45 protein-coding genes and 1 tRNA gene (2 of these 46 only partly in view) are annotated in these 57,671 nt (G+C 55.0%); 16 read left to right on the top strand and 30 right to left on the bottom strand.

The annotated features are described in order from the left end of the window. Both C3938_RS18095 and C3938_RS12010 read left to right on the top strand, forming a co-directional pair. On the top strand, nucleotides 1-1,002 hold the 3' portion of the coding sequence (locus tag C3938_RS18095) for a hypothetical protein (protein ID WP_199775594.1). The gene continues 672 nt to the left of window position 1, outside the view; the window shows 1,002 of its 1,674 coding nt (coding positions 673-1,674); its start codon lies beyond the left edge, outside the window; the stop codon is at nucleotides 1,000-1,002. Then, nucleotides 999-1,331: a hypothetical protein gene (locus C3938_RS12010; RefSeq protein ID WP_105103538.1), complete on the top strand. Its 333-nt coding sequence runs from the start codon at nucleotides 999-1,001 to the stop codon at nucleotides 1,329-1,331. The genes C3938_RS18095 and C3938_RS12010 overlap by 4 nt, the downstream gene beginning before the upstream one ends. Before the next feature lie 415 nt (nucleotides 1,332-1,746). Here C3938_RS12010 and C3938_RS12005 read toward each other — a convergent pair whose 3' ends face one another. Together C3938_RS12005 and C3938_RS12000 are read right to left on the bottom strand one after the other, a co-directional pair. Further along, on the bottom strand, nucleotides 1,747-2,424 hold the full coding sequence (locus tag C3938_RS12005; protein WP_105103537.1) for a Fe2+-dependent dioxygenase: 678 nt from the start codon (nucleotides 2,422-2,424) through the stop codon (nucleotides 1,747-1,749). 17 nt (nucleotides 2,425-2,441) lie between these two features. Then, nucleotides 2,442-4,670 (bottom strand): TonB-dependent receptor, encoded by a 2,229-nt coding sequence (locus C3938_RS12000; RefSeq protein ID WP_105103536.1) that lies wholly within the window; start codon nucleotides 4,668-4,670, stop codon nucleotides 2,442-2,444. Nucleotides 4,671-4,875: 205 nt separating this feature from the next. On the opposite strand from C3938_RS12000, the gene C3938_RS11995 reads away from it, so the two are divergent. After that, on the top strand, nucleotides 4,876-5,436 hold the full coding sequence (locus C3938_RS11995; protein WP_105103535.1) for a cytochrome b: 561 nt from the start codon (nucleotides 4,876-4,878) through the stop codon (nucleotides 5,434-5,436). A 68-nt stretch (nucleotides 5,437-5,504) separates the two neighbouring features. Here the strand turns inward: C3938_RS11995 and C3938_RS11990 are convergent, their stop codons facing one another. Continuing rightward, nucleotides 5,505-7,277: a DEAD/DEAH box helicase gene (locus C3938_RS11990; RefSeq protein WP_105103534.1), complete on the bottom strand. Its 1,773-nt coding sequence runs from the start codon at nucleotides 7,275-7,277 to the stop codon at nucleotides 5,505-5,507. 460 nt (nucleotides 7,278-7,737) lie between these two features. On the opposite strand from C3938_RS11990, the gene C3938_RS11985 reads away from it, so the two are divergent. Further along, complete coding sequence (locus C3938_RS11985) at nucleotides 7,738-8,163, top strand: nucleotidyltransferase substrate binding protein (RefSeq protein WP_105103533.1); 426 nt, start codon at nucleotides 7,738-7,740, stop codon at nucleotides 8,161-8,163. Then, complete coding sequence (locus C3938_RS11980) at nucleotides 8,153-8,482, top strand: nucleotidyltransferase domain-containing protein (protein ID WP_105103532.1); 330 nt, start codon at nucleotides 8,153-8,155, stop codon at nucleotides 8,480-8,482. The genes C3938_RS11985 and C3938_RS11980 overlap by 11 nt, the downstream gene beginning before the upstream one ends. Before the next feature lie 16 nt (nucleotides 8,483-8,498). Here the strand turns inward: C3938_RS11980 and C3938_RS11975 are convergent, their stop codons facing one another. From C3938_RS11975 to galU, 20 genes are all read right to left on the bottom strand, one after another. Further along, nucleotides 8,499-9,275, bottom strand: coding sequence for a VpsP family polysaccharide biosynthesis protein (locus C3938_RS11975; protein WP_158681672.1), 777 nt, complete (start codon nucleotides 9,273-9,275; stop codon nucleotides 8,499-8,501). 11 nt (nucleotides 9,276-9,286) lie between these two features. Continuing rightward, nucleotides 9,287-10,012 (bottom strand): tyrosine-protein phosphatase, encoded by a 726-nt coding sequence (locus C3938_RS11970; RefSeq protein ID WP_105103530.1) that lies wholly within the window; start codon nucleotides 10,010-10,012, stop codon nucleotides 9,287-9,289. After that, complete coding sequence (locus C3938_RS11965; RefSeq protein ID WP_105103529.1) at nucleotides 10,009-12,270, bottom strand: GumC family protein; 2,262 nt, start codon at nucleotides 12,268-12,270, stop codon at nucleotides 10,009-10,011. The genes C3938_RS11970 and C3938_RS11965 overlap by 4 nt, the downstream gene beginning before the upstream one ends. Before the next feature lie 14 nt (nucleotides 12,271-12,284). Beyond that, nucleotides 12,285-12,851, bottom strand: coding sequence for a polysaccharide biosynthesis/export family protein (locus C3938_RS11960; RefSeq protein ID WP_105103528.1), 567 nt, complete (start codon nucleotides 12,849-12,851; stop codon nucleotides 12,285-12,287). Nucleotides 12,852-12,894: 43 nt separating this feature from the next. Next, complete coding sequence (locus C3938_RS11955; protein ID WP_105103527.1) at nucleotides 12,895-14,094, bottom strand: outer membrane beta-barrel protein; 1,200 nt, start codon at nucleotides 14,092-14,094, stop codon at nucleotides 12,895-12,897. A gap of 199 nt (nucleotides 14,095-14,293) precedes the next feature. After that, nucleotides 14,294-15,718 carry an undecaprenyl-phosphate glucose phosphotransferase gene (locus tag C3938_RS11950; protein WP_105103526.1) on the bottom strand — a complete coding sequence of 475 codons (1,425 nt, stop codon included), beginning with the start codon at nucleotides 15,716-15,718 and terminating at the stop codon, nucleotides 14,294-14,296. 219 nt (nucleotides 15,719-15,937) lie between these two features. Continuing rightward, the gene (locus C3938_RS18090) at nucleotides 15,938-16,471 is read right to left on the bottom strand and encodes a hypothetical protein (RefSeq protein ID WP_199775592.1); all 534 of its coding nucleotides are present in this window, start codon (nucleotides 16,469-16,471) and stop codon (nucleotides 15,938-15,940) included. After that, entirely contained in the window at nucleotides 16,417-17,736 is a 1,320-nt protein-coding gene (locus tag C3938_RS11940) for an oligosaccharide flippase family protein (protein WP_105103525.1), read from the bottom strand. The genes C3938_RS18090 and C3938_RS11940 overlap by 55 nt, the downstream gene beginning before the upstream one ends. 71 nt (nucleotides 17,737-17,807) lie before the next feature. After that, entirely contained in the window at nucleotides 17,808-19,100 is a 1,293-nt protein-coding gene (locus tag C3938_RS11935; RefSeq protein ID WP_105103524.1) for an O-antigen ligase family protein, read from the bottom strand. Further along, entirely contained in the window at nucleotides 19,081-19,812 is a 732-nt protein-coding gene (locus C3938_RS11930) for a WecB/TagA/CpsF family glycosyltransferase (RefSeq protein WP_158681671.1), read from the bottom strand. The genes C3938_RS11935 and C3938_RS11930 overlap by 20 nt, the downstream gene beginning before the upstream one ends. Next, nucleotides 19,809-20,705 (bottom strand): sulfotransferase family protein, encoded by an 897-nt coding sequence (locus C3938_RS11925; protein WP_158681670.1) that lies wholly within the window; start codon nucleotides 20,703-20,705, stop codon nucleotides 19,809-19,811. The genes C3938_RS11930 and C3938_RS11925 overlap by 4 nt, the downstream gene beginning before the upstream one ends. 17 nt (nucleotides 20,706-20,722) lie before the next feature. Next, complete coding sequence (locus C3938_RS11920; RefSeq protein ID WP_105103521.1) at nucleotides 20,723-21,913, bottom strand: glycosyltransferase; 1,191 nt, start codon at nucleotides 21,911-21,913, stop codon at nucleotides 20,723-20,725. Nucleotides 21,914-21,988: 75 nt separating this feature from the next. Next, nucleotides 21,989-23,353 carry a UDP-glucose dehydrogenase family protein gene (locus C3938_RS11915; RefSeq protein ID WP_105103520.1) on the bottom strand — a complete coding sequence of 455 codons (1,365 nt, stop codon included), beginning with the start codon at nucleotides 23,351-23,353 and terminating at the stop codon, nucleotides 21,989-21,991. Between the two features lie 97 nt (nucleotides 23,354-23,450). Then, a complete protein-coding gene (locus tag C3938_RS11910; protein ID WP_105103519.1) occupies nucleotides 23,451-24,920 on the bottom strand; it encodes an MBL fold metallo-hydrolase RNA specificity domain-containing protein in 1,470 nt (489 codons plus the stop codon). A 589-nt stretch (nucleotides 24,921-25,509) separates the two neighbouring features. Further along, the gene (locus C3938_RS11905; protein WP_158681669.1) at nucleotides 25,510-26,211 is read right to left on the bottom strand and encodes a WecB/TagA/CpsF family glycosyltransferase; all 702 of its coding nucleotides are present in this window, start codon (nucleotides 26,209-26,211) and stop codon (nucleotides 25,510-25,512) included. A gap of 19 nt (nucleotides 26,212-26,230) precedes the next feature. Continuing rightward, complete coding sequence (locus tag C3938_RS11900; RefSeq protein WP_105103517.1) at nucleotides 26,231-27,619, bottom strand: hypothetical protein; 1,389 nt, start codon at nucleotides 27,617-27,619, stop codon at nucleotides 26,231-26,233. 2 nt (nucleotides 27,620-27,621) lie between these two features. Further along, the gene (locus tag C3938_RS11895; RefSeq protein WP_158681668.1) at nucleotides 27,622-28,287 is read right to left on the bottom strand and encodes a sulfotransferase family 2 domain-containing protein; all 666 of its coding nucleotides are present in this window, start codon (nucleotides 28,285-28,287) and stop codon (nucleotides 27,622-27,624) included. Nucleotides 28,288-28,433: 146 nt separating this feature from the next. Then, nucleotides 28,434-36,797, bottom strand: a complete 8,364-nt coding sequence (locus C3938_RS11890; protein ID WP_158681667.1) for an FG-GAP-like repeat-containing protein — start codon at nucleotides 36,795-36,797, stop codon at nucleotides 28,434-28,436. 120 nt (nucleotides 36,798-36,917) lie between these two features. Beyond that, nucleotides 36,918-37,325 (bottom strand): hypothetical protein, encoded by a 408-nt coding sequence (locus C3938_RS11885; protein ID WP_158681666.1) that lies wholly within the window; start codon nucleotides 37,323-37,325, stop codon nucleotides 36,918-36,920. A 379-nt stretch (nucleotides 37,326-37,704) separates the two neighbouring features. Next, nucleotides 37,705-38,616 carry a UTP--glucose-1-phosphate uridylyltransferase GalU gene (gene galU / locus C3938_RS11880; RefSeq protein ID WP_105103513.1) on the bottom strand — a complete coding sequence of 304 codons (912 nt, stop codon included), beginning with the start codon at nucleotides 38,614-38,616 and terminating at the stop codon, nucleotides 37,705-37,707. 500 nt (nucleotides 38,617-39,116) lie between these two features. Between galU and C3938_RS11875 the strand changes: the two genes are divergently transcribed. From C3938_RS11875 to C3938_RS11860, 4 genes are all read left to right on the top strand, one after another. After that, the gene (locus C3938_RS11875; protein ID WP_158681665.1) at nucleotides 39,117-39,710 is read left to right on the top strand and encodes a transglutaminase-like cysteine peptidase; all 594 of its coding nucleotides are present in this window, start codon (nucleotides 39,117-39,119) and stop codon (nucleotides 39,708-39,710) included. Further along, a complete protein-coding gene (locus tag C3938_RS11870) occupies nucleotides 39,707-40,408 on the top strand; it encodes a LapD/MoxY N-terminal periplasmic domain-containing protein (protein ID WP_105103511.1) in 702 nt (233 codons plus the stop codon). The genes C3938_RS11875 and C3938_RS11870 overlap by 4 nt, the downstream gene beginning before the upstream one ends. A 166-nt stretch (nucleotides 40,409-40,574) precedes the next feature. Further along, nucleotides 40,575-41,087, top strand: coding sequence for a hypothetical protein (locus tag C3938_RS11865; RefSeq protein ID WP_158681664.1), 513 nt, complete (start codon nucleotides 40,575-40,577; stop codon nucleotides 41,085-41,087). A gap of 147 nt (nucleotides 41,088-41,234) precedes the next feature. Next, nucleotides 41,235-42,638 (top strand): O-antigen ligase family protein, encoded by a 1,404-nt coding sequence (locus C3938_RS11860; RefSeq protein WP_158681663.1) that lies wholly within the window; start codon nucleotides 41,235-41,237, stop codon nucleotides 42,636-42,638. Here the strand turns inward: C3938_RS11860 and rfbB are convergent. The 6 genes from rfbB to gltX form a co-directional block, all read right to left on the bottom strand. Continuing rightward, the gene (gene rfbB / locus C3938_RS11855) at nucleotides 42,635-43,720 is read right to left on the bottom strand and encodes a dTDP-glucose 4,6-dehydratase (protein ID WP_105103508.1); all 1,086 of its coding nucleotides are present in this window, start codon (nucleotides 43,718-43,720) and stop codon (nucleotides 42,635-42,637) included. The two genes, C3938_RS11860 and rfbB, sit on opposite strands and share 4 nt — an antisense overlap. Before the next feature lie 54 nt (nucleotides 43,721-43,774). Continuing rightward, on the bottom strand, nucleotides 43,775-44,632 hold the full coding sequence (gene rfbD / locus C3938_RS11850) for a dTDP-4-dehydrorhamnose reductase (RefSeq protein WP_105103507.1): 858 nt from the start codon (nucleotides 44,630-44,632) through the stop codon (nucleotides 43,775-43,777). 48 nt (nucleotides 44,633-44,680) lie between these two features. Then, nucleotides 44,681-45,229 (bottom strand): dTDP-4-dehydrorhamnose 3,5-epimerase, encoded by a 549-nt coding sequence (gene rfbC, locus C3938_RS11845; RefSeq protein ID WP_105103506.1) that lies wholly within the window; start codon nucleotides 45,227-45,229, stop codon nucleotides 44,681-44,683. 9 nt (nucleotides 45,230-45,238) lie between these two features. Next, nucleotides 45,239-46,153, bottom strand: coding sequence for a glucose-1-phosphate thymidylyltransferase RfbA (gene rfbA / locus C3938_RS11840; protein WP_105103505.1), 915 nt, complete (start codon nucleotides 46,151-46,153; stop codon nucleotides 45,239-45,241). 81 nt (nucleotides 46,154-46,234) lie between these two features. Continuing rightward, nucleotides 46,235-46,310: transfer RNA gene (locus C3938_RS11835), tRNA-Ala, on the bottom strand. 139 nt (nucleotides 46,311-46,449) lie between these two features. Continuing rightward, nucleotides 46,450-47,925 (bottom strand): glutamate--tRNA ligase, encoded by a 1,476-nt coding sequence (gltX, locus tag C3938_RS11830; protein WP_105103504.1) that lies wholly within the window; start codon nucleotides 47,923-47,925, stop codon nucleotides 46,450-46,452. Between the two features lie 328 nt (nucleotides 47,926-48,253). Here gltX and C3938_RS11825 point away from each other — a divergent pair, with 328 nt between their 5' ends. The 3 genes from C3938_RS11825 to C3938_RS11815 all read left to right on the top strand — a co-directional run bounded on the left by C3938_RS11825 (nucleotide 48,254) and on the right by C3938_RS11815 (nucleotide 52,485). Then, a complete protein-coding gene (locus tag C3938_RS11825) occupies nucleotides 48,254-48,823 on the top strand; it encodes a hypothetical protein (protein WP_105103503.1) in 570 nt (189 codons plus the stop codon). Nucleotides 48,824-48,890: 67 nt separating this feature from the next. Beyond that, nucleotides 48,891-51,407: a TcfC E-set like domain-containing protein gene (locus C3938_RS11820; protein ID WP_233998856.1), complete on the top strand. Its 2,517-nt coding sequence runs from the start codon at nucleotides 48,891-48,893 to the stop codon at nucleotides 51,405-51,407. Then, a complete protein-coding gene (locus tag C3938_RS11815; protein ID WP_105103502.1) occupies nucleotides 51,394-52,485 on the top strand; it encodes a hypothetical protein in 1,092 nt (363 codons plus the stop codon). Before C3938_RS11820 ends, C3938_RS11815 begins: the two co-directional genes overlap by 14 nt. Before the next feature lie 17 nt (nucleotides 52,486-52,502). Here C3938_RS11815 and C3938_RS11810 read toward each other — a convergent pair whose 3' ends face one another. Next, entirely contained in the window at nucleotides 52,503-53,189 is a 687-nt protein-coding gene (locus C3938_RS11810) for a fimbria/pilus periplasmic chaperone (protein WP_105103501.1), read from the bottom strand. Nucleotides 53,190-53,931: 742 nt separating this feature from the next. Here C3938_RS11810 and C3938_RS11805 point away from each other — a divergent pair. The 4 genes from C3938_RS11805 to tal form a co-directional block, all read left to right on the top strand. Further along, a complete protein-coding gene (locus C3938_RS11805) occupies nucleotides 53,932-54,624 on the top strand; it encodes a glycerophosphodiester phosphodiesterase family protein (RefSeq protein ID WP_105103500.1) in 693 nt (230 codons plus the stop codon). After that, a complete protein-coding gene (locus C3938_RS11800) occupies nucleotides 54,608-55,816 on the top strand; it encodes a glycerol-3-phosphate dehydrogenase/oxidase (protein ID WP_105103499.1) in 1,209 nt (402 codons plus the stop codon). Before C3938_RS11805 ends, C3938_RS11800 begins: the two co-directional genes overlap by 17 nt. A gap of 88 nt (nucleotides 55,817-55,904) precedes the next feature. Then, entirely contained in the window at nucleotides 55,905-56,933 is a 1,029-nt protein-coding gene (dusA, locus tag C3938_RS11795; RefSeq protein WP_105103498.1) for a tRNA dihydrouridine(20/20a) synthase DusA, read from the top strand. 36 nt (nucleotides 56,934-56,969) lie between these two features. Continuing rightward, nucleotides 56,970-57,671, top strand: partial view of a transaldolase gene (gene tal / locus C3938_RS11790; protein ID WP_105103497.1) — the 5' portion only. The gene runs 243 nt beyond the window's last position; the window shows 702 of its 945 coding nt (coding positions 1-702); its start codon is at nucleotides 56,970-56,972; the stop codon falls past the right edge of the window.

Genomic DNA, 57,671 nt, shown 5'->3' with positions numbered 1-57,671 from the left:
CTCGCCGCCTATCGGGATGAAATGCTGATCGCGGAGAAGCGCGAGATCGTGCAGGCGCTCGGTTTTGACCCCACGGCAATTACCCGGCAGCAGTTCCAGCACGCCATAGAGCTCGCGGATCTGATCTGGGAAGATCCCTCCCTGCAGGCCGACTTGCGCCGTTTCGTCAAAGACTATGTCAGTGCGCAGCACACGATAGAAATCACCGAATTCTCCGGCGCCGCAGCCTTCGAAGTTCTCTTCACCATACTCCTCGCCGCGGTCACCGGTGGCACAGGCCTCGCCGCGAGTGCGGCAAACCTGACTCGATACTTTGCCCGCTTCCGCAAGGTGGGAGAGTTGCTGGTGGAATTTGGGGAGCAGGTCAAAAAGTCCAGATTGCTCAGGGACCGCAATGCCCCGGCCAAGCAATCACCCGGTTTCGAGGACTTTGAGAGCCTCGGTGAGGTGGAGATCCCCACCGGCGACGTGTCAGTAACTCACAATCGGAAGAACAAGCCCAATGTCTCTGAGGGAAAGTCGAAAATTGTAACTGAAGTGGACTATGTCCCTAGCGTAAATGGGTCAAGCCCAAAAGTATTGCAGGCTCGGCAAAGACAAGCACAGATGCTTGAAGACAACATTGGGTTCAATATCAGTCCAACTGCTTGGGATGCCTACCCGACTATAGGAAAAAGTGGAACATTTATCTCTGACAGAAAAGGGATTACCGACATAGTCGGTGATTTTTCAGGACAGTCGACGTTGACATTAAATAAAGCCAAAGTCCTTCAACTTGAGGAAGCATTTGGCCTTGAAAAAGGCACGTTAGAAGAGGGGTTTAAGATTAGGCAGGTCGATAATATTATCGATCGAATGACCAGGAGTCCGATGGAGGGCAATCAATTTTTCTTGGGGCCCGGAAATCATCTTCCAGGTGGCGCACCAGAAATGGTGATAGACTCCATTCCAACTATCGATACTGATGGCGTGAAAACCCTGCTGGAGGTGGTGGTCGAATGAGCGAAGAACTAGTCAAAGCCTTTGTAACTAAAGCGGATGGAAAAAGTGTCCGCGTTAAGCTTGTAGACGGATCGTTTCAAGACGCACTTGTCAATTTGGGTTTTGCATTTGACTCGGATTTATTGGAATACACTATCCCAGTCGCAGGAAATCAAGAGAAAGCCGAAATTTTTGATAAATTACGGATTCAAGATGTGAGTTTTTCCGGTGGTAAAGAGTGGTGTCCTGCGGAAGTATTTGAATATCTAAGGGAAACCGGGCTAATAAACGGGAGCTTTAAAAAAATTAGTTGGAGGGGACCAGGAGAGTACCAACTTACAGTTGAGTAATGCCGGAGATCAAAGAGCAACGTCTGAACATTATCGAAAATTGCGACATCCTGTTGCAGACCATTCTGAAGCCATTCACCCAAACGGACGATACACCAGAGGGCGAATAATCGCGCCAGTTGAAGTGGTGTGCGGAAAACCGCTGCCTGTCGATCCTGGCGTGCAGGGAACATTACGTCGCGCCTATGTCGACAGTGAGTTCGCCATATCATCTCGCCGGAGAGAGTTCAGGCAGAAGTGGTAATCCACATGAATCGCCTGATTGGGTTAACCTGGAAGCTCAGTTACTCCTGAAACCGACCTACGACTCATATGTCATTTACTGCATCAAGGCTCTAGTTGCCTTGCTTCGGTATCCCACGCACCCCTTAACCAATCACCAGCGAAAAACCAGAGAAGGTCCGGAAAGAAAGCGCTAAGGCTCGGACCAGCGCCGCAGCAGGTTGTGATAGACACCAGTCTGCGCCACGATGGCTTCGTGATCACCCAGCTCCTGCCGCAGGCGATTGATGGACATGTCCAGGTCGAACAGCAAAGTGCGCTGACCATCGTCGCGCACCAGGCTCTGGATCCAGAAGAACGACGACACGCGGCTGCCGCGGGTTACCGGTGTCACCCGGTGCAGGCTGGTGGAGGGATACAAAACCAGCGAGCCCGCTGGCAATTTCACCGAGTGAGCACCGTAGGTATCGTCGATCAGCAGTTCGCCACCGTCGTACTCGTCTGGCTCCGAAAGAAACAGCGTGCAGGACAGATCCGTGCGGATCTGCCCGCCCGTGGGCAGGCGCCGTATCGCGTTGTCCACGTGGTTGTTGAAATGTTCCCCACCCTCGTAGCAGTTGAACAGCGGTGGAAACACCCGCTGCGGCAACGCCGCGGACATGAACAGGGCGCTCGCGGGCAGCGCCCGCAGAATCATGTCACCCAGTTCCCGCGCCAGCGGAGCATTTTCCGGCAGCTGCCGGTTTTTCTTCGCCTGCGCGGACTGGTGCCCGGCGGTTACCCGCCCATCCACCCACTCCGCCTGCAACAGGGCCGCCTTCATATTGGCGGCCTGCTGCGAGCTGAGGATTTCGGGGATTTCCAACAGCACGTCTATTTACCCTGCAATCAGTAGTTGAAGTTCAGTGACAGCAGCGCCGTACGACCGAGCCCCGGGATGAAGTGACCACCGCCCACAAAGTCGATGTACTCTTCGTCCGTCAGGTTCTGCAGATTGAGCTGCGCGCTGATGTTGTTGCTGAAAGCGTAAACGCCTGAGGCCTCAAAAATCCAGTATTCCGGTGCGACACGGGTATTGGCAGTGCTGTTGTAGCGGTCGTCGACGTACTGCGCACCCAATCCAAATTGGAACTGCTCGCCAAACTGGTAGTTGGCCCACAGGTTGAAGGTATGCTCCGGGGAGTTCGAAAGCTCCTTGCCCACTTCATCCGCGTCCTTGCTGTCCAGCACTTCGGAATCCAGATACACGTAACCGGCGTTCACACTCAGATTGTCGGTGATCGCACCGGAAGCACCCAGCTCAAGCCCCTGCACACGCTGCTCGCCATCCAGCACTAGCACATCGTTGGGGTCATCCGGATCCTGGGTGCGGGCATTGACCTTGTCGGTGCGGAACAGCGCGGCACTCAACAGCGCACGCCCGCCGGCAAGCTCCCACTTGGTACCCAGCTCAAAACTGCGGTTCTCTTCGGGCTCCAGATCTGCGATACCCGGGGTTCGGCTGCTGGTGGAAATAGACATGCCTTCCGCAGTCGGGTTAAACGAGGTGCCGTAGCCAAAATAGATACTTCCCGCGGACACCGGCTTGAATACCAGGCCTGCACGGTAGCTCAACATGGTGTCGGTGCGCTCCAGCAACGGTTCACCATCGGGGGTGTACTCAAGCTCAAAGTGGTCGTAGCGCAGACCGCCGTTAATCTGCCAGTACTCGTTGATCTGTACGGAATCCGACAGGTAGGCCGCCAGAGTGGTGGACTCGCCCAGGCTGTAGGTGCCCGTATTCACATAATTTTCCAGGTAGGGATCGTTCGGATTCGGGTTGAACAGATCCGTTGCCGGTGAATCTTCCCCGGTCAGCTCGCGGGTGTAGCGTTTTTCACTTTCCAGGCTCACTTCCGCACCGGCAATGATGCGATGCTCCCAATTACTGCCGGGATTAATCGTCAGCGAGTAATCGGTCATATTGCTGAAAATGGTGTTTTCCTGATCGCGATACTTTTCGTCGCTACGGCGAATATCAGTACTGTCGTTGCTGACAAAGCGCGGGGCGGTCACCATGTTGTCGCGGCCAGTCACACCCCAGCGGGTGGTGTTGTTCAAGCTCGCGTTTTCACCGAGGCGCTGAGTAACCTGCGCAGTACCGATGGTGGTGTCGACCTTTTCATAGTCGCGGGACTTGAGACCGTACCAGTTCTCAAAATCCACTGGCGGCGCAGCATCAGCGTAGTCGGCGAGAGGTTCATTGTCGGCCGGTACCCACGGAATACCGTAGTCCGGGGTATTGTCCTGGGACAGGTGGAACAGGCTCAGGTTGACCTCGGTATCCGTGTCGATGCCGAAGGCCAGTGACGGCGCCACACCCCAGCGGGAATTGCTCACGCCATCGCGGCCGGCGAGGTCCTGCTCGTGGGTCATGATGTTGATACGCGCTGCCGCGTTTTCGATGCCATCCAGGGTACGGTTCACATCCAGGGTCGCGCGGCCATAGCTGTCGGTACCGGCAAGAATATTGCTGCGGGTGGTATCGCTCAGGTTCGCGGTTTTGCTCACCAGGTTGACAGAACCACCGGTGGAGCCACGACCGGAGTAATCAGAGGACGGCCCCTTCACCACTTCCACCTGCTCCAGATTGAAAGGATCGCGGGTGTAGCCACCGAAGTCGCGCACGTTGTCCACAAAAATATCCGTGCGGGCACTATAGCCGCGAATGGAGAACTGATCTCCGGGAGGTGCGCCGCCTTCACCGGCCTGCATGCTGATCCCGGAAACATTGCGCAGCACGTCCCGCAGCGTGGTGGCGGCGCGCTGCTGCATTACATCTTCGGAAATCACATTGATCGTCTGTGCGGTGTCCAGTAACGGGCGGGCAAACTTGACCGAACTGGGCTTCTGCTCTTCGAGGCGATCGGTCACCTCGACCACTTCCGGTGTACGGCTCTCTTCGGTGGGCGTCTGCTCGGCGTGGGCAGAGCTCATCAGGCCGACAACGGCCGCCGCCAGGGAGAGCTGGGAGAATCGGGAAAACTGGCCCGCGAGCGGCTTCTTCCGGAACGCATCGCTGGCATGTTGAACAGAAGGTTGAATGGCGAGTTTATCCATACTCGTCAGCTTGGTCATGTGATTACCCCAACAGTCAGTGGTTATGAAGATCTGGTAGCGGCCTTACAGGCTTCTAATGCGAAGCATTATCATTTAGATCAAAATAATCAGCAAGCTTAAATTTACCATGGAGGCGTATTTTTCTACCCCGACGCAACACAGGAGGCGATCGACGTAAAAAATCGTTAAGCTCTGGCGCACCAAAAATGAAGGGGAAGTCGCCATGAACAAGAATGCCAGCAGCTGGAGTCCTGCACTCAAAACCCTGCATTGGCTGATCGCCGTTTTTATCCTTTTTGCCTGGGGCTCCGTGGAGCTGCACGAGTTCTACGAGCGGGGCGACCCCATGCGCAGCTGGTGGATGGTGGTGCACTTTTCACTGGGGTTCAGCGTGCTGTTTCTGGCACTCGCACGTTTGTACTGGCGCGCCACCCACGGCCGCCCCACCCTTTATGGCAGCGGCCTGCAGAAGCCGGTATCGCTGCTGGTACAGAGCCTGATGTATGTGATCATGCTGGGAATGCCGCTGACCGGCCTGCTGATGCGCCAGTTTGCCGGGCGGGACACCACCCTCTTCTGGCTGTTTGACCTGCCGTCTTTCGTGGCCAAAAACGAAGCGCTCGCCAAACAACTGGCGTTTTTGCACAAGGAATTTCTGTGGAACGCACTGCTGGTATTACTGGTGCTGCATATCGGCGGTGCGCTGTGGCACCACCTGATCACCAAAGACAATACACTGCGGCAGATGCTGCCGTTTGGCAAAGTGAAGATAAGTGGGAAGTAAACGGAATGTAAAAAAATGGGCACCGCGAGGTGCCCATTTTCATTTGCGAGGAAAGCCCCCGGACCGGATCAGTCGAATGACTTCTTCGGCTTGCGCTTCTTGAACGCCGGCGCGGTTTTACCACCGGATTTCACGCGCGATTCGTCAAAGCGGGCAATGTTCATCGGCCGACCATTGACCCGCACCTTTTTCAGGTGCTGGAAAATTTCCTGCGGCATACCTTCCGGCAGATCCACGGTGGTGTATTCCGGGTAAATCTCGATACGACCGATATAGGAGCTGTCGAGATCCACCTCGTTGGCAATCGCACCGACGATGCTGCCCGGGCGCACGCCGTGTTCGCGCCCAACTTCAATGCGGTAGCGTTCCTTGCCCTCGTCGGGACCGGGAATACGCTTGCTGTCCTTGTCAAAACCCTTCTTGTCACGCGGCTTGCGCTTGCGGTCTTCGAAGTCGTCATCCCCAAAGTCACGACGCGGCTTGCGCTCGCGGAACTCCTGACGCGCAGGCTCGCGCTCATCCAGCAGCAGCGGCTGGTCGCCCTGGGCCATAGCGGCGAGCGCGGCGGCCACATCCAGCGGATCAACGTCGTTGTTTTCCAGATATTTTTCCACCAGATCGCGGAACGGTGCCAGGTCGCGGCGGCCGGCCAGGGTATAGGTGATTTTCTGCTGGAATTTCTCCATACGCGACGCGTTTACCGCGGCCGCCGTCGGCAGATCAAGACGCTCGATGGCCTTCTTGGTGGCGCGCTCGATGGTGCGCAGCATACGCTGCTCGCGCGGCGCCACGAACAGGATCGCATCGCCCTCGCGACCGGCACGACCGGTACGGCCGATACGGTGAATATAGGCTTCGGTATCGTAGGGAATGTCGTAGTTGATCACGTGGCTGATGCGCTTCACATCCAGCCCCCGCGCAGCCACGTCTGTGGCCACGACGATGTCGAGTTTGCCGGCTTTCAGCTTGTCGATCACCTGCTCACGCATGGCCTGCGCCATATCCCCGTTCAGAGCGGCACTGGCGAAACCGCGCGCAGCAAGTTTGTCCGCCACTTCCACCGTCGCGTTCTTGGTGCGCACGAAAATAATGGTCGCGTCCACCGGCTCGGCTTCAAGGATACGGGTCAGGGCATCCATCTTGTGCAGACCGCCCACCGGCCAGTAACGCTGGCGAATGGTCTCGGCGGTTTCCGTCTTGACCTTGATCTTCACTTCCACCGGATCGTGCAAATGCTCGCGGGCAATCGCCGCCACTTCGCGCGGCATGGTGGCGGAGAACAGCGCGATCTGGCGCTCTTCCGGAATCTGTTCCAGCACCCATTTCACGTCGTCGATAAAGCCCATGCGCAACATTTCGTCGGCTTCATCCAGCACCAGCATCTTCAGGGAAGACAGGTCCAGGGTGCCTTTGCGCATATGGTCCATCACGCGGCCCGGAGTGCCCACAATCAGCTGTACGCCGCGCTTCAGTTGCTGGATCTGGCCACGGTAGTCGGCGCCGCCATAAATCGGCGCAACGTGAAAACCCTTCAGGTTGGCCGCGTAAGACTGACAGGCCTCGGCCACCTGAATGGCCAGTTCACGGGTGGGCGCCAGTACCAGCGCCTGGGGGCGCTTGTCGCGCAGATCGAGGCTTGCCAGCAGTGGCAGGGCAAACGCCGCAGTCTTGCCGGTACCGGTCTGGGCCTGGCCCAGCACATCGCGGCCCTCCAGCAGTGAAGGGATAGTCTGCGCCTGAATCGGGCTGGGGGTTTCGTAACCCAGTTTGGTGACGGCTTCGAGAATTTCAGTCGGCAGGCCCAACTGGTCAAAACCAGTGGCTTCGGAATAATCGGTCATGTTGAATTCACTTGAATAATAAAGGCCGGGCCAGAGCGGCGGCGCCAGTAAAGACCCCCAATAGGGCCCCCACGGGGTAACCATAGCTCACGGCAAAGAATTGCTGGGCAAGGCGAAGAAGCCCATTAATAGCACCGGTGCACGGCTCAAAAATCGTCGCGAGCGGGCGCCGTCAAGCGCACGTGCAGTAGATTTTTAGCAGTGTCATGGCTATTTCAAGCTTATTCCACTCTATGACAGGGGCCTGTGGCGAGGAGGTCTGCTACCCATGATGACTGTCGCCCCTGTACAGCCACTGTCGGGGCCGGGGCGAGAGGCTGCGCAGTCTACCAGTTTGGCGCGAGAGTGCCAGTTTAATTTTTGAGCGAGTTCCCCATACGTTTCTGGCCCGGGTTTTGACAGGCCTTTATACTTCACAACATCATTTCAAATACCCACCCGCCAGAGGATTTCTATTCCCATGACCGCCCCGGATATCCGTTGGCTGCAGCGGTTCGAAAACTATCAGAAGGCGTTGGCGCAGTTACAGGAAGCCGTGGAGCTTCAGCATCAGCGCGCCCTCTCCAATATCGAAAAGCAGGGATTCATCAAGGCATTTGAGTTCACACATGAGTTGGCGTGGAATGTTCTGAAAGACTTCGCCAGGTACCAGGGAGACACTCAGATCATGGGATCTCGCGATGCCACCCGGTTCGCCTTCAAGAATGAACTGATAGAAGACGGCGACAGCTGGATGGCCATGATTGCAGACCGCAATCGCGCCGTGCATGCCTATGATGAAAAAACGGTGCTCGCCATCATCGAAAGAACCCGGGATGTTTACTATCCGTTATTCCGGTCCTTTCAACGGAAGATGCAGCAACTGAGTTCAAACCATGGCCATTGAATCCGGCGCCTGGGGGCTGTCGAGTGAAACCATCACCCGTCTCCAACAGGTTTTTGAGCGTCATCCCGAAGTGGAGTCCGCCCTGCTCTATGGCTCCCGGGCGAAAGGCAACTACCGCAAGGGGTCGGATATTGATCTCACCCTTATCGGGCCAGAGCTACAACCCCTCCACCTGATCCAGATTGAAACCGAAATCGACGAGCTGCTGACCCCCTACTCCTTCGATCTTTCCATTTATTCAGAGCTGGAAAGCCCGGAGTTGCTCGACCATATCGAACGTGTTGGTGTGGAGTTTTATCGAAGAGGAGCTTCGCTGTAGGAGCCTACAGGGGAGGTTACTTGCAGAGTTTCTGGAAGTGCTTTTCGCCTTCCAGCCACGGGCAGACCTGCGGCTGGCGATTGTATTGCTCTACCAAACCAATCACCTGATTTTTGGTGCGATGATCCTGCACACCGCGGATCAGGTGTGTTTTCAGCAGTTCCTGCTGGCCACCGGAAAGTGTTGGCAAACGCGGGAGGTTGGCCTGGGCGATGGCCAGGTGAACGGCGGGGGTGTAGGGGCCGAGTTGGTCGGCGCGGGTGAGGTAGTGATCCAGATCCCCGTCGAATTCGCCGAGACGGATCTTGAGTTGTGCCATATCCGCCCAGCTATCCGGCCACAGGGGGCGCAGTGCCGCCGCGCGCTGGTGCAATCGCAGGGCATCGCGGTAGTCCTGTGGAACAATGTTGCCGCCATTGTAGGCGCGCCATTCAAGCAAACGCGCCTGTAAGGTGAGCTGGTAGGGATTATCAGGGTGCAGGCGATTGGCCTGCTCGATGGCCTTCAGCGCAGAAACCATAGACGCGGAAGACGCGACTTCACCGCGCTTGTACCAATAGGCGAGCTGATTCTCCACCCGCAACACCTGCAGATGCGCGAGCCCCAACGCGGCGGCGTGTGCACTGAGCCAGACCAGCGCCGCAACGGAAACCCAGACGCCCAGCTTGCGAGCCGCACTCACGTCACTGGGCCATATATAGGAAAGGAACTTCGCCGCGGGTGATGCGCGCCTTCTCGAACGCCGACGGCGGCGACCGGAAGACGAGGGCTCGGCAAAGGTTTGGGTGTTCATGGTGATCGCACTCAGGAAAAATGCAAAGCCGCAATTTTACCCGGATTTTCGCGCACCAGCTGCCAGGCCCTGTCTTCTCCCACGATCTCCGCTGCCGCCAGGCGCCCGGCATTCAGCACCGGAGGGCGGCGCACTTCGTGATGGGCGTCAGTGGCGAGAATGGTCACCAGATCCTGTTGCAGCAACTGAATGGCGCGCTCCTGCGCCGGCTCACCAAAATGCCCGGCGACCGCACCGGCGGTTACCTGAAACAGGCACCCCTCGCGCACCAGCGGCAGCACCTTATTGAAATCCCGCATCACATCCTTGTTGCGCTCCGGGTGCGCGATCATCGGGCGAACCTTCTGTTTTCTCAGCCAACGGATCAGCTGTTCCGTACCCGGAGGAATATGGCTGTGAGGCAACTCCAGCAGCAACACTCGCTCGCCTTCCCACTCGCCGAGATAAGGCACCTGCTTCAGCAGCACCATATTCAGGATTTCTTCGGACAAACGGATCTCGGCAGACATACCGAGTTGCAGGGGAATCCCCTCTTCCTCCAGCGCCGTACGCAGCTGGTTGAAGGCCCTGGTAATCGTAGAAAGATTGTTGGGAAAGCGGCCGGTATGGATATGCGGGGTGGCCACACAATGGGTGATGCCGTCCTCGACAGAGGCCCTGGCGAGTACCAGCGCCTGGTCGAGATCGCGGGCACCATCATCGATGCCCGGTAACAAATGGCAGTGCAGGTCGATCATGCCAGCTCGGGCTGCTTCTCTTCCACTTTACCGGCTCTGGCCTTCGCGGCCTCCTCGGCGACCACCGCGTTTTCAGCGCCGTAGCCGTAGCGGCCACCGTAATACCCGTAGTACTCACCGTAGCCGCTGGATTTGGACGAGGTATCCACCTGGTTCAGCACTACGCCGTCAATCTTGGCACCGACCTGCAGCAGACGGCCAATACCATCGGTAATCACTTTCTGGCGGGTGCTGTCGGACTTCACTACGTACAGCATGGAATCCGCCACGCGGGATACCACCAGTGCATCACTCACCACCTGCGCGGGCGCAGTGTCGAGAATAATGCGGTCGTACTTTTCACCCAGCTCGCGCAGCAGCTGCTCAAAACGCGGGGATGCCAGCAGCTCCTGCGGATTTGGTGGCACCGCGCCCGCCGGAATCACATCCAGACCACTGTTCTCATCCCGGTGCACGCATTCATCGAAACTCGCGCTGCCGGCGATCAGGTTGGACAGACCCGGCTGGTAAATCGGCAAGCCGAAATCCTTGCCCACGGAGGGGCGGCGCATGTCCGCGTCGATCAACAGTACCTTTTCCATCTGCACCAGTGAGAAGGCCAGGTTTTCAGACACGGTGGTCTTGCCCTCACCGGGAATGGACGACGTTACGGAAATCACTTTCGCCGGCTTTTCCAGGTGCGAGAGCACCAGGCTGGTACGCAGCGTCCGCACCGCCTCCGAGAACTGGTGCTGGCCAGACTGGAAGAAAGTGCGCAGGCTCAGGCGCTCGTCTTTCTGGTGCTCGACCCAGGGCAGCAGGCCGATCATGCGCTGCGACAGCTTGCTTTCCACATCGTCCGGGTTGCGCACGCCATCGTTCAGCGCCTCGAACAGGAACGCCAGCATCACGCCCATCATCGCGCTCACCACCATCGCCAGGGCAACGATCAGCGCCTTCTTCGGCTTGGCCGGCTTGCGCGGCGCCACTGCCGGGTCGGTCAGACGGGCGTTGGCCGCTTCGAAATCGGAGGTCTCGCTGGTTTCGCGGAAACGCGTCAGGAAGGCGTTGTAAAGCTGGCGGTTGACGTCCGCATCTCGCTTCAGTTCCTGATAGCGGGTTTCCTTGCGGGAAGTTACCTGATACTCGGCCTTGGTGGCATTCAGCTCTTCCTGCAATGAACGCTCATTACTCAACGCCGCCTGGTATTCGCTCTCGATACCGGCCACCAGCCGGCGTACTTCGTCGTGCAGTTTCGCCTGCACCGATTCCAGCTGATCTTCCGCGGCGATCATTTTCGGATGTTTGGGGCCGTAGCGGCGTGCCAGCTCGGAGACCTTGCGCGAGGCTTCCACTTCCGCGCGCTTCACATCCTGAATCACGCTGTGGTTCAGCACCTCTGGCAGACTCGCCAGGGCATTGATATCACTACCACTCATCCGCACCAGCTCGCGAATACTCGCCGCCTGCTTCAGCTCTTTACGGGCCATCAGCAGTTGTTCGGTGATTTCATTCAGTTCCTGGCGGCCCAGACCGCGTACACCTTCCACGTCGACAAGACCTTCCGCTTCCTGGAACGCCTGCAAACGGGCCTCGGATTCTTCCAGCTTGGTGCGCAGATCATCCAGGCGGCTGTTCAGCCAGGTGGTGGCCTGCTGGGTCATTTCCAGCTTGGCTTCCAAGTGGCTGTTGATGTAGACCTCGGCCACCTTGTTGGCCACGTCCGCCGCCAGTTTCGGCGATTCGGATTCGAAGGTAATTTTCACCAGCTGCGTATTGCGCACCGGCGCAATGCTCAGGCGCTCGATAAACGCCTCGGTGACCTGCTGCAGTTTTACCTGGCGGGCCTCTTCCTCGCTCAAAGGTTCTTCCTGGGAAAGGAACGGCAGCATGGCACGGATACTAAAACCGCCCTCCTGCTGCTCCGGATCAAACTCCGGATGCGAATCCAGGCCCATCAGCGTCACCACGCGCTCGGCAATGCGCTTGGACTTGAGAATCTCGAACTGGGTGAGGAAGTATTCCTTACGACTGGAATCCAGACCGTACACTTCCTCGATGGAGAGCGCCTTGGCCTGTTCCGCCTCGATCATCAATGTGGCGGTGGCCTGGTAGCGCGGGGTCATGGAAAACACCACCATGGCCGTAATCATGGTTACGGCAATGGAAAGTGCGGCGATACGCCATTTAAAACGGTCGACAATACGCCAGTACTGGCGAAGATCGATGACTTCTTCCTGAAGCATACGCTCCTGGTGCAGGTTTGCTTGCGCGTTCATGGGCTGCTGGTACCTCAGAAGAAGCTCTGTTCAATAGTGACGATGTCGCCCGGGCGCAGCAGCGTATTCAGCTCCGCTTTCACTTTGGTCTGGCTCGCATCATCACCACGGATAATAAAAATCTTGTTTTCAGAGGCACGCTCGGTAAAGCCCTGGGCCAGTGCCGCCGCCTTGCTGATGGTCAGCCCCGGCTGAAAGGGATAGCCACCGGGCTTTTCCACTTCCCCATTAATAAAGAAGGGGCGATATTCCAGCATGGAAACGTGCACGTTGGGATTGATGAGGTAATCCCCCTTCAACCCCCGCACAATCAGACTTTCAAGACCGGAAAGGGTCAGCCCCACCACTTTCAGCTCGCCCAGGAAGGGGTAATTGATCACCCCGCTGTCGCTGAGAATAGTCTCCAGAGTGAGATCCTCTTCCCCGTAGACACTGATCAGGATTTTATCGCCGGAGCCCAGCTGATAATCGCCAGCGGCCCTGGTTGCGTCCTGTGCGTACGCACTGGTCACAATCATCCCCACCAGAAAGACAAAAGCAGCGCGGAGTGCGCGCTGCTGAAACGAGGTAAAAATACCCATAGGTTTACCGGTCAAGTTTTTGTATCAAACAAACAACACTGGCTTACAGGGAGGCCTGCAGGCCGATAAAGGTCAGGTTCTTCTCGTAGCTGAAGCCCGCCGCGGAAGAATCCTTGTCAGACACACTGATACCCGCGTTAAACGCCAGCCAGCGCTGGGCCTGGTAATTGAGGCGCAGGGTACCGGTGTTGATGTCTTCCTCGCGCTCTACGCGGGAACCCAGGTAGTCGTTGATGGAGTGATCAAAGGTCACCTGGCTGCTCAGGCGGTCCGCCCACGAGTGGTGCCAGCTCAGGGTGTAGCTCTCCACGTCGATGAAGTTGCCCACACCGCTGGTTTCATCACTGCGGCGCGCGGTGTTGAAATCAAACGCGCTGTAGGTTTTCGGCGTCCAGCGGATGCCGGCTTCCCAGCTCGGGCCGGTGTAGTCTTTACGCTCGCCGCTCACGAAATCCTTGGAGCGGCTACCCACCTTGATGGTACCGGTGGTTTTTGCGGTACCTTCCCAGGTCACGCCCACCTGGTAACGCATTTCAGCGCTGTCCAGGGTTTCCACGCCCACCGGGGTGTAGTCGTAACCGATCTCGCGGCGGCCCACTTCCGCCAGCAGCCTGGTGCGGCCGCCGGTGTTGTAATTGAAGGTAACAGAGCCGTAGTCGGTGCCGCGGTCGCGGCCAGCGGTGCGCATGCCGCCTTCGTAATCTTTATCGGCGGTACCCAGGTTCAGCACCAGCTGCCCTTTGGCGGTTTCCGCACCAAAGGTGTAGGTACCGTTGATGTCGCTGCTTTTGAAACGGTCCGGCTCGTTCTGCACATTGCCAGAACCCTGAGAGAACCCGGTACCGCGCGGCTCGTGGCCATCGGTAAAGTTGCCGAACAGCTCCAGACGGTTGCGCGCGTTCAGCTCCCAACCCGCAGTGCCGGTTACAAAATGGTCGGTGTAGTTGTCGTCTTCGCTGTCGAAGTACTCACCGCGCAGCAGAGAGTAATTCACGCTGTACGCAGAAACACCGTCATCGGCGGACAACAGGAAATTCGGATTGATGACCGCCACCACGCTCTCGATGGTGTTGGTTTCCGCGTTAGTAACGTTATCGTCGTTTTGCAGGTCAATATTCAGGGTCGGGGTAAAGTTGATACCGCTCCCCAATTTCACCGCCGCCGCTTCGGTCTGAGCCAGTGCCGCGCCCGCCCCAAAACTGGTGATCAAACAAACAGCCGCAGACAATTTAAGCTTGGTCATGTTTCCTATCCAATGGTCCTAAGTTTATTTCCCGGGCCCGCTTTTATTTCCGCAGCAGACCTGAACCAGACGAACGACGCCCGGTATCCCCCAATGTTTTGTGACACACATCACGACAAGCGCGGAACACTACCACATAAATGTGGTGTTCTCTACGGGCTGTAATGGCGTGTAATCTGAAACCGTCGCACCGGCGCCATCAATACGCGTTGCTGCCCACAAAACCCTTGAACAGCGTCATCCACACAATGCGGATATCCAGCCACAGAGACCAGTTGCGGATGTACTGCAGATCGTGCTCCACCCGCTTGCTCATCTTCTCAACCGTATCCGTCTCGCCGCGCCAGCCGTTCACCTGCGCCCAACCGGTAATACCCGGCTTTACCTTGTGCCGCAGCATGTAACCGTTAACCACCGCGCGGTACTGCTCGTTGTGCGCCACCGCATGGGGGCGTGGGCCGACGATGCTCATACGGCCCTGCAGCACATTGATGAATTGCGGCAGCTCATCCAGAGAAGTACGGCGCAGGAAGGCGCCCAGCGGCGTAATACGGGCATCACCCTTTTTGGCCTGCACCACGGTATTGCCATTGTCTTGCGTGGTCATGGAGCGAAACTTCCACACCTTGATCGGGCGCCCATCCAGCCCGTAACGGTGCTGTTTAAAAATCACCGGGCCCCGGGACGTCAACTTCACCGCCACGGCAATCGCCAGCATCAGCGGAGAGATCAGCGTCAGGATGATGGAAGACAACACCAGGTCTTCCATACGCTTCAGCCAGCTGTTGATACCCTCGATGGGCGTGTCGTACACGCTCAGCAGACTGGTGCTGCCCACCTGGTAAAAGCGCGCGTGCAGCAGGTTGTTCACAAACAGATCCGTGGCCACATGCACCGTTGCGGTGGTATCGGCAAACGCCTGCAGGATTTCCGCAATGCGCGGCTCCTCACGCATGGGCAGTGCAATGTAAACAAGATCCAGTTCACCGGCCTTGGCCGCAGCCACGGCCTGCTCCACATCGCCTACCACCGGCACACTGCCGGCCAGCCCAAATGCCTGGCCGCAACTCTCCGACCCCGGCACCCGGTAAAAACCCTTCACGCGGATACCCAGGTGCGGCTCGCCGCCCAGATCCCGCGCCAGGCGCAAACCGGCATCGGTCACACCGATGACTACCGCCGAGCGGGTGTTGTGATCGTGCGCGCGCAGATAAAACAGAATCTGGCGGAAGCCATAACGCCAGCCGCTCAACAGCGCCAAGGTGCCCACAAACCAGCAGCCCACCACCAGGCGGGAGTAGGTTTCACCGGTTTTGGAAAAATAGGAAATCAGAATCAGCAACAGACACACCGCCACCCAGGAGATGGCCGTAATCCCAAACATGTGCAGGTAGCTGTCCGCCCGCCAGGAGCGGTAGAGATTGAGAGACTCCGCCATAAACGCAAAACTGACCGAGGCCACCAGGCCGGCGATGATCCAGTCTTTGCTTACGGCAATGCCGAAATAGTTACAGCAGACAATCAGCGTACCGATGATCAAGAGTGCATCCAGCAATCGGTACAGTGCAGCCAAACCAGACTGGTGGCTGCGAATCCATCCCTGTTTCACGGATCCTTCCCCCATGAGTCCTCCCCAAAACCCTGCCCCAAAAATCGACCGTTCCCCAGCCGAAAAAGCAGCACCTGCATGTGCCGCCGCTCACAAAACGCGGGCCCAAACCGGGCCTCTAAATATGGGCGGAGATCATGCCACAGGTGTGACGAGGTTCAAATATTCAAAGTGACAAAGACCGAAAAATAATGCTGCATCGGTCAAATTAACAACAACCAGAGCAAACAACCTTCACAACTTGTGAGGCAAGAAGCGGGCCAAAATCATGGCCACACAACCCCCAACAAGCACACCGGAAGCATTGGCTGCCATATCCTCAAGCGAAGCCGTGCGCGCCGGCATCATCCAGCCCTGCCAACACTCCAGCGCCGCACCCAGCAACAGCAACCCGAGCAGCCCCCAACCCCACCACCGGCGCGACACCGCCAGCACCCAAAGCGAAGCCAGCAGCGCAAACACACCACCGTGCAACATCAGGTCGAAATGAGGTACAAGTTGAGGCACGGGCCGGGACTTCATGCCCGCAAACAGCGCAACGCCCAGCACCACAACAAACAGCAGGCGAGCAAACAACTTCACGTGGCGAATTTCTATCACAGACAAAAAACTTCCCAAATAGCCCGAAAGGGTCAAATAGATAACCACGCCCCCGTGCAACAGGGGCGCGAAAAAAATAACAGGAAAAAACAAGCGAAAAATGACAGCGAAAATCAGCGGCGCCAAACCACCAATGTATTGAATCCCAACCGCCGCTTCACCTGCCACACCGCCACAAGATTCTGCGTGGCAACCGCGACCGCAGTGGCAATGGCGCTGCCGGTTGCCCCCCAAATGGGGGTTAATGCAAAAGCCAGGCCGACGGCAATGGGACCGGAGATAAGCACCGTATTGCGGAAATCCTTTTCATGACCAGACATGGTGAGCAGGTAGCCCACAGAGCCGGTAACCACATTCACAAACTGGCCGATCACCAGAATCTGCAGCAGGTGCGCACCGCCGCTAAAGCCCTCGCCAAACAACCCCATTAAAAACTCCGGGAACGCGAGCATCACCACCACAATGGGCAACGCAAACAGTACCATCAGCTTTACAGAGGTAAGCGCGAGCTTTTCCAGCTCCTTCAGTTGGCCCTGCTTGTACATGGCGGCAAAACGCGGGGCGACCACAAGATTCACAGCCATCAGTACAAAACTTGTAAGCATCGCGGTACGCATCGCCACCGCCAACTGAGCCACCGCCGCCGGTTCTACATAAGCACCGGCAATGAACTGCCCCGACCACTGCACCAGCTGACTCATAATCAGCACTACCCACAACGGCATGCAGCTCTGGAACAGTTCACGCCAGGAAATTTCCTGGGGTTCAACGAGGCAGGGAGATTGCGCCCGCAACCGGCGCAGCACCGACCACAAAAAAAAACCGCCACACAACAGGGTGAACATGGCTGCTGCACTATAGGCCCAAGCGGCATGCTCGGCGCTGGAAAGGCCAAGCCCCAGCAGCAGCGCAACCAGAAACACATTGCTCAAAATATTCAGCGTCATCACCGACGCCACAATCCGGCGCAACCCCTGAAGCGCCATCGCCAGTAAAGTAAACACCGAGAGCCCGACCACGCCCGGCGCCATGGCCGCGAGCGCCGGCGCCAGCTCGGGTTTACCGAACACATGCACCGCCAGAGGAACACTGGCAAAAGACAAAAGAACCGCTGCTAACAACGCAACACCAGTTGCCAACAGCAGCCCCTTGCTTACCACCGAGCGGACACAGTGCCAGCTGTGCTCGGTAAATGCCGAGCCCACGTAGCGGAGAATGGTGTTATCCAACCCTATGCGGCTGACACCGGCAATAAAGGTGACGAGGCTGAAGGCAAGAAAGTAGTAGCCGGATTCCGTGGCCCCCATCTCGCGGCCAATCACCAGGCTTGTGACAAAGGCGGCAAGCGCGGACAGCACGCGAACAGAAAGACTCAGTCCGGTGCTGAATAACAGCTCATAGCGGCCACTTTCCATAACGGCTTTAAAATTCATAGAAATGAAATACCATTTACATCCAGAGTGACGACGTCGGCATTAAAAATAGAATAATCCCGAAAACAATATCAAGCACCTTGAAACTTTGAAAAGCCAGTCCGCGCGTTCTTCGGAACACCTCCCACAAAAACTCGAAACAAAGCAATATAATTTAACACTAAGAAAAACAACATTTGATCCCACCACCAAGTATCCATTGACTCTCTAATGAAAAAGCAAAGCATTCCCAACGAATACAATTTCGCCTTCAACGAATACGTGCCTGCAGGGGAAATCAATATGCGGGCGATCTGACCAAGAACTATCACCCAAAATAAAACATAAGCAACAAGAGAAAATATTCCATGCTGAAACCCCATAGCAACGTATGAACTATGAGTCCCTGCGGAAAAGCGTTGAGAGCTATCGTCTAGAGGGACGGAGTTACCCCAACCAAACCAAGGCCTTTCCAAAAAGCCAAAGTAACTTTCTTCATATATCTTAAAGCGAGTAAAAGCCGAGGCAGACCTAACATCAAATATCGAAGATTCGACATATGCAGCCAGATCCGGCCAGTACAACATGACAATAACAACGAAAACGAAAGCCACCGAAATAGAAAAAAGCCAAGCTGCCCGCCTAAATTGAGAAACTTCAAAGATGCATAAACACAAAAAAAATAGAAAATAGAAAGCCAAGGAAACAATAGCAAGCCTGGAATCCGTACTAATGACCGCTATAGCAATCAAAAACACAGTGAAAAATTTAAACTGAATCCGCCACTTAGCCATCTGCACAACTGGAACCAAAAGAAGCCCGGCCATTGCCATGCTGGAATAGCTAAAGAATGGCCCGCTAAACCTCTGAGGTGCAACTCCAGAAAAATCATCAAATGCAGATCCCAATGAGTGAATCGCCAAGCTTTTCAAAAAATAGCTGTCAGAATTAGCCAGTGGGAACAACAATGTTTTAAATTCGATGCCGCCAAAAGCCAAATACACAAAAAACGTAGCTACTACAAATGCGCTCAAATAGCATATAGATTTTTCGAGTCCTACTATCGTCAGATTTCGCTCCGCCCCCCTTTCACACACAACTCGCAATGCATACAGATAGCAAAATGCAGAGAAAAATGCCGAGAAAAACTTAAACCACAAACCATAGTTTGACGCTACTAACAAAGAAGGAATACATGAAATAGATATAGCTAGAAAGCATAATTCTAAAGGGTCTGACAACCTGATCCAGCCGTATCTACTGACAACCATCAGGAAAAATAGCATAAGAGCTGGGACGACCACCAATTGGTCTAAGCCAAAAAACCATGCAAATGGCAAGGCAAATCCTAAATTTCGCGGAAAATCAACTATGTTTATTCGCATGAGCCACTGCCTTAACCCACAAAAAAGCAAACACTCGATACTCGATTAAATAACGGCGCCATAACCGCCTAGGCTCTTTAACCAACCGATAAAGAAATCTTAAATTAAATTTGTCAATGATTTTTGGATAGTATGCTTTCGAAAGGATCCGCTGATCTAAAAAACCACCGCATGTAAAAAGCAATGTCTTTCCAGGGAGCGCTTTGATTTTACAGGCCAGCAACTCCTGCCTTGGGGCTCCTAAGCCAAGCAACAAAACGTCAACGTTAGCATCGACCACAAATTTTAGAATCTCGTCATCTGTAAAATATCCGTGACAAATCGAGATAATGTCCAAACCAGAAAATTCATTTCCAATAAGCTCAGCAAAACGATCGGAAACGCCCGCAACGCCGCCGACAACCCCGATCTTCAAGCCCATCTTCCTACAAGTTTCGAAGACCTTGGGGGCCAAAGATGTATTGTCAAAGCTAAATCGCGAAACAGAGTCAGCGCCGACCTTTTTCGCATATGATACAACCCCAATACCATCAGCCAATACGTAATCAAACTTTTTCAATGCCTCAACATATGCAGAGTTATTCTTGGCTAAATAAAATGAATGGGGATTAATAAACGTACATGTGAAGGAATTTTTCGATTGAGCAAAACAATCAAAAACCTCAGAAACCGAAAACTCAGTTGACAGAGGCAACCCACTTAAATCAATCATTCCGGCGTCCACCATTTGCTAACATTCACACCTCTTCGCTTAAGCCAAGGATACCCAACAGACAACACTTCATACAGGCTGGCAAATTCCGCAGAAGGTATCACTCGCTGAGGAGATTTAGAATTCATTGAAAAAAGTACGCTACTGACCCATGATTTCAGCTTTGACTTGGGGACAAATTTTCCCACGCCTTTCATAACACGGTGAAAAAATTGACTTTTGACGTGCTTAGTAACGTTATGCGCAACAAATTCTGATGTGGAACTCGGTTGATGAGGAACACCCAACCAATCTTCAATATCAGAGACCACAGTTCCCGGTGAACTAACAAGTTCCTCGAAGGTGCAAAGAAAGACATTTCCTTCACCGACCGCTTCATCCCATTTCTTTACCCATTTCTCATATAACGACCAATCGAGCGCATTATCGTATATTGTTTTCCCTGTATTGCTGCCATTCAGCAGAATATCATTTACATACCCCGAAAAATCAGAATGCGCACCTTCAATTGAATTATTGTTAGTGAAATATTCGTAAGTTGACTGAATTCTAAATACTGGGTCTCGAAGACAGATAATAATTTTTGGCACATCAGATCGGTCCGACAGAGCCTCAATCAAACGTTCGCAGTACAAGTTTTGCGCCGTAGCTTCAAATAGAAATTTATCGACTGAGGGCACACCACGAAAAAATTTTAATAACGATGGTTTGCTTTCATCTGAACTAAAATATGAAAGATCAAACTTTTTGTAATCTGAAAAACCCTCATCCAAATAAAAATAAGTTTCTTTGGGGTCAGAACCCACAAGCAAGGGGTTTCTAGACAACCACTGAAAAAGAGACGATGTCCCACTCTTAGGGGCCCCAACAATCATGAAATCCGGAAAATCCATAAAACACAAGACCTCGACTACGTCAAAAGGGAAATCCAATCTTTGCGAGCACTCTGCACTGAAAAGCGCCTCCGAAAGTCACTCAACGCAACTGGGCAAATTTGAACCCTACCTTCTTGGATTAAACGAATACACTCATCTAGCGCCAGAAAACAAGTACTTACTGGGTCATCATCTTCTACTGGATTCGAGTATAAAATTCCATTTTTTGTCACAGAAAACTTTGAATCATTTAAATCTCGAGATACACCGAGCATTTCCCTTGGCCCATATTTACAATCCGCCGCCAAGACAAATTTTCCCAGTGAAATGGCCTCAGCAAGCGCATTCCCAAAGCCCTCCCATTTTGACGGAAATACAAAAACATCGGCAGAAGCCACATATGAAAATACATTTTCGACAGGCTCATGTATAAAAACCTTCCCAGTCAGCCCTAGCGATTCAATTTCACTCATGATCTGATCACGATCTTCGCCATCTCCGAATACCGACAAGGATATATGCTGATATTTTTCCGCAGCAATCGCGAAGGCACGCAAAAATATTCCCAACCCCTTCTGCTCCGACAGCCTACCCACAAATATAAAATTGCAACTGCAACCGGAAACCGAATTTTGCCACTTCATAAGCCCATCATCTCTCACCAATGCGAGGCTTTTTATTTTTTCAAAATCATATCCGTTGTAAATAGTAACCGAGTTGCCACCAAACAATAAATACTGCTGAATATCGCTTCGAACACCTTCAGAAAGGCATACAACCTTACCAGCAAAAAAATAGAAAACTGAAATAGCCACCCTAACAATAGACCGAAATAGGAGTCCAAATTTCTTGTACTGCAATGACAAATTATTTCTAACACTGACAACGGTTTTCCGAAATCTTAACGAGATCATTTCAGAAACAACATTGGCGATGTTCGACCTCTCTAAAAAGGAAATAGTACAGTCAACATCTAGATCGCGCTTCAATTTTGAAAGTTTGAAAACATACTCAAAAACAGAAAACACTTTACCGAGCAATCCATCGCGTTCCCTTATATGAAGATCCATGACCACCTTATCACTGAGATCAATTTTGGAGTTAGGTGGGAAGTTAGGCGCAATTACAATGAGATCACAGTTATCCCTTAACTGATCATACAATCGTGTAAGGGCCCTCTCCGCGCCCCCGTTTTCAATTCTGTCAATCAACAAAAGTAATTTCATGTAGGAATTTCGTAGAGTTTTCAGTCATTCGTATTTGTTACTGGGAATTAAAAAGTCTCTAGCAAACTTCTGCTGTTATTCAGAAACCCGGCCAATTCCGTAGTATTGAAAGCCGCATTTCCTCATGTAAATTGGGTCCTGCATATTGCGGCCATCAAAGATTACCGAGTCCTTAAGCTCAGTTTTTAGAGATGCCGTATCCAGGGCGCGGAAGCTTTGCCACTCGGTAACCACAACCAGAGCACTCGCCTTGTGCAGCGTGGAGCTCTGCGTTCCCATCAATTGCAGATCATCGCGGTTTCCATATATACGCTGGCACTCATCCATTGCTTCCGGGTCGTAAGCCTGCACTTTTGCCCCTGCCGCCCACAGCCGCTCCATCAATACGCGGCTCGGCGCTTCGCGCATATCGTCGGTTTTGGGTTTGAAGGCGAGACCCCAGAGGGCAAATACTTTACCTTTCAGGGTATCGCCCGGATTTTCCGGGTCGCAGCCGTAGTGCTGGCAGATCATTTCGAACAGCTTGTGCTTCTGGCGGTCGTTGACGTTTTCGACGGATTCCAGAATTTCTGCTTTGTAACCCAACTGCTTCGATGTGCTGATCAGGGCTTTTACGTCTTTCGGGAAACAGGAACCGCCGTAGCCGCATCCCGGGTAAATAAAGTGGTAACCGATGCGCGGGTCTGAGCCGATGCCCTGGCGCACCTGCTCGATATCTGCTCCTACGCGCTCGGCAATATTCGCCATTTCGTTCATAAAGCTGATTTTGGTGGCGAGCATGCAGTTGGCCGCGTACTTGGTGAGTTCCGCGCTGCGCACATCCATAAAGATGATTTTGTCGTGGTTGCGATTGAACGGGGCGTAGAGCTCACGCATGGTGGTTTCCACCTTGCGGCGGGGCTCGCCTTCGTTATCCAGGCCGATGACGATGCGGTCCGGGCGCATACAGTCGTTTACCGCGGCGCCTTCTTTCAGAAACTCGGGGTTGGAGATGACGGTAAAGGTAAGGCTGCTTGTGCGCTCGTCGAGCTTGCTCTGTACCTTGGCTCTCACTTTATCCGCAGTGCCTACGGGCACCGTGGATTTATTGATGATGATTTTCTCATCGCCCATGTAAGTGGCGATGGATTCGGCCACGGCGAGCACATATTTCAGGTCGGCGGAGCCGTCTTCATCCGGGGGAGTACCTACGGCGATGAACTGCACTTTGCCGTGGTTTGCGGCTTCTTCTGCGCTGGTGGTAAACAGCAGGTTGCCAGACGCGATATTGGCCTTGACGATGGGCTCGAGGCCCGGTTCGTAAATGGGGATGATGCCATCTTTGAGGCGGTCGATTTTGTTTGTGTCGACGTCCATGCACATGACCTGATGGCCGACTTCAGCGAGGCAGGCGCCTGTGACGAGGCCTACGTAGCCGGTGCCGAAGATGGTTACTTTCATTCCTTTAACTGCCTTTTTGGGGTTGGGTGGCCAACCTTGTTTTGTTCGCCTGCGAGCAGGCTCCTACGGTTCTTTATGAATTCCGGGGGGTGCCGGGTTATTGGTTTGTTGGGATTTGGATGGTGTTGGCCAAACCTTGATTTTTAATCATTTGCTGCAAGGTCTGTTTTGCTTCGTTGTCGCCGTGGACGATGCGTACGGTTTGTGGCTTCGTTTCCATTTGTTGGATGAAGTCCAGCAGGTCGTGCTGATCGGCGTGGGCGCTGTAGCCGCTGATGGTTTCTACACCGGCTTTGATAGTGAGGGTTTCACCATCGAGTTCTACAAAGCCCCGCTTGGGGCCGTACTGTTGTATGTCGCGCCCGGGGGTGCCTTTTGCCTGGTAGCCGACGAAGATAATGTTGTGGCGTTCGTCTTCGAGCATGGCTTTTAAATAGTTGACGATGCGCCCACCGGCACACATGCCGCTGGCGGCAATGACGATGGCCGGCTGTTTGGTGTGGGCGAGGCGGTTCACCATTTTCTGGTGGGTCGCGTGATCGTCTACGGTGATGAGCTGGTCGAAGCTCAGTGGGTGGCGGCCTTGGGCGATCACCTCTTGGGCCTCTTCATCCCAGAATTTTTCCAGGCGGCGATAGGCTTCGGTGAAGCGGCTGGCCAGCGGTGAGTCGATGATTACCGGGAGTTCGTACCAGGGGCTCTGTTGGCCACGCTTCTGTTTTTGCTCGTGGATGATGCTTTCGATCTCGTAGAGCAGCTCCTGGGTGCGGCCAATGCTGAAGGCGGGGATCAGTACACTGCCGCCGTCGGCTATTGCGCGCTCGATGGCACAGCGCAGGGTTTGGGCGCGGTGTTCGCGGTTTTCATGCAAACGGTCGCCGTAGGTACTTTCTATCACGAGTTCGTCGCAGCCCTCGGATGGGGTTGGGCCATATAAAAGAGGGGTGTTGGGTGCGCCGAGGTCGCCGGAGAAGATGGTGCGGCGATGCTGCTCTGGCGCATTCAGGTCACACTCCACGTAGGCAGAGCCGAGGATATGGCCAGCGCGTTGCAGGCGGATGTTCAGGGACTCCTCGCCTTCGGTGATGACCGCCTGCCACTGGTTGTAGGGCAGCGGGCGCAACTGGGCTCTGATGTAATCCAGAAATTGGTCGATCAGTGCTTTGTTGCGGGTGACACCAATTTTCAGGGCGTCTTCCAGTACTAGCGGCAGAAGCTCGGCACTGGGCTGGCTGCAATAAATGGGGCCGCGAAAGCCGGCGGCGATCAGGTATGGGATCCGGCCACAGTGGTCGATATGCACATGGGTGACAACCAGTGCCTTGACGGTATCGAGCGGGAATTCAATGTCGAGCCGATCGTGCTTGCTGCCACCCGGTGAGGTTTCCGCACCCTGGAACAGGCCACAGTCTATGAGGATGGAATTCTGCTCATCCAGAAACAGCTGGTGGCAGGAACCGGTCACACCATCCACTGCGCCGTGGTGCTGTATGCGGCCGAATGCATCGGGGGCACGCCCCTCTACCGCACTGTGCACGCCGGCGTCATTGATGGTGATGGCTGTCATGGCTGAAAATCCGTGTGATTCTGCTGCAGCAATCCCTGCTGCATCCATTGTTGTTACATTGTGACGGGGAGATACATCAGGCTCTTGACGGGCAACCAGCAACAAAAGCCCCCTGCGGGCCAGAACATATCTGCCCGTACGAGAGAGGCCTGGTGTGGTAAATGAAGAGAACTCGCCCCCGCAAGTGCGGCCCCGTGGTGGTACCGCGCTCCCCCTTTTAATCTATTGCCTATCCGCCCCTGCCTGATTGCGCTTTAACGCAACGATCCGCTTAAATTCGCCAAGTCTGGCAGAGAGCCTAAAAGCGGATAAATTTTGTTCAAGTCAACTGGTTTACCCCAAAATCAGAGAACTTGAGCATAAGTTAGACGTGATAGGCGTCACACTTTATCAGTTCCAGATGACAATTCAAGGTCGGGATGGGACTCAGCGACGTGCTCAATTCACCCCCGCCTCTCCCGGTAGACAAGCTGCGCTACCTGCCACCGCGGTCATACCCAATCTTTAATATTCGCTCAGCAATTTATGTACCAGTTCACACTTATTCCGTCAGCACATCGAGACAAACAAAAGGATCTCCGGCTGCAGATCAGCACTGAGTAAATCGGTATTTACCCAATAGGAATCGACCGATGTTGAGCGGGTAGTCAAGCAAGTAACGCCGGATGGTATGGGGCTCCTTGACCATACGGTAAAACCAACGCAACCGGAGTGTGTTGATGAGGGACGGATAGTAATGGGTGCCTCTGGAGTTGGCAGTTTGGGAGATGAAGGCGCCACAGGTGATACCGAACCCCTTGAACCCGGCAGTCCTGGCATCAAGCAGAAACTGTTCCTGTCTGCCGGCACCTAGGCCGGCGATTAGGACATCGGCTTTTTGCAATGCTGGCGAACCCAGGACATTCGCACGCTCCTCTCCAGAGAAATATCCTCCGACAGCACCATCAATACGCAACCGCGGATAGAGATACCTCAGCTTTACGGAAAACAGTTCCGCTTCAAGCTTCTCCCCGCCTACCAGATAGATACTTTTACCTAACTCTTCACACAGCCCGAACACATCGTTCGCTACAGATGTGAAATCGAAACTGTAGCGTTCAACGGAAATGCCGCGCAGATACATCAGTAAACACAGCAACCCTCCATCACAACCGAAGTTGAACTTTTCCAGGCTTGCACCTAGAGCTCTCGGTACAATGTCGATGGAAGAAAAGTTTAGAAATGACACATCCTTTCCCGGAGCCACACTGAGATTGAACTCACGACCGATAACATTAAAAGAGGATTTCATGCTGTTTAATACCATATTCTCAGATTACGACCTCGGTGCGCTGCCCAGTGAGCAGCTTGGCTCCAGGTGGCTTTCGGCCATATGTTCTCAGCGCCATAACAAAAACCAGTAACCCCATGGAATACGGTGAGAACCCCTCCTCCTGAAAAAACGAATTGGCAATAAGAAAGTAATAATAGGCGGCAAAGGCGGCACGAAGACGCACATTGTTATTGAGAGCTTGATCGTGTCGACGATAGATCTCCCGGTATGTCCAATAGATGAAAACTGCCGTACATCCCACCATATTCAGCAATACCGCAAATCCACTGTCGCCATTTATACTGAAAAAATCCAATGCATGATCTGTACCTGTCGTAAGTGATCCACCATACCCCAATCCGCTACCCAGTGGATTCTGCGGCATGGCGTATATTGATGATACAAGAGAGTAAAAATGTGGATCTTTTAGCAGCAGGCCAAGGTAGATTGCGCTGATCGAGTATACAAATGCAATTGATGGAAGCATCCAATTTCGATAATTCAAGATCGGAAACAGATAACTTGCCAATACCGCCAGTGACAGCACAATGGCTCCCTTTGACCCACACAGCACACAGCCGAAAAAAAATAAAATAGAAGCTTTGTATTGCCTCATTTTTAAAGAAAGAAGAAAACAAATTGAGAATAGATATGCCGAACTAACTGCATGCAGAATAAACCCCGATGGCCTGATCACTTCTGTATCCGGGAATAAATTGCTATTAAGCAATCTGCGCGTACTCATATCCAGAAGCTCGTACATATCAAGCCCGGGAATACCTTTCTTGAGCTCCATATATCGATACACACTGAAAATGCTATAAACCAATTCAGTAAAAAGAATCTCAAGAACAAGGAAAGCTACTGCTACTATGCCTGCCTTTATTATCAGATCTTCGTAGTCTAGGTTGCGCACACACTTCGTATAGGTGATCCCGAAAAAGTAGATTAGAAATGGATAAAAAATGGAGCGAAGATAGACAATGGCATCCTTTACGCCATTCACATAGGCGCCATATAAAAAATATAAACCAGCAATAACGATCACCGGCAATAGCATCTTTGCTTCTTTCCAGCAACACCCTGGATGAAAAAAAATCAAGAGAAAAACAGCGAAAATACAGAATAGAAAATCCAGAGAAAACAGAATTTTCTGCGACAATTCAGAGGCCAGATGATCCGACCAAAATGCTATGAAAACATTCGAAAAGAGAAGCAACACCAACCAATAAGCAGGAATTAAGGCTGGAGAAACAATAAAGACCACGACGGCGCCAAGCAGCATCAGCACCAAAGATAGAAATGGTGAAATATAAGAAACTGCAACAATAAAAAACAAATATACTACCAGTAGAAAACTGGCAAATCTGGTAGAGATAGCGTTCATTATTAATCGAAGTTATAACCTAACAGCTCTATGTCTTGTTCGTACACCGAAGCCACTTTTTTCACCATTGTTTCATCATAGTACTCTTTATAGTTTTTTCTCGTTGATTTATTTTTTTGAGCAAGATCCAAGCGCCGTCCCATTTGATCTTGAATGCTACTAAGATCCGCAGATAAACTCTCAAACTTCAAAACCTTATCTACGGCAATTTCACCATCTGCACCGACCAAGTATGAGAATTGAGGTTCAAAGTGGAAATAACTGGTTACCGTTTCAGCGCTCAGCCATTTATTCACCATCTTTTCAAAAGTATCGTACTTCCACAAAGTGGAGCGGCTAAAAATACAATCGCTTACACTACTGTATTGACCACCTTGCTTGAGGTATGAATAAGCCGACACCAGTCTATCCCACGGATTTCTCACTACGCTAAACTTGAATAAATTCTCCGCATATGAGGCATCTACTTGAAGGTAGTCACTCAGTTTTCTGTGGCCTATCTCACGACCATATAGTGCATAAGAAAGGCTGATACCCGCCGTTTTAGGGATATGTACAAATAAAATTCCCGCGTCTCGTACCAGCGTAGGTAATTGGCTGTTTGTTTTACGGAATAAATAGCGCCCAGCTTCAATTCGGGCTTTCCACAAATTCTCTGGAAATTTCACACTGTCTACTCGTATGTGTGACGAAAAGTCGTAGTATAAAGGCTACATTGTTCACAATTCCCAAGAACTACCTAGCCATTATCGACCCCTAGGTCATCATTAAAGAAAAGGCCCGCATTGGCGGGCCTTTTCAACCTAACTTCAGTTTATTTTTTCAGTTCCCAGCCAGATCCACCAAAGCCAACCCACTTGTCATTGGCGACACTAGTACCGTTCATAAACCACAGTTTAACCAAGTTATCGCTGTTACGGTGCCACAGGATATCCGCTTTCCCGTCGCCATCGAAATCACGGATATCATCCAGGCTCCAATCACCACTGTGCGGCCACGCCCAGCGATCGTCCTGAATGACATGGCCGTTCATGAGCCATATCTTGGTTTGGCCATCACTCGGACGCAACCAAACAATATCTTGGTCTCCGTCGCCGTCCAAATCTCCGCTGGCTTGGTAAACCCATGTAGTACCCACAGACCAAGTCCATTTATCATCATATTTACTGAATCCATCCATAAACCAGATTCTTGGCTGCCCATCGCTGCTGCGTTGCCAAAGAATGTCAGCTTTTCTGTCGCCATTGAAGTCGGCAACATCTTTCAGATCCCAACCCACAGTGTTTGCGGGGAGCCAAGAATCCGCAGCAACTTGGTGGCCGTTCATTTGCCACACTTTCAGTTGACCATCGGAGTTTCTTTTCCACAAAATATCTGATTTGTTATCACCGTTGAAATCACCTGTAGCAACGAAACTCCATGATGTCGGCTGGTTCCAGGACCATTTGTCCTCGACGATGGTATGGCCGTCCATCAGCCAGATTTTCACCTGACCGCTAGCGTTCTGCCACATAATGTCGGCCTTACCATCGCCGTTAAAATCAGCAGAATCGCGGAATTCCCAGTTGCTACCAACATTCCAAGTCCAACGATTTTGAAGAACTGAATGACCATCCATGAACCAAATCTGGGGCTGGCCATCACTTCCGCGACGCCAGAACAGATCCGATTTGCCGTCACCGTCAAAGTCATTATCGACGGTATGAGAGTCTCCACCCGGCACTGACCCCGCATCCCTCGGATCAGTACCCGCCAGGAATTCTTCCAGGTTGGTCGCACCGTCTGAGTCGGCATCCTGCGCGGCGTCGTCTACCGTCGGGTCGAGGTTGTTGGCCACCTCAAAAGCATCGTCCATGCCATCGCTGTCGGAGTCCGAGGCGCGCGGGTTGGTGTTGGCCTGGAATTCTTCCAGGTTGCTGAGGCCGTCTTCGTCCAGGTCGATGGCGCTGTCGTCTGCGTTGAGGTCGAGGCCGAAGGCAATTTCGAAGTTGTCTGGCAGGCCATCGCTGTCGGTGTCTTCGTAACCGAAGTCCGTGAAGCGCACGGAGGCCATGACCGGGTCAGCAACGCCATTCAGTACCACACCCAACAACATTTCGGAGAATCCGTTGTTGACGTAGGTCGCCGTGAGGATTTCTCCGTTGGCATCCAGGTGCAGAGTGGTACTGGCCAGTGGGTCTATATCACCCTGCTGCAAGTCCACTGTGCCATCGGGGTTGACCTTGTAGCGGCACTGTTCCGGGTAGCTGGCGAAGCTCGCTTTCCAGGGTTCTTGCCAGGCGTCGACGCCGATGTAGCCGCCCATTGCCATGCCCTGGAATTTTTCGACCCGCTGTACGGTACAGGCGTTGTAGCCTTCGCCGTCGGTTGCGCCGTTGCCATCAAAGTCGATGATGGTGCGCGCAACACGCAGACCGGTGAAGCGAGTACCACCTTCGCTGCCGGTATCGAGCATGTTGAGATTGCCGCTCAGGAACGCGGTGCCATTCAATGCGGCGTTGCTGGCGTAGGCTGAGACATCGCCTTTTTTGATCAGCATGACTATGCCGGCACCAACGCCCCACTCTTCATCGTCCATGTAGACGTTGATCATGCGCTGCTTGGCGGCGTCGATTTGCAGCTCAATCACACTGTTTTCATCGTCACCACCGAGTTTCACATCCACGATTACGCGGCCGCGTACAGGGTCGACGCTGTAGCTGCAGCTTTCGAGGCCATCCTCACCGGACTCCTCTTCTACGCCGGACGACGCCAGGTTCTGGCCGTCGAAGTAGGAGAAGGCATCGTGGTATTCAAACGGGACGACCTGCTGGCAGGTGCCGTCGCCGTTGAACTGCCAGTCTGCATTGCCGGTGTAATGGCCTTCAGACAGACTTCCCTCGCGCTCGTACTCACGCCCCCAGTTGCTGATGTGCCATACACCGGTGATGTCGGCAAGCTCAAGGGTCTGCGGTTTTCTGATGCGGAAGGTGCTCCAGGTGTAACGGGACTGATCACCGGCTTCCACCAGTTCGGTATTCAGCAGCAGGTTACGGTCGCTGGTGGCCATGCCTTCGGAACCGTCGCTGCGGCTCCAGAAGTTACCGTCGAAGTTGATCTGCGATACGCAGTTCTCCTCGCCCGCGGGGCAGCCGGTCCATCCGTAGTAAGTGGATACCCAGGTGCCGTCCTGACCGCTGATGTCGATGTAACGTTCGGCGATGTTGAAATCACTCTCGGTGCCCGCACGCGTGGTTTGGGTACCGTCGCCATCGATGAACATGGGAATGTTGCCGAAGGCCGCGAAGTTGCGGTAGTGCCAGTTCTGGCCATTGTCTTGCGGCATCCATTCGAGGCCGGCGTTCCAGCGCATGTCGGATTCGATTCCCATGGAGTAGTACAGGTCTCCTGCGGGGAAGTCGCCGATGTCGTTGAAGTTGGTACCGGCCAGGATTTCTTCGTAGTTGCTGTATCCGTCGTTATCGTAATCCGCTCCGGCGTCGGCGCCGTCCAGCGGGTTGAGGCCTGCGGCGAGCTCTTCACCGTCGCTGAGACCATCAGCGTCGCTGTCGGCATTGCCGGCGGAGGTGCCGAGCGCAAATTCGTCGGCGTTGCTCAGACCGTCTCCGTCAGTGTCACCATAGGCGTCGTCACCGTCGGTGGGGTTGAGGCCATTGGCCGCTTCCCATGCATCCGGCAGGCCGTCGTTGTCGGCGTCGAACAGGCGATCAAACTGGGAGACATAGCCCTGCCAGTCACACAGTTCACCGGTACCGCAGTAATTGAAGGCCTGGCGAATGGTCACGTAGTGACGGTCGTTGTAGCCGTTTTCATCGCGGTCTTCACGGTCGCTGACGATAAAGTTGCGTTCACGGGATTTGTAGCAGCTCCAATCGCCGTTGCAGTCCGCAGAATCGTGGTAGTAGCCGTTCTGGTCGCTGTAGTACTCCATGATGATGACGTTGCCGTCCAGGTGCCACAGGAACGGGGTGTTCGGGTTGTAGCTTTCTCCATCCCAGTAACCCTGCGTACCTTTGCCGCCCGGCGCGAACTGCAGGCCGAAGCTGCTGACGCCTTCGTTGGCACTTTCCGGTACATCCAGGAAGGTGCCAATAACATCGGCCTCGCTCAGTGTGACTACTTCATCACGCACCCACAGGGAGTCATTGGCGGCGGCGCGACCGTAAATTCCTTCGGCGGTGTCGTACTCGTGGAAGACAATGGTCTTCACACCTTTACCGAAGGTTTCCACAAAGTAGATGGTGGTGCGGGCGTTGCTGTTCTGGTCACTGAGGATCAGGCTGCCGTCGCCATCCACATTCCACTCGACGTAGGTGTTGCCGTCGCCACTCAGTTCGGTGCCGATATCCACTTCACCGCTACCATCGTTGCTGAGTAGCACTTTGGTGGGCATGAATACGTTGGTGGGTACGATGTTGTAGTACTCGTGCATGGCCACATCGGTGGCATAGCTGCCTTCGGTGATTGCCGGCGCAGCGCCCGCAATACTGCCACCACCGATCATCTGCGCTTCGTACACGTCTACGAAAGGTTCGTCGGCAAGCAGGCCGCTGGCGTAGGTTTTGTGGCCAAGTACGACGACTTTCCAGGTGGGCACTGTGTCGTCGGACTGCTGGTAGATGAACAGCTGATCCACGTAATGCTCGATTTCATCGGACATGCCGATCTCGTCTACCCACCACCAGTCGCGGTTTACGTAGCCGCCGTTGTTGGTTGCGGAAATCGCATTGACGGTGTGTTCCCATGTGAACAGGGCGCTGCCATCCCAGAACGCCATACGCCCCTGGTCGTCGCCGCCAATACCGTCGCCTTCCAGGTCGATGACGTTGCCCGCGGAGCCATTGAAGAAAGCGCCTTGGGTGGTAAGCAGGAAGCGTCCGGCACCGGGGTTGCTCATGGCGATGGGCGTGGAGGCTCCGTCGTTCCGGTCAGTGCCGACAATGATTTCGTGCAGGTTGCTGAAGCCGTCGCTGTCGTCATCCGCGAGGGCATCGCTGCCGTCGTGCGGATTGAGGCCGTTGTCGAGTTCGAATTGATCGGTGAGACCATCGTTGTCGTCATCGAGGTCGAGGTCGTCGTTGACACCATCACCGTCGAAATCGCCAGCGGGAATGTGACGTACGAACTGGCCAACATAGCCCTGCCAGTCACACAGCTGGCCAAAGCAGAAGTTGTCAAAACCCTGGCGGATGGTGATGTAGAAGCGGTCGGACTCACCGTCACCATTGGTATCTTCCGCGTCGTTGGCGGTAATGAAACGGCGACGGATTTCATAACATTCGGTCGCGCCCTGGCAGTCGGGTTCGCCGTAGTAGTTCCAGTTTTCATCGCGGTAGTAGTGTGCGATTACGGTATTGCCGGCAATTTCCCAGCTGAAGGGTGCGCCCTGATACCACACGCCGTCGTACAGGTTTTCCTGATAACCGAGACCACCTTCATTGAAGACGAAAGCAAAGGTGGACATACCGTTGGCGTCGCCTTCCGGTGCATTTTCAAGACGGCCGATCACGTCGGACTCTTCGAGCCCGGTGATGGTGACCTCTTCCCACATGGTTTGCACGGCAGCGGCGCGACCGGAAAGACCGGGTGCGGCGCTGTCGAATTCGTGTAGAACAATGGTCTTGGTGCCCTTGCCAAAGGTTTCCACGAAGTAGGTGGTGGCGCGGGCATTTTCCGCGCTGTAATCCAATACCAGGGTACCGTCCGTTTCGGTACTCCAGGTTACCGCCTGGGTAGCCGGACCACCGACTTCCGCGGGGACGACAACGTGGCCGCTGGTGTCTCCGTTCAGAACGACTTCGGAAGGGTAGGTCACGAAGTTGGGATCGAGATTGCTGTCGGTACCCAGGCCAACTTTGGTGGCATAGGTGCCGGCACCAATGATTGGGGATGCAGTCGAGCCGGTATTGAATACCTGGTATTCAATTTCGCTGACGAACGCTTTGTCCGCGAGTTCTTCGCCCGGGTATACAAGGCGGCCGGTGGCAATCACTTTCCACACCGGCACGTCACCGCTCTGCACCTCAAAGATGGCGATAGTGTCGAACCATTCTTCGACTTCGGTGCCATATCCGAGCTCATCGACGTACCAGTCGTCGCTGTTGACGTAGCTGCCGTTGTTGCTGCCGCTGATGGCGTTGCCATCGTGGGACCAGACAAAGTGAGCACTGCCGTTGTTCATGGCGAAACGGCCTTCGTCGTCTCCACCGGCACCGTCACCGGCGAGATCCAGTACGAAGCCGTTGTAGGCGAACGTACCCGGGTGGTGCAGCAGGAAGCGGCCCGCGCCCGGATTTGCCATGGCGGATGGTTGCGAGTTGAAGTCGCCGCGATCGGTTCCTGCCACCGCTTCGTGTAAATTACTGAAGCCGTCACTGTCATCATCGCCCGTGGCATCGCCAGCGAGATACGGATTTAAACCGTATTGCAGTTCAAACAGGTCGGTGTAACCGTCGCCGTCGCTGTCTTGATGCTCGTCGATGTGCACGGTTTCGGCGGTGGCATCAAAGCCCATTGCCGCAAGCGCGGGGCCACGCACTTCCCAGTATCCGAAGCCATTTTCAAAAGAAGTGCGTATATCCCACTCGCCCTCCGGTGCCCAACTGGGCATCCACAGGGAGCCACTGGTGTTGCCGTCCAACCAGGCGTATTGCTCTTCCCCGGTATCTTTATGATGCAGATATACCTGCTGATTCCAGATATTTTCCTGGTCGTCGGTAATCATCTGCGCCGTGACTTCCACGTCGTTGTCACCCAGGGCGATCACGCGCGGATTTACGTCAACGGAAAGAATGTTCGGGCGGCCTGCGTCGTTCCAGTAACCCCAGGTGGTATTTACCTGTCCGAGCTCAGACTCGGGAATGGCGTTGCCGTAAACTTCCACCCAGTCCCAGGTTTTTACTGTGAGCGGAGTAACATCGGTGATGGCGTTATGATTGAGGCCAATCCCGTTGATATTCTCCAGTGCAGAGAGATCCGGAATGGAAGTAATCGCGTTTTCCTCGGCGCGCATCCACCACATACCAGTGAGGGAGGACACTACACTGATATCGGTGAGGCGGTTGCGACTAACGTCCAGACTCAGAATCTCTGTCTTTCCAGACAGCGGAGACAAATCGGTGATGCGGTTGTCATTAAGAATAATGTCCGCATTCAACGGGGAGTTGGCGAGCCCGGAAATGTCTTCGATCAGGTTGTAGCTGAGATTGACGTGGCTCAGTTGGGTTTGCGAAGCCAGCGCGCTGATATCGCTGATCTGGTTACCCCAGGCCAGCAGATTATTCAGACGATAGTAACCGGAGACAAACCACAGGTTGGAAATACCGGTTTCCCAGATACTGAGCCCATTCAGGCGACGCATTTCCGCCAGCTGTGCTTCGGTTGCGCCCAGGTTGTTGAACCCATTGCTGCCAATCTCCAGAACATCCATGGCTTTGGCCGGGCTGGCAAAGCTCGGCAGCGCGGTCATGTTCGAACCGTCAGCCCACAGCGCTTGCAGAGTGGGAATGGATTCCAGTGCGGAGAAATCGGCAATGGGGTTCCAGCTGATATTCAATGCATTCAGATTCAGACTGGCGAGCGGACTCAGGTCGGAAACAGACGCTCCGGCAAAATGCAGGCTGATCAAATGTGGTAATTGAGCAACTGGCCACAGGTTGGTGAAGTAGCCACCGCCATTCAGATCGAGATCCTGCAGCATAAACAGCTGCTGGATGCCTTCGAGATCGGAGATGTCGCCGCTGCCACAGCCGAGCCATGTCATCTCATGCACATAACCGCCGTAGCTGTGCACGCAGGCCTCAAGCGCAGAGTCGGAAAATGAAAGGCTGGTTACCTCGATCGGCGCAGGGTTGCTGTTAATGACGGTAAATTCTGTCTGGAACGATTTGCCAGCAAGTGTACTGGTGTCTTCGTGCATGCCGTTGTTGCCGAAGTCGCCACCGTGCACATATTCAACCCGCCAGGTGCCGGGCATATCGTTGCTGTGGAAGACCAGTTTGGCCTGGGTCTGTTCCAGGCGCAGGTCGATCTGCTTTCTCTGACTGGGGTCCGCTACGTTGTAAATCTCAATACCGCCATAGAGGAAGCCGGCCCCCTCGTGGTCATTGATTTGAACGGAAACATCCACCGCGACAAAACCATTACTCGCGGAATCCAGGTCGACGGTATCGGCGGAGAACGCCAGGTTGGTAACTTCCGGGCGCTGGTTGTCACCCGCACCATCGCCATTGACCATGAGAGTGAGATCGCCAAAACCCATGACTTCCAGTTGGGGTTTGCTGATGGCAAACCAGCCCGCGTCACTATTGACGTGCGCCTCAAGTATCCATTCGCCACGCTCGGCTTCGGCCATCAACTGCCCCTGGCCGTATGCACTCCCCTGCCAACTGTCACAGTAGCCAACGTTGCCCTGCTTGCTCGGGTTATACAGCCAGACACAGGCTTCATAGATATCCGCACCGGTTGCTTCGACGGCGAAGTCCAGCCACTTGTCGCCGGTGTTGAGATCCACAGGATTCTGGGAGTAGACACCCGCCTGCACCATGGTGATGGGTAACGGTGTGGCGCTGAAGCCGGGGATGGCGGCTTCCAGAGCCTGATCTTCGGCTCCGCCATCGGTGAACAGGTTGTTTTCCACGGTAAGGAGATTGAGGCTGGCAATTTCCGGCAGGCGCGCGATGTCATCGTCCTGCAAGGCATTGCCATTGAGATGCAGGGTATCAAGGGCCGGGAAAGCTTCACCCAGGTTGTTGTAGCCAGTACCACCGAGATCCGGCAGGTCTTTCAGCCAGGCGTTGTTGAGGTCAATACGCGAGATGTTTTTACCAACGAGCGGCGACAGATCAGAGATTCGCGTATCCCAAGCGTTGAGGTTGCCGATATCACTCAGCCCTGCAAGCGGGGAAATGTTCTCTACCGGGTTACCGCCAATGTCCAGGTCCGTCAGCGCGGCCAGTGCCTCAATACCTTCCAGGGTACGAATCCCGCGCTGCGCGCAGTAGAGGTAAGTTACTTCCCCAATGCTGGTCCAGCCGTTATCCGCCGCATGTTGATCTAAACAGGCCTCAAGGCTGGCATCCACGAAGCTCAGATCTTCGATCTCCGAGGCCTGTGCCGCGGGCGCCATGAAAGAACTGGTTACTGCCAGAGGTAACAACAGGTGTTTGAACGTGTTCATGATTTTCTTTTTTTGCGTCTGTACGTTTTTTGAGTACTGCGTATCCATGACAGGAGCCCTCGTGTTGCCCGTCGGCGAGTCGATACCAGCTAACTCGATCTTAAGAAGTGCGTTTGAAACTTATTGAACTGCCAGCGGCGAACCCTGCTGACGACTCTGCACAGCTTCACGGCTGGGCTGGGCCATACGCGCTTCGGCGGTTTGCTTCTGACCGGCCAGGCGCGCGATGGCGTTCTGCTGCTGTTGCTGAGCGGCGCGATGCTTGAGGTACTCTTCGCGGCTCATTGAGGAGGTAAATTGGGTGGGGTGCCCCTCGCGCTCGGCGAGTTGCGTGACCTTTGCCTGGAGCGCAACGAGCTGCTCCTGAGATTTTTGAGACTCCGCCAGCGTTTGGCGGTGATGGACAACGGCAAAAATATTGCCAGCGATAGACGCGGCAAGTGCGAACGAAAGCAGCGCTTTAAAATTGACTTTGAATTTCACCCCAACCCCCAAAAATGATTTTCTATCCAGATCAAAAAACCACACCCAACACAGAGGCATGTATTCAACCCGATGAGCCACCCCAAAATATCGGCTCAACTCACTCAGCCTCCGTGGCCGAATCTCTTGTACCTATCCCGGCAACACGCCAGGTAACGGGGCCCGATTCCCCCTTGGGCACCGCCCGGCAAGTGTTACGGCGGCGAACACTACCATGTGACATGTGTCACACAAACGGAAAAATTGTCGCAAAACACCCCCGAAACACATAACAAAAGTCAGGATAGTTCCGATGAAACTAGCTATGGATTTGCAAATGTGAAGCGATACTCACCGGTGCAATTTCTACCACCAAAAAACAAGGGCGATAAATAGCCCCTTGGAGCTATTTATCGCCCTTGATGTGCGAGATCTTTTTGTGGCGCTAGGCTGTCACGGGTTCGGCGGAGTGCTTCACGGTGAGCAGCGCTTCGAGATCTTTCCCGATTTCCGGGTGATGCAGGCCGTACTCCAGCTGCGCTTTCATATAACCGAGCTTGTTACCGCAGTCGTGGCTGTGGCCGACGATGCGGTAGGCTTCTACGGTTTGCTGCTTGAGCAGTTCGTCGATGGCGTCGGTCAATTGGATTTCACCACCGGCGCCGGGTTGGGTGTTTTCCAGCAGCCCCCAGATTTCCGCGGGCAGTACGTAGCGGCCGACAACGGCCATGTTGGAAGGAGCAGCGTCCACTTCCGGTTTTTCCACCATGCCATCGATTTTGGCGGTGCCTCCGGTTTGCAGATCCGCCCCCAGGCAGTCCACTACACCGTACTTGCTGACCTGGCTCCACGCCACGGGTTCCACCATGATCTGGCTGGCTTTGGTGGCTTCAAAATTGCGCACCATATCGGCGAGGTTGCTGACTTTCAGATCGGCGGCGTATTGATCGATCAGCACATCCGGCAGCAGAACGGCGAAGGGATTGTCCCCCACCACCGGGCGGGCACAGCTGATGGCATGCCCCAGGCCCTTGGCTTCGGCCTGACGCACGGAAATCACGGTAACGTCTTTGGGAACAATGGAGCGCACTTCATCCAACAGCTGGCGCTTCAGGCGGTTTTCCAGCTGGGCTTCCAACTCGAAGGAGGTGTCGAAGTGGTTTTCAATGGCGTTTTTACTGGCGTGGGTAACCAGCACGATTTCCTTGATACCGGCGGCAACCGCTTCATTGACGACATACTGGATCAGCGGCTTGTCGACGATCGGCAGCATTTCCTTGGGAATCGCCTTGGTGGCGGGCAGCATACGCGTGCCCAGGCCAGCCACCGGGATGACCGCTTTTTTAACTTGGTGCATGTTTTTCTTCCTTTGAATGCCCTAAGACTCACTGTCATGGGTCAGAAGAATCTGCAAAATTCCGGCCATGACGTGAAAGGCGTCACACTTTATCAGCAATCTATGACAGTTCAAGAACAATCAATTTGCCTGCAGCGGTGAGCAATAACCGCCGACGACACGTTGTTGCGATTTGTATCCCGCAATTTGTATACCAACGAGCCCGAGCGCTGGCGCGAAAAGCAACAGCGATAACCCTTACACCGAAGCACTCGCTAATAATTCACACAACCCTGAACCAGTGGCGCAAAAACAGACGCACGCTGCCCTCCATGCGCCCTATCCACCTCGGCTAGTGCCAGACTAGATTCTGTCTGATCGTTTTTTGATCTTCAGAGGCAGGCCGATAGATGTTGTGTAGTCGCGGTTTTTGTTTCCGAAAAGGCGCTCTGGCTCGAGTTATTGCCCCCATGCTCTTGCTGTGGATGTTTACCGGCGGCTGTCTGATGGCGGCAAGCGCGATGAGTCCACCGCATCTGTCACGGTCGCTTTTGCAGAAAACCCAAACCAGCTACGGCACTCAGGCTCATGCGCGGCTGGTGCGCTGGCAACAGCTGGTAGAGAAGCAGGCCCAGGCCCTGGAGTGGCACCGGCTGCTGCGGATCAATCATTTCTTCAACACCATCCCATTCGCGGAGGACCGGGACCACTGGGGGCGGGAGGATTACTGGGCGACACCGGTGGAGTTCTTGGCCTCCAACGCCGGGGACTGCGAAGACTATGCCATCGCCAAGCTGTTCAGCCTGACGGCGGCCCTGATTGCACCGGAAAAGCTGCGTCTGGCCTATGTCAATGCCATCACCCTCAATCAGGCGCATATGGTGCTGCTGTATTCCGCCAATCCCGGGGAACACCCGCTGGTGCTGGACAACCTGACTAAAGAGGTGATGCCGGCCCGCGACCGCACCGATCTGGTGCCGGTATACAGCTTTAATGCAACGGGCCTGTGGCTGAACCGAAAGCTGGACAGCGCCACCAAGGTGCGCAACCACCCGGGTTCGGCGCTATGGGAAGAACTGCTGCAGCGCATCCACAAGGAAGGAGTGTTTGAATGAATCGCCGGATGCTAGGGATGGCGTCACCTATCGCGAAACTGATCGCCGCTTGGTGTGTTATCACCACGGCCGTACTGTCTGTGGGGTTGCTGACAGCCCGTTCCCAATTGCAGGCGCTGATGACCAGTGAAAGCCGGGACAACGCCGCGCTGATGGCCGTGGCCCTGGGCCCGTACACCGGGGAGAAGGACACGCTGTTCAGAGCGACTCTTCTCAAGGCATTGACGGAAAGCGGCGCGTATAAAGAGGTGCGTTACACAGCCGTGAACGGCACAAAAATCCGCCAAACAAATCTCGATTACCTGCCGGATGTTCCGCACTGGTTTCAGCAATTGCTGGTATTGGAAACACCACGAGCAACATCGGAGGTGAGATCTGGCTGGGATCTTGCAGGACATATTGCCGTAGATCGCCAACCTGCGGCGGGCTACCGTCTGCTGTGGCAAACCGCATTGGGGATCGCAGGTGTGTGCCTGATGGGGCTCACCTTGGCGCTGTGGTGGCAGTCGGCTCTGCAAACCCGAATAGTGCACGCACAGCAGGAGCGGGACGGGTTGAAACGAAGCCTGGAAAACACCCGCGCACTCCTGCATGAGCTGGCCGGTGCCGCACCGGAGATCGCCGATGACAAAGAGTTGGCCCGGCTCCTGGAAGCCCTGCGCTCAGACCGCCCGATAGAAACCATCAATAATGACTAGCCCCTTGGGGCTATATATTTCCTGATTTTGTGTTGTGGTTGGCAGCAATAAAAATTTTTTTTAGAGCTGCGATGTAGCACAGACTTCCCATTTGCTGTATAGCCGCTACAATCGGCCACTGTTCGAATGGAATCCACTGTACAACAAAGTTCTTTTAGGGGGACGCATGAAGAAGACAGCATTGGGGCTTGCACTGGGTGCAAGTTTGCTGAGCGCCGTGGCCATGGCCGATGTAAAACAATACATCGAAGCCGGCTACAACATGGATCAGGTCATTGCTTTGGCCCAGAGCGAAGGCCTCTCTGCCGAGGAAGCGGTGGAACAGGCTCTGGACGTTGCACCAGACCAGGCGGCAGACATTGTGTCCGCGGCTATCAAAGCCGGTGCAAACGCGGATAAAGTTGTTGCCCTGGCGGTTGCCGCCAACCCGAACAACGCACAGGCCGTGGTTGCCGCAGCCGTAGCTGCCGGCGCGAACGCTCAGCGCGTTGCCCAGGTTGCCCTGGCCAACGGTGCCTCTCAGGAAGCCGTTGCAGCGGCGACCGGCGCGGGCGCCCCGGCTGGCAGCTCCTCATTGGCCGGTACCAGCACCACTACCTCTCTGCCACCGGCTCCGCCGGTCAGTGTTGGCGCAGGTGCGGGCGGCGGTGGCGGCGGCACTCCCGCTTCCCCCAACTAATTACACTCCCATCTGCCTTATCGACAGGTGATGTGTACAGAAAAGGCCCGCGAGGGCCTTTTTTGATTCTGATTTTTTTTGCCGTTTTTTGACACCATGCTCGCTTCCCGCTCAACCACTACGCTCGCAATGGAATCCCGTTCCGCTTTGAATCGGCCGACCCATCGCCTGGAAACCACGCTGTTTTACGGCCTGCTCGCACTGCTGTTCTGGCTGCCAATCCCCCTCGGCTCACATCGCCCCTGGGCCTGGGCCTTTATGGAGGTGTGGACCTTTGCCCTGACGGCCGGCTGGCTGGTGATGAATCTGTACCGCTCACAATGGAAAGCCCTGAAGCCCTACTGGCCCCTTCTGGGACTCTTCGCACTGTTTCAAGCGTGGATTTTTTTACAACAGTTACCGTTACCCATCGGACTGCTGGAATCTCTTGCGCCGGGCGCGGCCGTCGCTTTTTCGAGCACAGACGAGCACCTGCGCCTGGCAACACTGTCGCTAGACCCGAATCAGACCCATGTGGCGCTGATCAAAGGCATCAGTTACTGGTGCCTGCTGTTTCTGATTCTGGCACTGGTAAACAGCGCGAAGCGGTTGCGCACACTGGCACTGGTGGTTGTGGCAACGGGAACCTTCCAGGCGTTTTACGGCGTACTGCTGGCACTTTCCGGCTCTGAAACCACCTGGATTCTGAGCCTGCCCAACAATGGTATTGCCACCGGCGGATTCCGCTACAAAAACCACTTCGGCAATTTTCTGGTGATGTGCCTTTGCCTGGGCATTGGCCTGCTGATCGCCAGCCTCAGCGGAAGCAGCGGCGGAAATCTGAAAGATCGCCTGAAGAATCTGGTAAACATGCTGCTCGGTGGCAAAGCCGTGCTGCGCCTGTGCCTGGCCATGATGGTGATCGGCCTGGTGATGTCCCACTCGCGTATGGCCAACACCGCGTTTTTTGCCAGCCTTTCCATTGCCGGCGCCCTCGGTCTGCTGCTGATCCGCAACAGAAGCCGCAGCCTCACGATTTTGTTGGCAAGCCTGATGGTCATCGACCTGATGATTGTGGGCAGCTGGTTTGGCATGGACCGGCTGCGCCAGGAAATCGAGGAAACCTCCTTCACCAAGGAGACCCGGGATGAAGTGAACCAGTACGGCTTGACGCTGATTGAACAGCATCCACTGGCCGGCACTGGTGCGGGGAGTTTTTACTCTTCGTTTCCCAGCGTAAAAGGCCCGGGGATCAATATCTTTTACGACCAAGGCCACAACGATTACCTGCAGTTCTCGATCGAGTACGGCCTGCCCGCAACACTTTTACTCGGCCTCGCCGTCCTTTGGAGCCTTTACCACGCCTTCACCGCCCTGCGCACCCGCCGGGATAGCCTGATGCAGGGGCTCGCGTTTGCGACACTCATGGCCATCATCGCCGAGCTGATCATGCTCACCACAGACTTTCATCTACAGGCGCCAGCAACAGCGATTTATTTTTTGATGATGCTGGGGCTCGCGTGGAAGGCGCGATATATGGAGAGAGAAAAGGGTTCTGCACGGCAGAATTAGCGGTCGATTCTGGCACTGCTTTCCAGCAGTGGCGACCACCACTGCTTATTGTCCAGGAACCAGCGGATCGTTTTTTGCAGACCGGCGGAAAATGACTCCGCAGGCTGGTATCCGAGTTCCTCATTGGATTTCGAGGGATCAATCGCATAGCGACGGTCGTGACCGGAGCGATCGGCCACAAAATGAATCAATTCTTCCGCCCGCCCGAGGCCGGCCATGGTTGCACCCGGAAAACGCACCAACAGCGAAGGGTCATTGGCAAACGCTTCATTCATCGATCTGCAGATCAGTTTGACTACATCAATGTTCGTCCACTCGTTGTTGCCGCCGATGTTGTAGCTCTCACCCACCCGCCCATTGTTCAGCACCAGCTCGATACCCCGCACATGATCCGCCACATAGAGCCAGTCGCGCACCTGCCTGCCATCACCGTAAACAGGTAGTGGTCTGTCGTTCAGAATATGCGTGATGACCAACGGAATCAGCTTCTCCGGAAAGTGGTAGGGACCGTAATTGTTGGAGCAGTTGCTGATGGTCACCTGCAGACCATAGGTGTGGTGGTAGGCTCGCACCAAGTGGTCCGCAGCCGCCTTGCTCGCGGAGTAGGGGTTGTTGGGGCGATAGGGCGTCGTTTCAGTGAAGGCGGGATCGGTGGGACCAAGCGCGCCGTACACTTCATCGGTGGAAACGTGGTGGAATCGATGCCCCTCCTTGCCCCGGCCCTGCTCGAGCCATACTTTCCTGGCCGCCTTCAACAGACTGTGCGTGCCGACGATATTGGTTTCGATAAAGGCATCCGGACCGGTGATGGAGCGGTCTACATGGCTCTCCGCCGCGAAATGCACCACGATGTCTATATCGTGTTCAATGAGCAGTTTTTCTACCAGTGACGTATCGACTATGTTTCCACGGTAGAAAATAAAATTGGGATGTTCAGCTACGGGGGCAAGGTTGGCCATGTTGCCGGCGTATGTAAGCGCGTCCAGCACGACGATATTGTCCCGCGGATAATTCCTCAACCAGTAGTGCACGAAGTTAGCACCGATGAACCCGGCTCCGCCGGTTACCAGTAAGTTGCTCATGTTTACAGCTCCATTGGTCTGGATTCCGGCCAGCGCCGGAATGACGCGCCCTGATTATGAGAGCACAGACTTCAACACATGACGCCAAGGTTGAGGGTGTAGGCCCATTTCATTTATCAACCGGGCATTGTCCAGCACGCTGTAGAGTGGGCGAGCCGCCGGGGTCGGGTAGTCGCGGGTAGAAATAGGATCGATCTGCACGGGCTTATCGCGCGGCAGCCGTCCCGCGACCCGCCCCACTTCATAGATGGCGACAGAAAAATCATACCAACTGGCGGTACCGGCATCGGTGCAGTGGTAGATACCCCGGGCTTCCGGCTTGTCTGCCAGAGTAAATAGACTTCGAGCAAGGGTGCCGGCCCAGGTGGGTGTACCTGTCTGATCGGCAACAACGCCCAGCTGGTCTCGCTCGCTCATCAGATGCAGCATGGTGGTTACGAAATTACGGCCTTCACGATCATAAACCCAGGCGCTGCGCACAATAGCCGCTTGCGGCAAGATCGCTTCGATGGCCTCCTCCCCTCGAGCCTTGCTCTCGCCGTAGACACTCAATGGATTTCTGTTATCCCCTGGCTGATATGGGTGAGACTGCCTGCCGTCGAATACAAAGTCTGTGGATACATGAATCAGGCGGATATCCAGGGCCCGACAGGCCAATGCCAGATTTTGCGGGCCGAGGGCATTGGCGGCGTGGGCCTGGTCACTTTCGAATTCAGCCCTGTCCACGGCGGTGTATGCCGCAGCATTAATCACGACGTCCGGTTTCTCCTTTTTGAGTAGCGCAAGTACCTGCTCCCTGTTGGCAATATTCAGGGTTTCCCTACCGTGCGCGATAACCTCGATATGGGCTGGCGCTTGCTTTTGGAGCTGCCGACCCAGCTGGCCGTTTTTACCGGTGATCAGGGTTTTCATTTTATCTCTTGCGCGGGGTTCACCGGCAGGCGAACCCCCACGAGTGGTTTAGCGGAAGACTACCGCTTCACGAAAGAGTTTGCCCGCGGCGTCCTTGGTGGAGAGCCTCGGAGGCTCATCATTTATAAGGGGCCAGTCGATCCCGATGTCCGGATCATTCCAAAACAGGGCGTGTTCACACTCTGGGGCGTAGTAGTCCGTGCACTTGTATACGTATTCGGCGTACTCGCTGGTGACATAGAAGCCGTGAGCGAAGCCCTCCGGCACCCAGAGTTGACGCCTGTTGTCTGCACTCAGACGGACTCCCACCCATTGGCCAAAGGTGGGGGAACGTTTTCGCAAGTCTACGGCTACGTCAAACACTTCCCCGGCGATGACCCGAACCAATTTACCCTGGGCTTTATCAGTTTGGTAATGCAGGCCGCGAAGGGTGCCCCGACCTGACCGACTATGGTTGTCTTGCACAAAAGTACGCTCGGCACATTCGCGATTGAAAAACTCATGGCGGAACGTTTCCAGGAAGAAGCCACGCTCATCGCCGATGATTTGGGGTTCGATGATTTTTACATCCGGGATGCTGGTTGCTATTACTTTCATGCACACAATTCAGCGGGTGAAGCGATGATCGCGGCGCGACTCGGCAATTAGCTGCATAAGATATTCGCCATAGCCACTTTTCATCAGAGGCTGGGCCTGCTTTTCCAGTATTTCCGCATCAATAAAGCCTTTGCGGAACGCGACCTCTTCGGGACAGGCAATTTTTAGCCCCTGCCGACGCTCGATGGCCTGCACGAACTGGGCGGCCTCCAGCAGATTGTCGTGAGTACCGGTATCCAGCCAGGCAGAACCGCGCCCCATCAACTCAAGGTTGAGCTGCCCCATGCTCAGATACATGCGATTCAGGTCCGTAATTTCCAGCTCGCCACGCAGGCTGGGCCTGAGCTGCCTCACCAGATCACACACCTGATTGTCGTAGAAATAGAGGCCTGTGATAGCGTAGTTGGACTTCGGCTCTGCCGGTTTCTCCTCAATATCGATCACTGTGCCGTCGCTGTCGAACTCCGCCACGCCATAGGCACCAGGATTGGCGACACGGTAGCCAAACACCGTCGCGCCCTCGCTGCGCTTGTGGGCAACGTTGAGAATTTCGCTGAAACGCTCCGCGTAGAAAATGTTGTCCCCCAGCACCAGGGCGCTTGGATGACTACCGATATGGTCCCGGCCAATAATGAAGGCTTGTGCGAGCCCGCCTGGAGAAGGTTGCACCGCATAGGAGAGGTTGATCCCCCACTGGCTGCCATCATCCAGCAGCCGCTGGAACAGTACTTGATCATCCGGCGTGGTAATAATCAGGATATCCCGAATCCCAGCCATCATTAGCGTGGTAAGCGGGTAGTAGATCATGGGCTTGTCGTACACCGCCATAAGCTGCTTGCTCAACCCCCTGGTAAGAGGGTACAGCCGGGTGCCAGAGCCACCGGCCAGAATGATTCCTTTACGCAATCTGCGCGGTGTATGCATTCGATGCCCAATAGAAAGTTGCGTCCCCGGCTGAACCAAACCAAAAAAGGCCGCACTCTTTCGAATGCGGCCTTTTTAATTTGGTGGAGCTAAGCGGGATCGAACCGCTGACCTCAACACTGCCAGTGTTGCGCTCTCCCAGCTGAGCTATAGCCCCAAATTTGGGTGTTTTCGGGGTGCGTTTCCCTCGAAAGCGGGCGCATTTTAACAATGCACTCGCCCGTGTCAACAAGAAAAATAACTTTTTAATCAAATAGTTAGCTGACCACCGGTTTCCGTCACCCGCAGCCCCCAGATCAGAGGGAGGCGTACTCCTTCTCCCAGCGCTTCAGCACCTTCTTGCCGGCGCCGCCCAGCACGTCAATGGCCTGACGCAGGCGCGCCCGACTGAGGTCGGGGCCCAGCAGGTCCATCGCATCCATGACCGAGAAAGAGGCTGTGGTTCCACTGATGGCGACGAACAGGGGCGCGTTAAAATCCTTCAGCTTGACGCCCATCTGGGTGGAGAGTTCTTTCATGGCCGCAAAGATATGGTCTTTGCTCCAGCTCCGCAGGGCTTCCAGCCGCCAAAGGGCGAACTGCAGTACTCGCTTTTGCTCTTCCAGCTCCATCTTGCTGCCATTGGCGAAGCTCGCTTCGCTCAGATCCAGCTTGCCGGCGGCAAGGAAACCAACCAGGGGGGCGAAGTCACCAAAGGTCTCCATTCGACCCTTGGCGTGAGGCAGCACCTTCATCAGGTTGTCGCGGTTGAGCAGCCACTTCTGCAGGCGGTCTGCCAGCTGTGTGTCTTCCAGCTCCCGGATCCAGAGGCCGTTGAGCCAGCTCAGTTTTTCCACATCGAACACCGGACCGCCAAGAGACACGCGCTGGATGTCGAATTGCGCGCGCATCTCGTCCAGCGTGAACTTCTCGCGCTCATCGGGCATGGACCAACCCATGCGGCCGAGATAGTTCAGCAGGGCCTCGGGCATATACCCGGCGCGCTGGTAATAAAGGATGGACGTGGGGTTCTTGCGCTTGGACAACTTGGTCTTGTCCGGATTGCGCAGCAGCGGCAGGTGGCACAGCACCGGCATCTCCCAGCCAAAGTATTCATACAACAGCTTGTGTTTGGGGGCGGAGTTGATCCACTCCTCGCCGCGCAGGACGTGGGTGATCTCCATCAGGTGGTCGTCCACCACATTGGCCAGGTGGTAGGTGGGCATGCCATCGGATTTGAGCAACACCTGGGCATCAACCTGGGCCCAGTCGATCTCGATGGTGCCTCGCAGCAGGTCGTCGATCACACAGGTACCGGATTCCGGTACGTTCATACGCACAACATAGGGCTCCCCCGCCGCCTTGCGCCTTTCCACTTCTTCCGCCGGCAGCGCGAGATCGCTGGGCTTGAGGGTTACCCGGCCCGCTTCCTGTAATTGCGCGCGCAGCTGCTCCAGCTCTTCCGCGGTGCGGTAGCAGTGGAAGGCGTGGCCCCGGGCCACTAGCTCGTCACAGTGCTTCTTATATATATCGCCGCGTTCGCTCTGGCGATATGGACCGTGAGGCCCCCCCACATCGGGGCCCTCCGCCCAGTCGAGCCCGAGCCAGCGCAGACTGTCGAGAATCGCCTGCTCGGATTCCGGCGTGCTGCGCACCTGGTCGGTATCTTCAATCCGCAGGATGAACTGGCCACCCTGGGCCTGTGCAAAGCACTGGTTGAACAGGGCGATGTAAGCGGTACCTACGTGGGGGTCGCCGGTGGGCGAAGGAGCAATACGGGTTCTGACGGTCATTGGAAACCTGATACTGGATAGTCGAATAGAAGACGAGGGATTAAGGCGCGGCATTATATCGCCGCGACCGGGGAGCGCCCAGTGGGTGTCAAACGAGGAGTTTTACGACAACCTCAACCTGTATAAATAGCCCCAAAGGACTAACGGGGAAAATTCTTCGGGATTTTCAAAAAAATCCGTGACCAAAGTCACAAAAACGGTATGATCGGGGAAATGTCGAGTAATTTGGGGAAATAAACGTCAAGTTGCTGTATTCGACACCAGTGAACGGCTCATATAATGAGCACCCCAGAACAACAAACACTCTCAGGTAATTAGGGAATTCAACATGAAAACGAGTTTCGCTGCCCTGGCAACCGCCACTATGGTTGCACTCTCCTCAGCTTCCATTGCCGCCACTCAGGGCACCGCGGGAGACACTGCTTCTACCGGTACTATCGACATTGAATTGTTGCTGACACCGCAAATTATCATTGGCGGCCTGGAAGACGTCGACCTTTCTTCCACGGTAACGCGCGACGGCCAGCAGATCTGTATTGGCGGTTTTGGTTTCGACCAGTACGAGATCGAATTCGGCAGTGCTAATGGCAGCGCGAAAGTCGGAACCCCGAGTGCGACAACACCTTTCCTGCTGGCGGGTACCAGTTTTACCACTGAGACCATCCCTTACACCGTCGAGTTTATCGACAACATTTCCGCAGCCTCTGGCACCGAGAGCACCGACGGAAGCATTGCCGACGCCTATGACCGTGTAAACACCATCAGCGATTGCACCGGTGCTGCTCCGACCAGCACTAATGCGCAACTGTATATCGAGGTGGATCCGAGTGACTGGGCAGACGTCAGCGATTCAACGTTCCAGGACGTGCTGACCATCACCGTTGCGCCAGCTCCCTAATCATTTTGCACTGAACGCGATGAACTGGGCGGGCTTGACTGCCCAGTTTCGTTAGCCAGCAAAAAAGATGAAGCTCAGCTCATTAAGCGTCGTCTGCTTGATTGTGTGCGGAATTTTTTCCCACGCGAGCTGGGCCACTGCTACCGCCTTTACGCTCGAAACGTCGGCCCCAGCCGGGTTTGAAAGCCTGGCCGAGCCCGAAAATATTGTTGCCGATCTCTATTTCGGCGGCCGGCCCGTGGGCACCGCGCAAATCAGCGTGGACCTGCATACCATTCAGTTCATAAATGCCGAAGCCGTTCTCAGCCTGCTACCGGAAACGCTGCAACCAAGCACCGTGTTATCGGCGCTTGGAAGAGTGCAATCGCGCAATTCCGATAAAGTCTGCCGCCTCAAGAGCCAGCTCGATTGTGGCTATCTGTCCCCCGAAACCGTCGGCGTGATCTACGACGATAGCCGTTTCCGTGTGGATATTTTTATCGCAGCGGATTTGTTGCCCAAGCAGGCGGCGATTACCTCGCCGTATCTGGCCGATGCCACCAGCGAATTCTCCTTTATCCAGAATCTGACTGGCGCCTGGTCCGGAGTGGACTCCAATATAGGGGCCTCAAGCCAGAGTGCTTCACTGTTCGGTACATCCATCCTGAGCTTCGGCGAAAGCGGGCTGCACAGCCAGTGGTCTTTCACTGATGAGGGCCAACCCTTCGTCCATGAAATGCACTGGAGCCGTGATTACCAAGGCAAAGCCTATTCAATCGGGTTGCTGCAACCCGAAAGTTATTTCAGTAGTTTTATTCCCTCACCGTATCTCTACGGGATGGAATATCGCAGCTCGAACAATAGCCGGGTGGACAATTTCTACCGTGAAGGCACACCACTGGAAATCAATATGCCCACCCGTGGGCGGGTTGAAATTCATCGTGACAATCGTCTGATATACAGCAGCCTCGTCGAGGCCGGCAACCAACTTCTGGATACCAGTAACCTGCCGGGCGGAGCATATGATGTGGAGGTGCTTACATTCGACGAAAGCGGCCGTCCGCTGAATCGATTTACCCAGTTTTTTGCCAAAGACGCACTACTCCCTCCCGCCGGCGAATGGAGCTGGGAACTTCTTGCGGGCAAGCCTGCAAGCAACTCGCCAAACAACACACTTCCCGACCATGCAGATACCTATTACCTGAAGAGCAGTGTCGCGCGCCGGGTAACGGATAATGCGGGTATCTTTACCACAGCCGCTTCTACGGATTCCGAACAGGTTCTCGAAGTGGGCACGCGCTGGATGCAAGAGCACTTCGAATTTTCACCCAGTGTTATTTACGGCAGTACTGGCAGTCGGGGCTACCGGGTGCTGGCACAATTACATACTCCCTATTTCGACCTGGGTGCCAGTGAAACGAGAATCACCGGCTCCCGTGAAGAAGTATCTGGTGATTCGGTATCCTTCGGCATCCTCAATGGCGATGCGTTCAACCGCAGCCTGACCGTAAGCAGCGCAATATTCGGTGGACGCGCAGCCGTTCGCCACAGTGAAAGTGATCACCAGCGGCAATTGGGCTCACCCGACATACAGCTAGATGACAATTACGGTAGCGCAGAAAAGCTGACTACGTTCGAGTTTCAGCGGAGTATTCTTCGCAGTCGTTTCTGGTATGGGGATGTCAGTCTCTCCCACAGCATTGCCTCGGGAGAACAACAACTAACCGCGCTGAGCTTCCAGTTTCGATTCCGTGGCGACCACTGGAGCAGCGGCAGCGCTTTGCGCTATGACCGCGACGGCGATGGCAATGGCGTTGCCCGGGCCGGCCTGAATAGCAGTTGGAATGACCGCGGCCTGTGGGCATACGATGTATCGCAACAGTTCTCTGTAGAAGCCGCTGAAAATGACTATTTCCTCGGCAGTCAGACAAGGGTCGCCGGCCGGCGAGGTTTTGTCACATCAACGCTGGCCTATCGCAATAATCAAGAGTCGAACTTACGCACTACGAATTACCTGGGCAGCTTCAGCACGTCCCTGATGGCATCGGGAGAAACCTTTTCTTGGGGGGGCGAACGCACTCAAACCAGTGCGGTAGTCGTGGATATCAGCGGCTCAGAAGGACAGGACTTTGAAGTCTTGGTCGATGGTGCCCGCAGGGGATATGCGAAAGGAGGAACCCGGTCGGTTATCAGCCTGCCATCGTTCCGTACCTATGAGCTCTCGCTGCGCCCCCTCGCCGGTGGTTTTTATGACTACCGGGAATCCCGTGAAACCATTACCCTGTATCCGGGCAATGTTGCTACCACCGGATATCAGGTTCAGACCCTGATCGTCGTACTCGGTCGATTGATGAACGGAGACAAGCCAGTACGCAATACCAAAATATCTATCGGCGAGTACTCAGCCATCACCGATGACTTTGGCGTATTCCAGATTGAAATTCACGGCGCGCCGCAAGCTCTTCGGGTGCCACCTGTGCAGTGGGGCGACTGTCATGTGGATATTCCGGAACAGACAGCCTCCGACGATTGGATCAATATCGGGGTCGTCGACCTGGCGCAGGCGCAATGCCCGGATAGAGGGGACAGCTATGCGCGCCAGTAATGTCGGTATTCCCCATGGCAGGATTCTGGGCTTTTTTGCGATGATTGCGGTGGTGTTGATATCGGGCACTGCAAGTGCTCAGTCTTCCAACCAGGATCCTTGCGGCGATGGCTCAGGGATAATGCCGATTCCGGAGAAAGCGCTCGGCATTTGTGGACTCGACGATTCCGAACAGGCAGTGGTTTACGGCGGAGACCTGACTGTTCCATTCAGTATCCGCAGCTGCTGGGCGGACTGGGAGGGAAACCAGTGGTCTACCGCATACTGCACCAACTCCCGCGATTACACCATCGAGGTTACCGGACCGGCACAAGGGCAGAAATTCCTGTTAAGTGGCCCAGGTGGTAATGTGTCGGTGACATTGAAGTTCCATCACCCATCGGCAACAGCCACAACGATTACACCCGGCCAAGTCACCAGTACACGTTTCGCCGGCGCAGCCAATGGCCAACAAACACCGGTCTATTTCTCCGTTACCCCCGATACGACCACTACCCCAGCACCCGGAATCTACCGGGGGACACTGCAGTTCTACTTGTATCAGTGCAACCCGTGGGGCGATGCGAACAACCCGAACAACCCGATTATCTGTAAGGGCTCAACGGCGTCGGGAAACCGGACAGAATTGAACCCTCCCCTGACAATGGATGTAGCATTGATAGTGGGTGCCAGTATTCGTATCAGCGGACTTGAGGACATGGTCCTGCAGATGCCAAATCCCATAGCGGACATTGTGGCGCAACAGCATTTTTGCGTGTACACCACCGCCGCCACCGATTTCAGATTGAAGGCCGACAGCGCACATGGAAACGGTGCGTTCCTTTTGGGAGGGGTTTCCACCAGCGATACCATTGCGTATGAAATTAACATTCAAAGTGAAATCCCCCCCAAGAAGAATACCAAAATGACAGAGGGCGTTTTCACGAAAAAGGATTGGAAGGGACACTCCTCCATCGACTGCACCGGATACAGTGATGAAAACATGCGTTTGACGCTGACCATACCATCAGCAAACCTTACCGCCCCACTGGATTATCAGTATGTTGATACGCTAACACTGACCGTGGAGATGAACTAAAGCAACATCATCGGCGTTTATATTTCCAGCTTGATTTTCTCCGACTCTCTGGCGCCTTTGGCGACAAGCTCAATGTATCCTCCAGCGGAGAAATCTCCTTCTAATTTCAGCGTTGCGCCGCTATAAATTCGGCCCCTTTGCGCCAATTGTGCACACTGACCTTCACGTTTGCAGTATTGAATCCCGATAACTTCCGCATTGATATTGCCGTGGTTTGCAACGACCAATTCACCAGGTAAAGATTCCTCCAGAGACAGATCAAAATGCCCGGATTTCGGCTGAACAAATATCAGCGCCTGATAAGCCACAAGAATTTTCAGGGCGGTTTTATCCGTTTTCAAATCCCCGACAACAGGCTTAAATGTAACCCGATAAATTTTTTCGCGCTGCAGCCCTCGCTCAAGTGACATCAACCGGAAACGCTTTTGCTCACCTGGTGGAATCACTGCTTTGGAAGGGCTTACCAACAATTGGAACTCTTTGGGGTCGACAACTCGCACCCGCTTTTCATCCGGCATCCCCGGATTATCCACTCGATAGATCTCCGTTTGCAGATAGAGCACTTCCGCGTCGGGATTGGTTATTACGATATCTTCGCGGGAATTTGGCTGGTCTGTCAGGTAGAGAATGATCTTGTCCAACGACATCGCGGCAGACACGGGCTGTGCCAGTATTAGCAGCGCCACGGCAAGTAAGTGCTTCATAATCAAGTCACAGCGTCAATGAATGTGCTGACGCCATTTTAAGCGTGCTTGAGGGATTAGCAACTAGCCGGATGTCGTTTCCCTCAACGTTTAGTTACTTACTGTTATTGCGCTGCTATCAGTAGCGCTCCCGAGTGCATTCCGGGATGTATAAGTTCGTTGATACCGATACACCCCTGGACAGAGTTGCTGCCGGCCCGGCTCGCCAACATCAGCCCGGATGCAGAAGGCTCGTTGTTGCGCTCTGACAGCCAGGTCACAAGCACCTGACTTGCCGGCATCCGATTCACACAAAGTTCCATACCGGAATCAGTGGTTGTTACCAAATGTGCTTTTGGCGGAAGAGTCAGGGTAATCCGGATGGATGCCGTGGCCCTGGACAAGTGATCTATCGATTGCTGATCACTTTGTTCGGCGGCACATAAAGTCGAAAGACTCAGGCACATCAATGCCGACGCGATGTAGTGGACGATCTGCCGCCGTCTTTCGCACACGAAACAATACAAAAAAACATTGAATGTAGTCACCTGTGCCAACTACCTTACCTCTAACACAGTATTTCCTATCCATTCAGCATAGCGCGCCAGTCTTAGGCGGTATCCACAGCCGTGGATTCCGAGTTTGCTTTCACGCCACCACCTCCTTGCAAGCCGCCACACACCAACTATTTTTCAATTAGAGATTTCGCGGTATCTCCCCACCTCCCCCCAAAATAATGCCAACCTGGCAGGAAGCCACATAGATGTTGATTGCGCATTCAGGCGACAAGATCCACCATCCCGAAAATACTCTGGCGGCCTTCGAGGCGGCCCATGGTCTTGGCGCCTGTGCAATTGCCACGGAGGTACAGTTCAGCCAGGACCACACACCATGGTGCTGTGGCGGTGAGGCGCTGGAGTTTTCCCCTGCGGGAATCTCCGCGCCACTGCACAGGCTGAAAGACCGGGATCTGCGCACCCTGCCCCTCAATACGTTTCGGCAGCTGGTGGATTGGGCACACCGGCATCGTCACCTGGAATGGTTTGTCGAGCTGAGTACAGAAACTTTGCAGATGCTTGGCGCCGAGGAAGCGATCCGCCGGCTGCGGGATGAAATTCACGGTTCGGTCGACAACTTCGTGTTGCTGACCAGTGACTTGCGCAGCCTGCGTCTGGCTCGCAGCCAGGGTTTTGACCTGGTGGCACTGCGGGTACCAAGCGTCGCCCGCTGCCTGTCGGCGGACGTAGTGACGCTCGCACCGGATTATCTGTTTATCAACCACACAACCGTGGACTGCCAGGAACTGCCTCCGGGTCCCTGGCAATGGGTGGTGCACGAGATCAATACCGCGCAGGGCGCGGTGCACTGGCGCCACCGTGGAGCGCACCATATTCTTACTGGGAATCTGCCACTGCTGATGCGTTCCCGGGAGGCCAGCAATGTCTATGGAATATGACGTTCTCGTTGTCGGAGCCGGCATTCAGGGTGCCGGAGTGGCGGAGGCTCTTACCGCGGCCGGCCACCGTGTGGCGATACTCGAGCAGGAGTCGGTTGCCTTCGGCACATCGTCCCGTTCCTCCAAACTGATTCACGGCGGACTGCGTTACCTTGAGAGCGGCCAGTTCTCCCTGGTGTATGAGTGCCTGAAAGAACGCAAATGGCTGCTGACACACAAACCGGACCTGGTGCATATGGTGCCGTTTCTGATTCCGGTCTATCGCCACAGCCGCCGAGCTCCCTGGAAAATCCGGCTTGGCCTTAGTCTTTACGCCCTGCTGGCCGGATTGTTTTCCCCACAATCGCGTTTCCGCGCCATCAGTGTGCAGGATTATGAAGCGCTCTGTGGCCTGAACAGCGACGACCTGCTGGCGGTCTACCAGTATTACGACGCACAGACCGACGACGCTGCGCTGACCCATGAGGTGATCCGCACCGCCCTGCGCGGTGGTGCGGAGCTGATCTGCCCCGCCAGCCTGGTGGGCGCGGAAGTGACGGACAGGTGCGTGCGGGTAGATTATTTTCACCAGGGCAAACTCAACACCTTGCACTGCCGCATGCTCGTAAACTGCTCTGGCCCCTGGATTGAGGACACCAACAGCAAGTGCACCCCCAGGGCGAAGCTGCCGCCACTGGAGTTGGTGGCGGGCACTCATATACAGGTGCCACTGAAACTCGCCAACAAAATTTTCTATGTGGAAGCCGAGGATGGTCGCGCGGTATTCGTAATGCCCTGGCAGGGGGAGACGCTGGTGGGCACTACCGAACGCCCCTATTACGGTGATCCCTCCGAAGTGACGCCAACGCTGGAAGAGAAAGCGTACCTGCTGCGCACCCTGAAGCAGTATTTCCCCGAAACCCGCCCGCTACAGCTCAATGAGCTGTCTGACAGTTTCGCCGGACTGCGGGTTCTGCCCCACGCGAGCACCAATCCCTTCTCCCGCAGCCGGGAAACCATGATCTGCTGTGACGACGACAGGCAACCGCGTATTGTGGCCGTAGCAGGTGGCAAGCTCACCAGTTACCGTGCCACTGCACGCAGCGTGCTGCGGAAGCTTCACCCCCATCTGGCCGCCACAGACCACTGGTCACCTGCCACCAGTGCCCATACCGCGAGCGCGCAGGTCGATGCCAAGGAGCGCAATCTCTGATCCCCGGTTGAAATCAGCGGGAGGTACCGCGGTCGCATCCACTTATGTTGTTATAATGCGCGCAGTTTTACCGCCTGATCGCTGATTTATGCCTCCCACGTCACCCACATCCCATTTCGACACGCCCAAAACTGCCGGCACGGCCACCGCGGTGTCGCACCGCTTTTGCACTGCGCCGCTGATGGATTGGAGTGACCGCCACTGTCGCTATTTCTGGCGCCTCCTGAGCGAAAACGCCCTGCTCTATACGGAAATGGTTACCACTGGGGCCATTCTGTTTGGCGACCGCGAGAGCCACCTGGATTTCGATGCCGCGGAGCAACCACTGGCACTGCAGCTCGGTGGCAGCGACCCGGAGGATCTGGCGCGCTGTGCGGAAATCGCCGAGCAGTGGGGCTACAGCGAAGTGAATCTCAACTGCGGCTGTCCCAGCGACCGGGTCCAGAAGGGTCGTTTTGGCGCCTGCCTGATGGCGGAGCCCGATCTGGTTGCGGAATGCCTGGGCGCGATGAAAAGTGCGGTCTCAATCCCGGTAACGGTGAAGCACCGTATCGGTATCGACGATATGGAGGATTACCCGGGACTGACGCGCTTCGTGGAAGCCCAGGCTCGCACCGGGATCACCACATTTATCGTACATGCGCGCAAGGCCTGGCTGAACGGCCTGAGCCCGAAGGAAAACCGCGAGGTGCCGCCGCTCAGGTACGAAATGGTGTACCAGCTAAAGCAGGATTACCCGGACCTTGAAATCGTACTGAATGGCGGCATCAACTCCATCGAAGAGTGCCGGCGGCATTTACAACAGCTCGACGGTGTTATGCTCGGACGCGCGGCGTACCAGACGCCGCATATTCTCTCGGAAGTGGATGCGGAACTGTTCGGCGGCGCACCGGGGCCAGGCCCCGCAGAGGTCATTCGCGCTATGCTGCCGTACATCGAACGCGAACTCGGCAAAGGCCAGCGGCTCAATCACATCACCCGGCACATGATGGGGCTGTTCCAGGGGGTGCCCGGGGCCCGCCGCTTCCGCCGGCACCTGAGCGAGCACGCGCACACTGCAGGCGCGGGCCCGGAAATACTGGAGCAGGCGTTGTCGCTGGTCACGGATGCCGCCTGAGAACAATCGGAACAACAATGTGGAAGTGAGGGGAAGATGAACAAACTGGAACAACTCAAGCAGCGCAGCCTGGTGGTTGCCGACACGGGCGATATTGAAGCCATCCGTCGCTACCAACCGCAGGACGCCACCACAAACCCCTCCCTCCTGTACAAGGCGGCGCAGTTGCCGCAGTACCAGCAATATCTGGTGGATTCCCTGCGCTGGGCGGAACAGCGCGGTGGCGATGTGATCGTCGATGCCTCCATGAAGCTCGCGGTCGTCATCGGCCGGGAGATCCTGCAGATTGTGCCCGGGGTGGTGTCTACGGAGGTGGATGCGCGCCTGTCTTTTGATACTCGCGCCAGCATCGAATACGCGCGCAAACTGATCGCCATGTACGAGGAAGCCGGCATCGAACGCGAGCGCGTGCTGATCAAGCTCGCCTCCACCTGGGAGGGTATTACCGCAGCCTCGGTACTGGAACGCGAAGGTATCCACTGCAATCTGACCCTGCTGTTCAGCCAGTGCCAGGCGGTGGCCTGCGCGGAGGCCGGTGTCACCCTGATTTCCCCCTTTGTGGGTCGCATCCTCGACTGGTACAAGGCCAGTACCGGACGTGACGACTACACTGCACAGGATGACCCCGGTGTGCTGTCGGTCACCAGTATCTATGAGTACTACAAGTCCCGCGGCTACCCCACCATTGTTATGGGGGCCAGCTTCCGCAATACCGGTGAAATCGAAGCGCTGGCCGGC

This window comes from Microbulbifer pacificus, assembly GCF_002959965.1.
Taxonomy (GTDB): domain Bacteria; phylum Pseudomonadota; class Gammaproteobacteria; order Pseudomonadales; family Cellvibrionaceae; genus Microbulbifer; species Microbulbifer pacificus_A.
This window is presented reverse-complemented; position numbering and strand designations above follow the sequence as displayed.

Coding starts and splice junctions, on each gene's coding strand:
- C3938_RS12010 (WP_105103538.1), top strand. CDS start 999: ATGAGCGAAGAACTAGTCAAAGCCTTTGTAACTAAAGCGGATGGAAAA.
- C3938_RS12000 (WP_105103536.1), bottom strand. CDS start 4,670: ATGACCAAGCTGACGAGTATGGATAAACTCGCCATTCAACCTTCTGTT.
- C3938_RS11995 (WP_105103535.1), top strand. CDS start 4,876: ATGAACAAGAATGCCAGCAGCTGGAGTCCTGCACTCAAAACCCTGCAT.
- C3938_RS11990 (WP_105103534.1), bottom strand. CDS start 7,277: ATGACCGATTATTCCGAAGCCACTGGTTTTGACCAGTTGGGCCTGCCG.
- C3938_RS11985 (WP_105103533.1), top strand. CDS start 7,738: ATGACCGCCCCGGATATCCGTTGGCTGCAGCGGTTCGAAAACTATCAG.
- C3938_RS11980 (WP_105103532.1), top strand. CDS start 8,153: ATGGCCATTGAATCCGGCGCCTGGGGGCTGTCGAGTGAAACCATCACC.
- C3938_RS11975 (WP_158681672.1), bottom strand. CDS start 9,275: ATGAACACCCAAACCTTTGCCGAGCCCTCGTCTTCCGGTCGCCGCCGT.
- C3938_RS11970 (WP_105103530.1), bottom strand. CDS start 10,012: ATGATCGACCTGCACTGCCATTTGTTACCGGGCATCGATGATGGTGCC.
- C3938_RS11965 (WP_105103529.1), bottom strand. CDS start 12,270: ATGAACGCGCAAGCAAACCTGCACCAGGAGCGTATGCTTCAGGAAGAA.
- C3938_RS11960 (WP_105103528.1), bottom strand. CDS start 12,851: ATGGGTATTTTTACCTCGTTTCAGCAGCGCGCACTCCGCGCTGCTTTT.
- C3938_RS11955 (WP_105103527.1), bottom strand. CDS start 14,094: ATGACCAAGCTTAAATTGTCTGCGGCTGTTTGTTTGATCACCAGTTTT.
- C3938_RS11950 (WP_105103526.1), bottom strand. CDS start 15,718: ATGGGGGAAGGATCCGTGAAACAGGGATGGATTCGCAGCCACCAGTCT.
- C3938_RS11940 (WP_105103525.1), bottom strand. CDS start 17,736: ATGAATTTTAAAGCCGTTATGGAAAGTGGCCGCTATGAGCTGTTATTC.
- C3938_RS11935 (WP_105103524.1), bottom strand. CDS start 19,100: ATGCGAATAAACATAGTTGATTTTCCGCGAAATTTAGGATTTGCCTTG.
- C3938_RS11930 (WP_158681671.1), bottom strand. CDS start 19,812: ATGATTGATTTAAGTGGGTTGCCTCTGTCAACTGAGTTTTCGGTTTCT.
- C3938_RS11925 (WP_158681670.1), bottom strand. CDS start 20,705: ATGGATTTTCCGGATTTCATGATTGTTGGGGCCCCTAAGAGTGGGACA.
- C3938_RS11920 (WP_105103521.1), bottom strand. CDS start 21,913: ATGAAATTACTTTTGTTGATTGACAGAATTGAAAACGGGGGCGCGGAG.
- C3938_RS11915 (WP_105103520.1), bottom strand. CDS start 23,353: ATGAAAGTAACCATCTTCGGCACCGGCTACGTAGGCCTCGTCACAGGC.
- C3938_RS11910 (WP_105103519.1), bottom strand. CDS start 24,920: ATGACAGCCATCACCATCAATGACGCCGGCGTGCACAGTGCGGTAGAG.
- C3938_RS11905 (WP_158681669.1), bottom strand. CDS start 26,211: ATGAAATCCTCTTTTAATGTTATCGGTCGTGAGTTCAATCTCAGTGTG.
- C3938_RS11900 (WP_105103517.1), bottom strand. CDS start 27,619: ATGAACGCTATCTCTACCAGATTTGCCAGTTTTCTACTGGTAGTATAT.
- C3938_RS11890 (WP_158681667.1), bottom strand. CDS start 36,797: ATGAACACGTTCAAACACCTGTTGTTACCTCTGGCAGTAACCAGTTCT.
- galU (WP_105103513.1), bottom strand. CDS start 38,616: ATGCACCAAGTTAAAAAAGCGGTCATCCCGGTGGCTGGCCTGGGCACG.
- C3938_RS11875 (WP_158681665.1), top strand. CDS start 39,117: ATGAGTCCACCGCATCTGTCACGGTCGCTTTTGCAGAAAACCCAAACC.
- C3938_RS11870 (WP_105103511.1), top strand. CDS start 39,707: ATGAATCGCCGGATGCTAGGGATGGCGTCACCTATCGCGAAACTGATC.
- C3938_RS11865 (WP_158681664.1), top strand. CDS start 40,575: ATGAAGAAGACAGCATTGGGGCTTGCACTGGGTGCAAGTTTGCTGAGC.
- rfbB (WP_105103508.1), bottom strand. CDS start 43,720: ATGAGCAACTTACTGGTAACCGGCGGAGCCGGGTTCATCGGTGCTAAC.
- rfbD (WP_105103507.1), bottom strand. CDS start 44,632: ATGAAAACCCTGATCACCGGTAAAAACGGCCAGCTGGGTCGGCAGCTC.
- rfbC (WP_105103506.1), bottom strand. CDS start 45,229: ATGAAAGTAATAGCAACCAGCATCCCGGATGTAAAAATCATCGAACCC.
- rfbA (WP_105103505.1), bottom strand. CDS start 46,153: ATGCATACACCGCGCAGATTGCGTAAAGGAATCATTCTGGCCGGTGGC.
- gltX (WP_105103504.1), bottom strand. CDS start 47,925: ATGACCGTCAGAACCCGTATTGCTCCTTCGCCCACCGGCGACCCCCAC.
- C3938_RS11825 (WP_105103503.1), top strand. CDS start 48,254: ATGAAAACGAGTTTCGCTGCCCTGGCAACCGCCACTATGGTTGCACTC.
- C3938_RS11820 (WP_233998856.1), top strand. CDS start 48,891: ATGAAGCTCAGCTCATTAAGCGTCGTCTGCTTGATTGTGTGCGGAATT.
- C3938_RS11815 (WP_105103502.1), top strand. CDS start 51,394: ATGCGCGCCAGTAATGTCGGTATTCCCCATGGCAGGATTCTGGGCTTT.
- C3938_RS11810 (WP_105103501.1), bottom strand. CDS start 53,189: ATGAAGCACTTACTTGCCGTGGCGCTGCTAATACTGGCACAGCCCGTG.
- C3938_RS11805 (WP_105103500.1), top strand. CDS start 53,932: ATGTTGATTGCGCATTCAGGCGACAAGATCCACCATCCCGAAAATACT.
- C3938_RS11800 (WP_105103499.1), top strand. CDS start 54,608: ATGTCTATGGAATATGACGTTCTCGTTGTCGGAGCCGGCATTCAGGGT.
- dusA (WP_105103498.1), top strand. CDS start 55,905: ATGCCTCCCACGTCACCCACATCCCATTTCGACACGCCCAAAACTGCC.